Source organism: Pseudoalteromonas sp. SW0106-04 (assembly GCF_001293805.1).
GTDB lineage: Bacteria > Pseudomonadota > Gammaproteobacteria > Enterobacterales > Alteromonadaceae > Pseudoalteromonas > Pseudoalteromonas ruthenica.
This window is the reverse complement of the sequence record NZ_BCAI01000007.1, coordinates 1-57671: the sequence shown is the minus strand read 5'-3', so window position 1 is coordinate 57671 and position 57671 is coordinate 1. Positions and strand designations below refer to the sequence as shown.

Sequence of the window (57671 nt, the reverse complement as noted above, 5' to 3'; positions counted from 1 at the left end):
GTACCACCTTACAAGATCTAGTGATTGCCGCCGATCAAGCCATGTACAAGGTAAAAAACCAGCAAAAAAATGCCGTTGCTATGGCTGGTATTTAGCCAAACTCAGCGCCTCTATTTTGATATAGCGGATGCACATACCTCTCTACAAAAACGTTATAAAGTCACATTAGTGTATTATAAGTACCACAAAAAGGTCTTCTTTTGTCCATCACTTTGCAATAACCGCTCCCTAGTATAAGCCCCGCTTTCAACAGGCAATTATATCGCTGCAGCGAGACCTTAGGTCGCAGTATCGACTGCAACATTGATTAAATAACTATAAGTGAAGGGGCGTTTCACATGCTTAATACTAAGCTAAAATTATCTTTTTTGACTGCTTCCATGGTCTTAGCGTTGGCAGCCTGCGATGGCGACGACGGTGAACAAGGTCTGCAAGGCCCGGTTGGTGAACAAGGCCCAGCTGGACAGGATGGCGCCGATGGCCAAGATGGAGCAAGTGGCGAAGACGGCGCAAATGCACAAGCAAGTGGTAAATTAACACGCTTGGCAACTGTACCTGCTGGAGCTGAAGTGACCGGGGCATTCTTAACTCGTCAGGGGGATTTGTTTTTCAATGTTCAGCACCCTGATGACACCAATGCTGCCATGGATGAGTTCAATGGCCGCGCTATCAATCGTGGTACCGTAGGCGTGCTAGCGGGCGTAAACTTCAACCAGCTGCCTAAAAATATCGTTAGCTCACCAGTGCCAGAATCGGATTATGAGCGTCAAACCGTGGTGTCAGCGGTTGGCCAATACCAAGTATTAGGCCAGACCGGTGATACCTTTGCTGATTTAGGTGATAAAGGCTTGCCCGGTGGGTTAGGTGTACATTACTCCATGGTCGGCAATGAGAAAATTATTGAGAATGAAAACCCAGATTTTAACGGCTTTATCCCTACTAGCGACAATGAGGGCTACTTATTCACGAACTGGGAGTCATACCCTGGGGGAGTTAGCCGCTTAAAGCTAAGCAAAAATACTCAAGGTACTTGGTCAATCGCTGAAGCCATGATGGTTGATTTCGATAATGTTTGGGGCACCGCAGCTAACTGCTTTGGTTCAGTGTCTCCTTGGGGCACCCCATTAACCTCAGAAGAGTGGATTGTGCGCTCAAGCGTTGATTCAACCACCGACGCCAGTTGGAATGACCCAGCAGACACCAGTACCGATGGTCTTGAGATGCTTACAGCACCGGATTTCCCTAACCCCTACCGTTATGGCTACATTGCTGAAATCACCGCGCCCACCAGCGCCAATCCAGAAGTGGTAAAACACTACACTATTGGCCGCTATGAGCATGAAAACTCAGTGGTTATGCCGGATAGAAAAACCGTGTACTCGTCACAAGATGATACCGGTGGGGTGTTGTTTAAATTTGTCGCCGATACCCCGGAAGATTTGAGTGCTGGCACATTATACGGGGCAAAATTGACTCAGGATGAAGGCCTTAGTGACCCAGCGGTCACAGGGTTTGATGTTGAATGGGTGGCTCTGGCCAGTGGCGATAACACCACAATTGCAGCTTGGATTGCTGATTATGATGGCATTGATACCAGTGATTATGTTGCAGGTAAAACCAGCTATATGAGCATGGCTGACGTGCAGGCCTGGGCTGATGGCGCCACTCATTACCCAAGTGAAGCACAAGGCGGAAGCCCTGTTACCGCTGGTGAGCCTATGGATGACCGTGCGGCCTTTTTAGAGTCTCGCCAAGCAGCTCGCTTAAAAGGAGCCACCGCAGAGTGGCGTAAGCTCGAAGGCATTAGTATCAATCATGACCGCGTCATGGAAGCAATCACTGGCCAAGATATGATTGCTGATGAAATCGTCACCGAAGCGTTTATGTATATTGGTATCGCTGATATCGATAACACCATGATTGACGATGAGGGAGACATGCAATTATCCAATCGCGTGGAAGACTGTGGTGGCTTATATCGTGCACACATAGACAGCAACTACAGCCTCACTCGTATTGAGCCTGTGGTAATGGGTTCCACCTATCGCCGCAGTCTTGATGGCGCAGCACGTTGTGACGTAGAGCAGTTATCACAACCAGATAACACCATTGTCATGCGCGATGGTCGCGTGATCATCGGTGAGGATGGATTCCAAGAAAACAACACCCTTTGGTTGTACGACCCAGCGGGCAACTAATCCTCGCACTCTATGAGGGGGTTGCCCCCCTCATTTACCTATAACTTCCCATCGGTGTGCCATTATGATGAAACTTAACTCGGCGCTGGCCCTTGCACTGGCTGTTTTGCTGTGTGCATGCTCGGAACAACAGCGTACGCAACCATTATTAACGAATACAACTACCAGTGAGAGCGCAGACTTTGCCTACCAGCCCACAGAGCAAATTCCTGCAACCGCCTATTTAAAGCATGGTGCAGTGTATAACCCTGAGTCGGTGATCCCGCCGCAGTGCTACACTAAAACACAAGGTAAACATAACCCTTGCTACGCCTGTCATCAGACAGACCGCCAAGACAGCAAACGTCCGAACCAAATGAATGATGGTAATTTGCAAGGTGAATACCAGTTCTCGGATTTGGGAATGAAGAATCATTGGCGTAATTTATTTATTGATCGCAGTGAGATGATCGCATCTATTTCCGATGAAGAAATAAAGCAGTGGATAAACGAAGATAACTATTCGCCATTTATTGAAAAACTGCAGGCAGACAGCGAGTGGCAAGGTGAAATAGCGCATATTCAAAACCTTGCTTATCCGCAGCAAGCCTTTGATGAGCTTGGTTTTGCTCGCGACAAGAGCCACTGGGTTGCGTTTAATTACAAGCCCTTCCCTAGCACCTTTTGGCCCACCAACGGCTCCACCGGTGATGTGATGATCCGCCTTGGTGCCCCCTTTCGTGAACTTAACGGGCAATATAATCAAGATGTATACATTGCCAACCTCAGCTTAGTGGAGATGGCCATCAAGGGCTTAGAGCAATTGAGTACGCCTTCTATCTCCGAGCAAGCGATCGGTGTAGATCTTAACGGCAACAACCGGCTCGAAAAGCAAATACACGCTATTGGCAAACGCAGTCACTACTTAGGCGATGCCCAAGATATCGAATTGGCTTACCAGCTCTACCCTCAAGAGACTGAGTTTTTACACACCGTGCGTTACATTGGCGTGGACCCACAAGGACGTATTTATAATGCACCACGCATGAAAGAAGTACGCTACATGCGCAAACACAACTTTAAATCAAAAGCACGCTTGGCTTCTTTCTATTACAGTGAGGCGAAAGAGAAGCACTTCGAGAAACTGCCACGCACTCGACCATTGGGTGATAAAGGCATTAATAATATGTTTGGGTGGACCATCAATGGCTATATCGAAGATGAGCAAGGGCAACTACGCCACCAAGACATTCAGGAAATGGCATTTTGCAATGGCTGCCATAAAACCGTGGGAGCGACGTTTGATCAAACCTTTTCCTTTCCACGCAAAGTCACAGGGCGAGAAGGCTGGGGCTATATAAACTTGGCAAGTATGCACGATGCACCCAACATTGGTGAAACCCAAGGCGAGTTTTTAACTTACCTTCAACGAGTGGGAGGTGGCGATGAATTCCGACAGAACAAAGAAATGCTGCGACGTTGGTTCAACTTAGATGGCAGTGTGAATAAAGCCAAGGTGACAGCCATCGACAGCATTTACGAGTTGATCACTCCCTCACCACGCCGAGCACTGGACCTAAATAAAGCGTATCGCACAATTGTCGCTGAGCAGAGCTATTTATTTGGCCGTGATGCAACCATTGCCAAGGCCACTAACGTATTACAGCAAGTAGATGAATCTCAGGCGCCACTCGAAGAGCAACATCGGTACGTTTGGGATATGCGCCTAGACTGGGAGCATGTTCAGCGACGCGATGAAGCCCGCACGCCCACTGTTCAGGAGAGTGAGTGATGGGCACACCCATAGAAGCTTTTGTATTAGCAAGTCTGCTCATGGGCTTAGGAATTGGTGCTGATGTCGCCATCACCACCCTAACCCAAGCCAAACAACTCATGAGTCGGCGCAGCGTATTCACTTGGATAGCGGGGGTCACACTAACACATACGGTGTTTCCTATGCTTGGTTACCTCGCGGCTTACTTTAGCGTGCAGCAAGTCCCCGTACTCACTCCAATTGTCGGAATTATCGCATTCATATTTGTAGGTTATTACTTGATCTGTGAGTATCGCTGCAATAGCGAGCAGGCCCCTGGTATAGACCCCAAATTACTGAGTGCGGCACTGATCGTTACCGTTAGTTGGGATGCACTATGGTCGGGGCCGGCTAAATCTGCACAAGTTATAGACTGGGCGCAGTGGATGGTGTGGTTGTCATTTGTGATAGTGGGTCTGGTGGTCGCGCTCTTGGCAGTCGCTAGCTTACACCTTGGCCGCAAAGCTGTGCTTTATGCGCCAACGCACTTCAGCCAACAGTTTGGCCTGTGGTTACAGTATTCGGTGATTAGCTATTTCGCGGTACTGGCTTTGCTGCGCTATACCTTTGCTTGGGATACCCCTTGGTGGGCTATTTGGGCACTGTGTGCGATTATTAACGCACTGCTATTAGCGCTTCGCAAGGTAGGCCAAGCAGGCACACCTAAGTGTGCTTAGCCAAGCTTAAAATTGCTTAAGGGTGCTGCTATGATAACGCTCCGCGCTGGGCTCAACTTGGTAACGTTCGGCTAAGGTGTCCAGTTTGGCTTGCTCCAGTGCTAATTCGTCCATGGTGATGGTGTTATCGTCAAGTTGCCAAAGCTGGCGCGAGCCAGAATAACTGAACTGCAAGGCATGCATGGCCTCGACATTGCCTTGCTCCGCCGCCGCCTTAATTTTACGCAGGCGGCGCGTGATCTGATTCAGCGCCTGTTTTAAATGCCATACATACAGCACTTCTCGCAAATACGGGTGGTGTTGCACACGTTTAAGCACCAAGGCAATGGCCGCACAGGTGATAATCACGCCGAGCAAGTTCCAGTGAAAATGACTGCCGGATGCACTGGGAAAAGCGATAATCAGTAATCGCGCAATGCCGAGACTCCCCAAGACCAAGGCACCAATACAGGCAGCTAAAACTCGGTTTAAATGCTTTCTATAACGCGCTTTATCGATTTGCTGTAACTTCATAAGGGCAACCACAGATATAAAAACGCAGCGATTATAGCAAGCGCTGCGAGCAAAGTACTATCACTTATGGATAAACACTGGCCCACAGTCGTTGGCTATGGGCCTAGTTGTTAAATAACGATGAAACTCACCAATAGGTAAGCAATAAAAGTTAACGCACCGCCGAATAAAGCATAAGGCATTTGCGTTTTTACGTGAGTAAGCAGATCGGAGCCCGAAGCAATGGCAGACACCGCACTGGTATCAGAAATTGGTGAGCAGTGATCGCCGAACACGCCACCCCCTAAAATAGCGGCTATCACCAATGAAGGCGGTAATCCTAATGCTTGGATCAGCGGCACACCTATGGGTATTAAAATAGCAAAGGTGCCCCACGAGGTGCCGGTGGTAAAGGAGATCACCGCGCCGGTTACAAACAGCATTGGCACCACCAATACCAACGGCAGGTAATCGCCTACCAGTGAAGCAACAAACACCCCTGTACCGAGTTCTTTTAAACTCGCGCCCAAGGTCATCGATAGCAACACTATAGCCACCAATGGTAATAACTCTCCCATGCCTTTAAAGCCCATGTCCACCAATTGGTGATGGCTGAATTGGCGGCTTGTACTGAGTAAGAAATAAGCAACAACACAGGCTAAAATAGTTGCATACAACACCGATTTCGAGCCGCTGCCGCTGGCAATATCACCATTACCAGTCCAGAACATAAAACCAACCATAGAAACTATCAATGTCGCCAAGGGCACCAGCATAAAGCGTGCTTTGGTGCCTTTGTCCGCTGTTTCGTTAACCTCTAGGCGCTCCAGCTTTTGCTCGGCCACTTTCATTGGTCCGTGTACTTTATCAAAGGCGATAGTGTAGGCCACGATCAATAAGGCGATAATGGCATAAAAGTTATAACCGATACTGCCCCATAAGATAGACACCGCCGACTGCTCCAACTCATAGTTTTCTAACAGCCCAAGCACATAAGCGCCCCAACCATTAAGCAGAATTAAGATACACACTGGAGCACTGGTGCTATCAATTATATAGGCCAGACGCGCCCGGCTCATTTTAAATTTATCGAATAGGCCGCGTGAGAGGATCCCCGCAGTTAATACACTGAGGTTTGACTCGATAAATACGGCAATACCGGAAAACATGGTCAAAAAGCCCACCTGCCGCTTTGACTTTGCCACCCCTTTGCCTATTAACAGGTTTACGGTTGCCGCCACCCCGCCAGACTCGCGAATGTAGGCAAGCAGTGCACCGATAAGAATACTGAATAACAGCACGCGACTATTCCCCGCAGAGGACGCCGTTGCCACCACACGTTCTATAGTATTAATAAAAGTGAAGAAAAGTGTGTTACCGTCACCCTGGAGTGCAAGCAAAAACTCCGAAGAGGCCACCGCGACTAACAGCGCCATTATGACCTCTTTGCGCCAAAATACGATTGCAATGGCAATCAACGGCGGCAAAATGGAATACCAAGACATGTTGTTATCCTTGTTCTTATAAAGCTTGAATAGTCTTGCAAATGAGCATAGATTATTCAATTAATTTTAAATTTACTGTAATTTTTTAGTTATGCATCCACTTCCCTACTTCCCCTACGTGGGTCAGCAAATGCAAGTCGAAGGCCTTGCTATAGAAGCGCTTGCTCAGCAGGTGCCAACGCCCTTTTACTGTTATTCCAGTAAAGCGATTGCCAGCAATTACCAGCGCTACAGTGACGCATTTGCAGGGTTGGATAGCTTAATTTGTTATGCCGTAAAAGCCAACTCCAATCAGGCAATATTGGCGACCTTAGCGCGTTTAGGCGCCGGTGCCGACACCGTCTCTGAAGGCGAAATACGGCGTGCCCTAGCCGCCGGGATCAGCGCTGATAAAATCGTCTTTGCCGGCGTAGGCAAAAGTGTTGCCGAAATACGCTACGCTTTGGCGCAGGACATTTTACAGTTCAACGTAGAATCCGAACCGGAGCTGATGCGCATCAGCGAACAAGCGCACAGCATGGGCAAACGTGCGCGGGTCTCGATTCGTGTTAACCCGGATGTTGAAGCCAAGACCCATGCCAAAATCACCACGGGAATGGCCGAGAATAAATTCGGTATTGCCATCGACTTAGCCCCTGCACTTTATAAACGGGCCGCCACTCTGCCGGGCATTGAGGTGAGTGGTGTTGACGTACATATCGGCTCACAGTTAACCGAGCTGACCCCGTTTGACCAGGCCTTTAGTAAAGTTGCTGACCTGGTGACAAGCCTGCAGCACCAAGGTATTGATATCCAGGTCATCGATATTGGCGGCGGGCTTGGGATCAACTATGGAGAGCAATCCCAAGAGCCAGATATCACCACCTATGCTAGCTTTGCCAAAGCCCATTTAGGCCACCTTGGTTGTAAAATTATCGTCGAGCCGGGGCGTTCAATACTTGGCAATGCCGGGGTGTTAGTGTCACGCGTTGAGTATGTGAAAACCGGACAACAGCGTCACTTTTTAATTTTAGATGCGGCCATGAATGACCTTATTCGCCCCAGTATGTACGATGCCTATCATCACATTGTCACGGTCACCGAGCAAACGCAAAAGGTCACTTATGATATTGTCGGTCCGGTGTGTGAAACGGGGGACACTTTTGCCAAAGGCCGCACCATTGGCCAGTGCCAAAGTGGCGATTTGGTAGCGATTATGGGCGCAGGCGCCTATGGTGCAGTGATGGCCTCACATTACAATTCCCGCCTTAATGCTCCAGAAGTACTGGTAAAGGATGATCAATACAGTATTATTCGCGAGCGTATCGATTACGATACTCTTATTGCCATGGATTCCCTTCCCTCTTGGTTATAGCCTTAGAGCCAAGCCTACTTGGCTCTAATCAATTCATACTTATAACTTTTATATAGATAACTTACAGAAACCCAGGGGCACCTCAGGTGCTTAAGCGCGACTCCTTTTATATATTTTATTTTTACTTTAAGGAATAGTTAGAAAATTTTATTCTTGATTAATGATAGCAACACTTGTTTAATAGTTAAGCAACATTTGACGTTGCTCTTATACATCACAGGGTAAAAAGTCCAACCGATAAATAATTTATTATAAGGACGGGGATACAATGAAACAGATCACATCCGGGTTTAGCCTTAGCGCGTTAACACAGGCTACTGGCCTGGCGCTGCGCGCACCAAAAACGGCACTCACCTCCACTTTAATCGCTGCAGCCTTTGTTAGCGCCCCAGCGCTGGCGGCGCTCACCGGTGGCATCAAAGGCAAGGTGATTGCCGAGCAAACCGACCAATCCATGGCCGGAGTCACGGTCATCGCCACCAGTAACGTCATGCCGAAACCGCGACGAGCCGTAACCCGAGCAGATGGTAGCTATGACCTCCCGCAACTCAAACCGGGCACTTACGAGCTAACCTTTACCAATAAAGACGGTGCCAGTCAGCGTATGACGGTACAAGTGCTCTTGGAGCAAACCTCAAAGGTAGATGTGGCGCTGAGCATGACCGGCAGCAACACCGAAGTGATCACCGTTACTGGCAGTCGGCTATACCGCCAGGGTAATTCATCGTTGACCAACTCCTTAGGAGAAAGCGCCATTGAAGGCGTCCCCATCGGCCAAGATTATCGCGATCTACTGAAATTGGTCCCCGGTGTTGAGCTTTCTGAAAACTCCATCCTTGGCCCCTCAGCTGGCGGGTCTGGGGTCGATAACTCTTATGGTTTTGACGGCGTCAATGTCTCATTGCCGATGTTCGGCAACCTCGCCTCCGAGCCCTCGACGCATGATATTGAGTACGTAACCATGGATCGCGGCGGTGCTAAGGCTGTGGATTTTAACCGCTCCGGAGGCTTTGCTATCAATACCGTGTCCAAATCTGGCACCGACGAATTTCGCGGCGGCGTAGAATATAAAGTGCAGCCTAAAAGCCTCGTGGCGAGCCCTGTTGGTGAGGAAAGTTATGAGCTCGATAAAAGCTGGCTGACTGCAAGCCTAGGCGGCCCGCTGATTGAAGATACGCTGTATTTCTACACTTCTTACTACCGCCCGGAGGAAGAGCGCAGCAACAAGGGCACTGCTTATGGCGAGGTAAAAAATTATAAGAGCGTGCGCGATGAGTACTTTGGTAAGCTGACCTGGGCCCCTACTGACGACTTGCTGTTTAATATCTCGCAGCGGATGTCAGAGAAAACCCTTGAGGGCGACTCCATCGGTCAGTTTGAAGCCGACAGCGTCTCGGTGGGCGGGCAAACCGACCAAGATATTTTCACTGTTGATGGCTCGTGGCTGGTCGGCTCGGCCACCACACTCTCGTTCCAATACAGTAAGTTTGAGCTAGAAAGCGGCTCACGCCCTGATACAGAGCTTAGCGTGCAGCCTTCGCTATCGGCGCAACTCGATATCAATAATCTTGAGCAAATGGGTTACTTTAGTGTACCCACACCGTTGGATGCTGACTCAGGCTACACCGCAGAGCAAATAGCCGCTTTTAATAGCGCTGCGAATACGCTTATTGAACAATATGGATACAGCGAAAATGGTGTCAAAAAAGGCGGCGGCGGTGTTGGTGCGTATTATCGCTATGATAGTCAAGACTTCTACCGCGACTCCTTCGAGCTCGCCCTCGACCATGAATTTAGTTGGGGCGACAGCTATCACACTCTGCACTTTGGTGGCCAATGGTCTGAAGGTGAGGAAGTGCTCACACGCTTGTCAAACGGCTGGGGCCGTATTGAATACGTTGGCGGCTTGGACGAAAGCTTAGAACAAGGCAGTAGCACACCGGTGATTTACCGCGCCTTCGTTGAGCAAATGAGCCTCGTTGATAACCAAGGCGATACGGTGCCATCTATTATCTCGAGCACCGAAACCCTTAACTTTGAAATTAACGATACCATTGAAATCGGCGATTGGACCTACAACATTGGCGTTATGTTCAGCCAAGATACCTACTATGGCCAAGGGTTAAGAGCAAAGTCAGGAACGGTTTCTGGGTATGAATTAGCCCCGGGTAATAAATATCAAATGTACCAGACCGACTGGGCCGATATGGTGCAACCCCGCCTCGGCGTCACGTGGCACTATGCAGGCGAAGACTCGGTATTTGCCAACTTTGCCATGTATAACCCCGATACCAGCTCACTGGCTCGTGCTGCATCGTGGGACCGTAATACCCGTGGCGAGCAAGAAATCGAATTCGATAGCAATGGCAATATTATTTATGCAGAGCCACGCGGTGGCTCATCAGGTAAAGCGTTCGAGAAAGGCTTAAAACCACGGCGTATTAATGAGCTCACCGTGGGCACAACCAAATACATTGGCAGTGACTTGGTAGTACGCGCCCATGTGCGTCACCGCCGAGGCATGCACTTTTGGGAAGATATGCCCAATAACGCCAGATTAACCGATTACAGTGGCCTTGATGTGCCAGGTATTCCTGCCGATATCGCCGAGCAAGGACTCTTCATTGATAACCTCGATGCCATTCGCGAGGAAATTGGTGGCTCTTCTTATGTTATCGCCGAAGTACCCGGAGGCGAAACCAAATACTGGGAAGCCAGTCTTGAAGCTGAATACATGGGCGATAACACCTATGTCAACGCCTCCTATGTGTGGAGTCATTACTACGGTAATTTTGACCAAGACAACACCACAGCGACCAACGATGCCAATAACTTCGTCGGTTCGTCATTTTATGGTGACGGTCGCGGCCGTTACCCTTGGGACTACCGCTATGGCACCCTAGCCGGAGATAAACCACACCTATTCAAAGTCTACGGCTATTACACCACCCCTTGGGATGCGAACGTCGGTGCCTACTTTGTGTTTCAATCCGGTAAGCCTTGGGAAAAGTGGCATGGCACCCCCTACGGTTATGCTAGCGATACCAGCCGCTATGCCGAGCCCGCTGGCAGTCGCCGTAGCGCCAGTCATTGGCAGTTAGACCTCAATTACACTCAAGAATTCACGGTGTATAACGATGTGGCGATGCAATTTCGCGCCGATATTTTCAATGTTTTTGACCGTCAAACTGGGTATAACAACAATCCCTATTTTGATGACGAAAACTTCGCCGAGCCGCGCCAATACTATAGCCCTCGAAGAGTTCAACTGTCGGTCAAAGTCGAGTTCTAAGCTCCCCCCAGCAACCACTTAAAGCGCCGCTTGCGGCGCTTTTTTTAGCTTTGCTGTTCAGCAACATCAGCTTGCGCTCTGGTTTTCATAAGCTGTAGCAATGAAGTATGAAAATCATGAAAAATGACTTCTCCCCATAGGCGCGAATACAGGCCAAAATGAGTGTTATCTTCAACGCGAGTTCGTAACGTTAAACGACTTCTTTTACTATCAAGTACTTCTATAAAATAACCACCATCAAGTGGGGCAAAGTACTTGCCACCAAGTTTTACATGCTTATCCAAGGCGTTATCAGGGATACGCTCTGGATCAATATCAAAACGATAGGTCATTTGCTGATTTTCGACCCATGAAGTGATCACTTCATTAAATTGCACCTGCTTTTGCCAGTGACTGGTACGCACAGCTCCCACACCTTGACCAGACATATCTGCGGCGATTGGCTTAGGTACGCCAATGAGCGATGCGAAGGTGGTGGGTAACTCATTACTCTCAATCGTTGATACCGTTGCCAGTTGTCGCCAAACCGCTGTTGCTGGGGCGTTAATATCAATACTGTCTTCAATCACATAGGTGGCTGAACTAGTTAAAAAGTGCAACTCTAGCGGGGCAACAATCACAGGTAAAACAACGATGCTGAATAAGGCGCCACGCTTTTTACGATGCATCAAGCGCACACATAAACCTGCCGCCAACCCGCCTAGGCTCGCGCATAACATAAACGCGGGTAACGCCATGGCCACGCAAATACTGCCTTCCAGTAAGGTCACGACACTGACCACTAAAAATACAAAAATAGGCTGCCACGCTAAGGTAATCATTTTCGTATAAGACAGCGAGGGAGTGACTCTACATTGACAATAAATACGAATAAACCCGATCACAAAAGGGACTAAGAACATAAACGACAGGGTCACTAAACTACCCAGTGATTGTAGCGCTTCTACTTCCCATAACAGCCGAAAGCCGAGGCCATACAGAGCGCCCAGAACAATCCCCAAGTGCCGTGCGAATTTTTCTGTCATGGTCGCTCCTCATCGGAGGGAGCTTTAGGTAGTGAGTCAGGCACTAACTCTGCCAATCGCTTTTGCACCTGCTGCTGTTCGTCAATCGTTAATGCTCCATAGCTGCGAGCATAAGGCCAGCCATAGCCCCAGCGATACCAAGTTGGATAAAGTGGCCCACCACCGATCTGAACACCGATATGCATCAAGGTAGCGATTGCAGGCTCATCTAAATCGCGCACACACTGCGCTAATGCGGCATCGGCGGCATCGCGCTGCGTCTGAGTTCCACCTTGCCAATAGGCCAAGTCATGGCTAATACAACAATGCTGCCACTTAACGCTGTTTGTTAGGGTACCATCGGGGAACAAGCTACAACCATCAGTGGCAAAGGGGCGCAGCTCTGCGCCATGCGCGAACAGCGGCAACATAAATAACAGCCAGTGTGAAAGTTTAGTCATCCTATCTCCCGCTCACGCTGCTCATAAATAGCGAATGGACTGGACTTACATGCAATCCTAATCGGCATGTCTCTTCCTTGGGTAAGTAAAATAATTGGCCAGTTATTTAATAACGAATGCATTGAATTAGCAAATGACTGCAGCACTGGCGGAAAAAGAAAATGGCACCTAAACGATGCCATTTGGGTCAGGTGCCCTGGCAGGGGCATCCTGTGTTAGTCGTTGAAGTTCACTACAATCCAAGTATAGCCTCGTAAACGCGAGTGACCACCGAACCATATTGACCGGTCTCAAACTGTTTACCCACAAATTGATACTGCTGCTCAGTGCCCATCACCGGGCTATGCCGGGCGTTGGTCAGTAGCACTATGGCTAAATCATACTCTGGGTCGATAACCGTAACTGTGCCTGTCCAGCCAGTGTGTCCGTATGCTTGCGCACTGGCATAAGGGCCAAAGTGCCATTTACGCGCGCCATTTCCCGCACGGCGCCAACCCAAGCCATAGCTTTCGTCGTTCACGCTCGGTTTTGTAAACTGATCCAGTACCGACGCAGTAAATAGCTGTTTTTCACCGTAAGTACCGCGATTAAGCAGTAGCTGGCACAATTGCGCTAGGCTTTTGGCATCTGCGAATAGCCCAGCATGGCCTGCGACCCCAGCAAGTGAATAGAAAGCTTTTTCATCATGCACCTCACCCTGTAATACATACTCGCGCACGCCCTCGAAATGCACCCGCCCACCCCGCGTATTTCCCTGAATTTCGGTGGCTGCAATACGCTGTGCTAACACTCCTTTTTGCAGCGGGTTAAACATCATTGAGGTGATCCCAAGGGGCGCATAGAGCCGGCTTTCAACATATGCATCTAAGGGCATACCGCTGATACGTTCCACCAGCAAACCTAGCAACATATAGTCAATATCACTGTACAGGTGGCGTTGCTTGCGCATCGCCGTGAAAGGCACTCCTTGGACAATAAGCTGCTTGGTCCAGTCGCTACTAGTCGAATAGAATTGCTCGCCAAGCTGGTTATCACGACGGTGAAAGTCCACCACGGCGGGGTAGCCAGCGCTGTGCTCAAGTAAATCACTGACTAGCCGTAACTCGCGCCCTTGACCGCGATATTCGGGCAAATAAAAACTCACCGGTAATGAGACATCCAAGTGCCCTTGCGACACCAAATGCATCAACGCCAGGTTGGTGGCAAACATTTTCGTGTTCGAGGCAATATCAAACAAGGTATCGGTTTGCATGGGCTGCGGTGTGGCCATCATCTCGCCGCCATCATGATATTTACGCGCATCACCGTAAGCCGAAAGCTTAACCAACTCTCCTTGGTGCACAACCGCCAACACAGCTCCTGGAAACCCTTGCTCAATTTCAGCATTAATCAGCGCGTCAACCTGTTCGAAACGTTTAGGTGTCGGGCGCTGCGTTAACACCGGCGCGGGAATACGAATATGCAGTTGCGCATCTTCAGGTGTTACTGACTTAATATACAAACTGTTCACCCCGGTGCGGGTGCGCTTACTAAGCGAATAACGGTATTGACTGTCCGCCGTTAGCGGCTTTGCGATATTCAGAGTTTGACCATTGACGACAAGCTCAGCAGCAACGGCATTCACATTATCAATAATGATCTCGCCACGGCCTTGGTACGCCTTAAAGCGGTACTTGTTGTTAACATCTTTTCGCGAGCTCAGCGCCTTTGCGGGATAGCTCGCCAATAGCTGCTCATGACCCAAAGGTTTACTGGCTGCTGGCTGCTTGGTATTCAAGGCCTGATAGTCACGAAAACGTGCTTGGGCTTTATCCGGCTTATAGCGGTGTAATAAGGCAAACAACACCGCTGCCGTTTTGCCATCTGCTTGGCCATGCACCTGCCACGGCAGAAAGTGAGCCTGGAAGGCTTTGATAACTGCTACCGTTTTTCTATCCAGCTGGCCGCTAACGTCAATACCATAGCCATAATCACGCAGTGCTTGCTGCATCAAGGCGGTCGTCGGCGCTGCGGTACTGAAGTGCTGCCAATAATGCTCGACATCCGCTTGTTTGTACCAAGCGCCAACGCCGGCTTTATATAATTGATACCAAGGGAAGCGCGGGCCTGGGTCACTTTTGCGCCCAGGCGCAATATCGGAGTGACCGACAACTTGCGTTGGTCCAATATCCGGATTACGGGCAAGAATATCTTGGCTCAGGGCAATCAATAACTGCACCTGTTGTGGGTCGTAGTCGGGATACAAGCACAGCTTTTGCTCCTGCCCCGCTGCGGCCTTGGCGGTGCGTTCAGCCGCAGCACAGCGCGGTACATTGACCACTTCAATACCAATGGAATGATCGTTTAAATCGCTGCGACCTTGCCAAAAGCTGTTACCGGCATGCCAAGCTCTATCTTGCTCAGCCACCAACTGCACCACTTCAAGTTCACTGCGTTGATAACTCGCATCGCCACGTTGTGGCACCAGATAATGGGCACTGAGCCCGCCTTCATCAACCAGCACCCGCTCCGACTTTTGATAATCAATGGCGGTATAATGCATCACCAAAAACTTAATGCGTTTTGAATAATTGTGTGACGGCTTCATGGGGTAGTGGTTAACGCAACTAAGGGAAGCCATGCACATTAGCAGCAGTAAGCAGGTTCGCATTGGCGTATCAAAGTATCGAAAATTCATATCAGCCTACATTATGTTGTTGCTGCACGCCTGTTCTTAGGCACTGGGTTAATACAAATAATGACCACAGTATAATAATATTTTATTTCACTCAATTAAAAATAGACAAAAATAATATTCAAAGATTGAAATTATGTTCGGTTATGGCCGTTTTTACGGTTGTCAAAGTAAAGATATAGGTACTAGTGTATATCAAATTATTTATTCCTTTGTGTAGGAATATCGGGTTACACTGTAATTAACGTCGTTGTAAGTGTGCATTCGATGAGCCCATAAGCGCTCATTTGCACCAATATAATCTAACAATAAAGTACCTTCTTATGTCGACATTTGTAAAAATCAAAGCACTGCGTAAATCGTTTTCTAGCAGCGAAGCAAAATTAGCAGACTTTACCCTTAATTCTGCTAATGCCATTCGCGATCTCTCTTCTATTGAACTGGCCAAGGTGGTTGGTGTTAGTCAGTCCAGCGTTGTGAAGTTTGCTCAAAAGCTCGGCTATAAAGGCTTTCCGGCCTTTAAGCTCGCGGTAATTGATGCCCTAAATACCGAGACACCCGCACCCAAGCTGCACGGTAAAATCACCCTAAATGATAGCCTAGAGCAAATAGCAGAAAAGCTGCTCAGCAGTAAAATGGCGGTCCTGAGTGAAACTAAAAACCTCAATGAGGCTGAAGCGGTTGAGCAAGCGGTCAGCTTGTTAAAAAACGCAAAGCGTGTGGCTTTATGTGGCCTCGGTGGCTCGGCATTGGTGGCCAAAGACTTTGCCTTTAAATTGCAAAAGCTCGGCATTGCCGCTATCGCCGATGCTGATGGTCATGCACAGCTGGCCTACGTATCAACCCTAGGCAAAGACGATTTAGTCGTCGCCATCAGTGAGTCTGGGAAAACCCGCGAAGTAGCAGAAGCAGCCAGTCAGGCCAAAGCCAATGGCTGCCCGGTGATCGCCGTCACTAAGTTTGGCGCCAACCCAGTGGCCGATTGCGCCACCGTTAATCTTTACTCCGTCGCTGAGGAAGAATCTATTCGGTTATCGTCGATTTTGGCGCGTACCGCGCAAGACTTTGTTATCGATATTGTCTTTATCGCATTGACGCAAGCCACACGTCCAGGGCGTAAGTTGCTGGAACACTCTAACGATGTGGTTAAAGCGTTCCGCGAAAGTTAATCATCAATCGTTGACAACTGCTGCGCATCAATCACGAGTTGGCGCACCCCGTGCGCCTGATGCTCGTTAAAGGGATTGTCCTCACACCACTTAGCCAAGCTATGAATATCAAGCTTGCGACAATCCGGACGCACCGACCAACTGACCTGATAAGGCGAGCATTGCTGTTGCGAATAACTGGGCCCTGTGGTGGACCCGAGGTAGCGCACCGGCTCGCCACTGTCGTGTGGAATTTCATTGCTCTGGTAACGGCCGTGACGCTGGACGATGCGCGTCATCTCAGTAAAGTTTAAGGCGCCGGTGTCATTCACCAAGGTGAATACTTGGGCTTCAACGCGCAAATCGGGGTTCGCGCTAGCGGTACTGACGCAACTACCCAAGCCTGGCCCTGGGGAAACCCGCGCCGAACTATATACCCAATGCACCTCAATGGTATCGCCACTTTGTAGATTATGACAGGCCGGCGTAAGCAATGGCTTTTTTTCGTGCTCAGCAAGCGCTTTACTCAATTGACACTGATAGCCAGTATTCGTTGGGCTAGAGTGAGCGCTCACCGAAAAGGCTGCGGCGCGATGCTCAGCATTTTTATGAAAATGGATATTACAAAGGTTGAGCTCATTATAGTTAGGAGCTGATGCAAAATGCACCGGATTCCTTCCCTCGCTAAGGTTAATATCGCGCGGTGACTGCGGCCCAGCCAAATCACATTGCGCCGCGAACACGGGCGCCGTGGTAACGGCGGCCATGAACAATAGAAAGCGTTTAGGCATGATTGATCCCTTGTTATTGTTTGCCGACAACTGTGTATCATGCCCAACCTAAAAAAGGTACAACAATTCAATGAATATGCAATAAATTCAAGGATAAAGTAGGTATGGAGCACGCTGGCGTTTAAACTGCTGTAAGGGTTGCTGCCAACTTTGCTTTATTTGTTCGCTACTGTGTCCCTCAGTAATGGCCTGACGCAACTTATCGGTACCTGCGAGCTTGTCCATAAAGTCAGGGCGGGTAAATAGCACCTGCTGTGCTTGCGCAAATTGCCGCTGAGCGCTAATCAACCAAGTCAAATCCAAACCACGCACAGAGCTTTGTCGCAAGTCGACGCCTTTGACGAGCTGACCCTGTAACTTCGGTGATGCCGCCGCGCCAACAATGCTGCGGGGTCGAAAAGCGAAATCGCCTAATGCGACACTGTCATGGCCCATCACTTGAAATGGGAAGTCGGTGCCTCGGCCGATGCTCACCGGGGTCGCCTCGAAAAAGCACAATGATGGATACAAGCCAACGGCTTGGTCGTTTGGCAAATTAGGACTCGGCTTGAGGGGCAACGAATACTTCATAGTGCGATTATAGTGCGCCACCGGCACCACACTAAGCTCTAGCTGCGCATCACTGTTCAGCCAGCCCTCTCCTAAAATCATCTGTGCTAACTCGCCCACAGTCATACCATGTAAAATGGGAATGGGATGCATACCCACAAAGGAGCGAAAGTCAGGGTCAAGAATGGGCCCATCAACATAGGCAATATTCGGATTTGGCCGGTCTAAAACAATAAACTCAGCCCCCGCATCAGCACTGGCCTGCATCATATAGTGCATGGAGCTGATATAGGTGTAAAATCGCACCCCGACATCTTGAATATCAAACACCACCACGTCGATATCTGCCATCTCTTGCGCAGCAGGCTGCTTATTGGCGCCATAAATGGAAACGATGGGGATACCGGTACGTGCATCTACGCCAGATTGCACATGGGCTCCGGCATCATGATCGCCACGAAAGCCGTGCTCAGGCGCGAAAATAGTGGTTACATTCACCTGCTGCGCCAGCAAAAAGTCAACCAAGTGGCTGCCTTGTACCCGCGAGGTTTGATTGACCACCAGGCCAACACGCTTGCCTGCAAGTAAGGGAGCATATTTGCCGTATTGTTCAGCGCCCACGCGAATTGCGCCGTCCTCCTTGTGTGTCTGCGCGCAGCCCACAAGTGCAAAGGTGCAGGCTAGTATCAGCGCCAACACTCTAATCATGATCTTTACCTTGTACGGCGGCACGTAAAAAGCCTTGTTGCTTGGCTAGCATGCTTTTACCTTGGCGCGCATCAACGCCGCTGAGCAGCATCAAAATCGCGAGTTTGGCGCTGTGCTCGCTGCGCATCAAAGCTTCAGCTGCCTGCTCTGCGGTGCACTCTGTCGCCTGCATGACAATGCGTACCGCGCGCGCTTTAAGCTTGTCATTACTGGCATTAACATCGACCATCAGGTTGCGATACACTTTGCCGCTGCGGATCATACTGGCTGTCGTTAACATGTTAAGAATGAGCTTTTGTGCCGAGCCTGATTTCAATCGAGTCGAACCGGCAAGCGCTTCTGGGCCTACGATTGCCCCCAATGGGATCTGTGCGGCTTCAAGGACTGGGGCATTGGGGGAGCAGCTGATCCCCGCCGTCACACACCCCAATTGCCGGGCATAATTCAGTGCCGATACCACATAGGGGGTACGGCCACTGGCGGCAATACCCACTAACACATCGTCGGCGCACAGGTTATGCGCTTTAAGGTCGGCGATGGCTTGCTCGGCATTATCCTCGGCTCCTTCGACAGCGGTTTGAATCGCTTTGGCGCCACCAGCAATAATGCCCACCACTTGGGTTGGGTCAACACTGAATGTCGGCGGACATTCGGATGCATCAAGAATACCTAACCGACCGCTGGTGCCCGCACCAATGTAGATCAGCCGCGCCCCTTTGCTAAAGGCATGCACAATCGCATCCACGGCTTTAGCAATATCCGGGATAATAGCGCGCACTGCTGGCGCAACCTTGTGGTCTTCATCATTGAGCTTATACAAGATATCGTCTGTCGCTAATAAATCGATATCGAGGGTCTCAGGGTTTTGCCCTTCGGACACGATGCTATTTAGCTCATGTAATAATTTCGATCGTTGATCATCCAGTAAACTCATGTAGTTATTCCACTTGTATATTCTGTGTTGCCATCACCCAGGCGCCATCTAAGGCATTGCCGCGCGCTGGCATAATAATTCGTTGTTCGCTGTCGCTTAGTAACTGCCTGCTTTTGTCTGCCAGTCCACCCAGTAACATCACCGGAAGCTCAGTATCTTGGCGAGTATCAGCAATAAGTTGCAGCACCGCGCTTTTATGCCGAGCAAGGATCTGGGTAGCAATGGGGCAATGATTAGCGTGCGGCCATACTCGCTCGCTGAGTGTGGCAAACTCCTTGGCTGTGGCTTGGCGCACCCAGGCACTGATTTCGGCCCGGGTCTGCCCCACCTCGTTAGCTATAGTGGCTATCAGCCCACGTAGCGACTGCTGCCTGTCTACTGCCTGCATCAGTGCTTGAACCGCCATGGCCCCTAATCGCGCTCCGCTGCCACCATCGCCCAGTGTAAATCCCCAGCCGCCGACGAGCTGTAACTGGCCATGGCTATCCAAACGCGCTCCCACCGAGCCGGTCCCTAATGCCACACAAGCCACCGGCGCACCTAAATTAGCGCCCAGGGCTGCGGTCACGGCATCCGAGGTCACACAGGTATCAGCAAAAGCGAATGTCTCTAAACGCTGCAGCAATGCGGCTCGATTATACGGATTCCCAGCGCCAGCAACACCTATTATACACTGGGTATGGTGCGCCGGTATGGCTGTAGTGTTCATAATGCTTGCCACTTGCTGCATCATACGCTCACAGCTCAACTGTAAATCGTAACTCAATGAGCTCCCTGCACCTTGTTCAGAAGCAATCACTTCGCCATTGCGATTAAATACTGCTAGGGCGGTTTTACTGCCGCCGCCATCAACGGCTAACACATAATTATTCATGGCTGCTCCGCCTATTGGGGCGACCTAAAGCACACACTAACGTGGCAAGTAAGGTGCCTAAACACAACTGCCAAGTAAATCCGAGGTTAAAGTGCCAAGCGCTTGGCAATAGCGCCGCTTGCACATAAGGCTGCATCAATAAGGTGGCGACAAAGCCAATAACCAGTGCCGCTAATACCGATGACTCGCTGCCGCGATGGAAAAACACCGAATTAATGTACACCCCTAATAATCCGGAATAAGAGAATACCATGACGCTGAGGGCAAATTTTAATAACGGCATTTGCGAGTATTGCTGCCAAAAATAGCAAATAACCGCCATCCCTCCCAGCGCCAGAGACACCACTAACATGGCCCAGCGTCCGGCCACCACATAGTGACTATCGTGTTGATCTGGGTTGCGCTTTTGCCGCCAAGGTTTATATAAATCTTGCACTAATACCGATGCCATTGAGCTTAGCCCAGAGTTCAACGTAGAAATGGCCGCCGCAATAATACCTATGGTAACCAACCCCCTCACACCTGCGGGGATCTCGTTAAGTACATAGTGCATAAACACCGTGATTTTCTCACCTTGGAACTGCTCCACGCCTTGGCTAGCCACCCCTTGCGCCATAATGTCTGGGCGTTGGTAGAAAACAAACAACAGCAAACCAATAATAATAAACAGCAACATCACCGGGATCACCAAAGCGATGGACAATAACATAGCACGACTACCTGATTTAGCGTCTTTACAGGTGAGCACCCGCTGAGTCATATCTTGGTCGAGACCAAAGGCGGCAATATTGAGCAGCACAAAGCCAGTAAACACCGACCATATATTAAATACCCCGCTGGCACTAAAATCGAGTTCAAACTTTAGCAGTGCTAGCTTCGAAGGCTGCCCGGGTGCGGGGTTTTGCAACGCTTCAATCACGGTGCTGAAGTCGGCCGGGATCGCCAGCCATAAACTCACAATAACGCACAGAGCGGCGCCGGTGTAAACGGCACATTGGATCACATCTGAGTAGATCACCGTACGAATACCGCCAAACACGGTGTACAGCAGGCCCACCAAAACCAGCACTAAGGTGGCCATGATCACGCTGCTAGCGGCAATATTGCCATAAAGAATCATCGCCACGGCAATGGCCGCCATATACAGCCGCGCGCCACTGGCAAACACACGTCCAAATAAATACATTATGCCCGCACTGCGTTTGGCTTTGGGGCCAATTTGCTGCTCCAGCAACTCGTACACGGTATACACTCGGTAGCGATAAAAGCGCGGGATCAGCACCTTGGCAACAATGATAGCGGCGATAAAGGCGCCAATGTTAGTCGCTAAATAGGATAAATCCCCCTGATAACCTTGGTCCGGACCGCCGATAAAGGTCGCCGCCGACTGCGAGGTGGCCAACACCGAGACAGCCACCATCCATGTAGGCATCGCATTGCCACCGAGAAAATACTCTGAGCTAGTGGTGGCTTTTTTGCGGTTAAACCACCAAGCGGTGGCACCGATAAGTAAGGCATAGGCGGCAAAGACCAGCCAATCCAGAGGTTGATAATGCGCATTCATAACCGTATACGCCTATCGTGGCAGTGCTGGCAGCTGCCAGTGTGCACGTTTGAGAGCATATTCCACTCGCGGTAGAATCACCATCAGCGGATGTTTGCGTTTATCGAGCCAGGCTAGTAAACGGTCCATATCCGCCTCGTCCATTGCCGTACACCCTGCTGTGGGCTTATCTGCGGCACGCCATAAATGCATAAAGATACAACTGCCGGCCCCATCTATATTGTCGGGGTTATGCGCGACGATAACGCCTTTTTTGTATAGCTCATCTTGGCTATGTATATCTCGACGCATGGCTTCAGATGAGCCTTCAACGGCCTGACTCCCCACCTCGCGCGTATTGACCATCTGGTTATAATAGGGCGAGCCTTTAACATCTATACAGTAATCGCCGGCATCCATGGCCTGGTATTCAAGCCCGGTTTTCAGCGACGGTAAGTAACCAAAGGCCTCACCTAAAGCAAATATCCCGGCGGGTGCTTTGCCATCGCCTTCGACTTTTTGTTGACCTGGTTGTGCGGGGTGCAGACCTAGACCCCAGGCCAATCCAGTACGACCAATGACCACAGCACTGGACTCGCCCACCCTCTGCCAGCGCTTTTGTTCGCCGCGCTCAAATAAGAGCATGTCGCCTTGTATATCGGTCCATGAGTCAGTTACCACCACCACCAATTGCTGGTTGTACAGTGCAATGGGTTGTGGCTTTGATGCAGCGCCACCGCTCATTAAGGTACTTATTAGCAGTAGCAAGCTTAGTAATGTGTTATTCATTGCCATACTCCATCAGCTAGTTCGATAAGGCCGTCTATCGCCGCTATACCAAGCCCGGCTGTTTGATTAAGGCTGATCACAGGGCCCGAAAACGTCGCCCCACCTTGGATGGGATCATATTGCCCCAGAGCCGGACCATCTAAATCAATGAGACTAATTTGCCGTGTCCTTGCTGCAGCCAGGTGAGCCGCTGCCGACACCGCAATGCTGCCCTCTAGCATACAACCAATCATGCACGGGCAGTCATAAGTTGCGGCAACCTCACCAATGCGAATTGCACGGCTTAAACCGCCACTTTTCATCAATTTAATATTAATGATATCAACGGCGCCGCGCTCAAGTAGGGTAAACACTTGTTTAGCAGAAAAGGCGCTTTCGTCGGCCATAATCTTCGATTGCACGCGCTCACTGATGTAGCACAGGCCATCAATATCATGAGTTGGCACGGGCTGCTCGACCAATTCCAGTACAATACCTTGGCTTTCAATTGCTTGCAGTGCACGCACGCTTTGCTTGGCATCCCAGCCTTGATTCACATCTAACCGTAAAGATGCTTTGCTATCGACATGAGCAGCGATGGCTTGTACCCGCTTAATGTCTTGCTCAAGCTCGTTGCCAATTTTAATTTTAAGCACATCAAAACCGTTGCTCAGTGCCTTATCACAGTCGCTGAGCATTTTATCTATGCTATCTACGCTGATGGTGACGTCGGTTTTCAGCTCACTTTGGTGTCCTCCCAGAGCCTGATAAAGCGGCACACCTAAACTTTGGCTCCATAAATCATAGAGGGCGATTTCACACGCCGCTTTGGCGGAATAATTACCCACCACTGCCCCCGCTAGGTCATCACATAAGCGATTGATATCTTGTATGTGCTGGCCAATAAGCTGATGTTGAAGGACCTGCTCGATGACACTTAGTATCGATTGATGGGTGTCGCCGGTGATAACAGGCGTTGAGGGTGCACTACCATAACCTCGGCGGCCACATCGAGTGTCAATAATCAGCACTAGGTCATCAATATGCGTCACCGTGCGCAGCGCCGTTTTAAATGGCGTATGCAATGGCACCGATAAGCGTGCAAAACGCACAGACTGAATGATCATTGCTCTGCTCCTTGAGCAATGCGCTTAATCGCATAGGTGCGCTCAAGGTAAGAAGTGGTGCTATTTAGGTGCAAGGGTAATAGGGGCGTTACCGACACGCCATTGAGCTCGCCATCGTAAAACTCACCATTTTGCTGGATATAACCTAGACCCTTCACATCATGAATGACATAAGGTTGGCCTTGGTATGAACCAATGTACATCATCACATGGCCAGGGATGTAAATAAGGTCGCCCACCTGCATTTGCGCGATAACCTCGCGCTTTTGTGCCTCTGTGCTGTCTTTATCAAAACGCCAGTTGTGGCCGTAATCGGTTTTACCCTGCCACGATGAATTACGCGGCATCCACACGCCAAAGGACTTATAAATTTCACCGACAAAGCCGGTACAGTCACGGGCATTATAGTCATGCCCCCAGCCGTAGCGCTCACCTAAGAACTTAAACCCTTGAGCTATTAAATGGTGCGCAGTGAGCGGCAAATAACCTAAATGCACATCGGCACTGCGCGGTATCAAGCCTTGAGCAAAACTCAAGGTGCCATCGTCATTGCGCACAGGCAACATCACAATATAACTAGCAAAGCTATTTTGCCCATGGGTTAGGTGTTTAACCTGCTCTTTAGGGGCTAGCGGCAAGCGCACACCCATATCCAATTGTACCTCGGAAACACGCGGTTCATTAGGAACATAAGTGGTTTCTATTTTATCACCGGTCACTACGATAAAGTCATCAGCTTGAGTGAAGGTACGGATACGGTTCTTATTACCTACCGCCACTGCGGATCGTTTGACCCAAGCGGTATAGTTATAAGCCGCCACCAAATACCACTGACCATCAGCACTTTCATGCAATATAGCGACAGGCTCCGCCGGAAACGCCCCGGTTTCTTGAAAGCGGTCTAAGTCGGCATCCATTTCACTGTTTAGCACCCTATCGGCGGTTGGGAAGGTACGCAAGGAGGTGCGCTCAACAATCAGTCCAAAGCGCACCGGGTTACTATCAGTCACAGCATCAATATTGGTGTTTGCGTGATAACGCGCAAGGTCGGCCCGATCAAGTTGCTTGCCATCAACATAAAAGCGAGGACTTGAAGGCGTACTACTGGTGTTACGGATATAACTGCGTAACGCCTTAGCAGAGAGCGTATCAGGCATCGCTAGGGGGTCGATAATGTAAGGGTTATTATTGATGAGACTGCGATTGAAGGCTTGAATTTGCGACTGCGACATCAGCGGTTTACTGTCACTTTGGCGTTGCAACCAAAATTCAGGATTAAGCATAGGTTGCTGAACTAAGGGCACATCACTTACAAAAGGGGCGTAATTGCTTTGTTGGGCAACACTTTGCTGGGCAACACTGTGCCCTGCACCTAAGGTACAACCTAAAACTAACGCACACACTATCGATACCGGGGTTTTTGTCATTGTTATGCTCCGCATAACCTTGATAGCGCGCCGATTGGGCGCAACCGTCACAGGTTAAATAAATGGCTTAAATTCATCCTATCAAAATATTATAAAAACAAACAACAAAAAGGAATACTTTATTCCTTTTTTAACAATGCATCGTCGATGATTAATGATTCCAACTTAGCTTTAACGTAGCAAAGCGAACGGGCTGTAACCTGCTCTAGGCAGTAACTTTGGAGCGAAGCTGTATTATTGGCATAGGTAGGAGACAAACAGCCAAGAGCACAATCCCAGCTAGCGCTATTTTCGCAGTGAGACAAAAGGTAGATAAAAGCAGGAAAAGGTGCAGGACGACGAAGTAGTCAGACTGAAGTCTGACCTACATCGTGAGATAAGCCGATAGATAAATAGCTGAGCTGGTTTAACTATCAAGTAAAGAGTAGAGGTAATATTTCAGGCATAAAAAAACCAACTTGCGTTGGTTTATCATCACTTCTCTTTAAAGGAAACGGCGGGTGCAGGATGGCAAAATTGTCAGACTGAAGTCTGACCTACGACGTGAGATAAACCGATGGATAAATAGTTGAGCTGGTTTAACTATCAAGTAAAGAGTAGAGGTTATACCTCAGACATAAAAAACCAACTTTCATTGGTTTTTATCACTTCTCTTTAAAGGAAGTGGCGGGTGCAGGCCAGAATTGGTAATCAACGAACCTCGGTGGTTCGCATCCGTATGCTTACATCAAATTTCAGACATAAAAAAACCAACTTTCGTTGGTTTGTTATCACTTCTCTCTAAATGAAGTGGCGGACGCAGGAGGATTCGAACCTCCGACCGCCTGGTTCGTAGCCAGGTACTCTATCCAGCTGAGCTATGCGTCCGTTATATGTTTTATTGCCCTAGTACATCCTGTAGCAGGGTTCCGGCTCGTCGTCCTGACTCGCGTTTATCGAACTGCAAAGCGTTGCTTTGGTTTCTCTTCACCCAGCTGAGCTATGCGTCCGTTATATATGTGAACTCACGTTCTGAATTTATCACTTAAATGATGGCGGACGCAGGAGGATTCGAACCTCCGACCGCCTGGTTCGTAGCCAGGTACTCTATCCAGCTGAGCTATGCGTCCGGTACATAAAAGTGATTTATAGATATTAGACCATCTTGAAGGAAGATGGCGGACGCAGGAGGATTCGAACCTCCGACCGCCTGGTTCGTAGCCAGGTACTCTATCCAGCTGAGCTATGCGTCCGTATCTATAAACAAAGAAAGCCATTTAAAATAAATGGCGGAGAAGGAGGGATTCGAACCCTCGATAGGGCTACAAACCCTATACTCCCTTAGCAGGGGAGCGCCTTCAGCCACTCGGCCACCTCTCCGTCTTTGTGGGGCGTATAATAAAGGTCTGAGCAAATATGTCAAACACTTTTATAGCAAAATCAATCCATCTGCTCAGACTTTGCCCACAACCGCTAAAAAGGCATAAAAAATGACCCTTAAGGGCCATTTTTGGGGCGTTAAACATCTAAAAATAAGCACTATTGATCGCTTGTTGGCTTATCACTCTGCATTCTCTCGACGGCTTCTAAATCCTCGCTAATTTCGCGTAGAAACTGGTCGCGATATCCGAGTAATTCAAACTCGCGAATACACTCGCGGTAATAAGCTTGGCGCTTCTTATCCACTGGAATTTCTGGTAAAAAATCGTCGTTTTCCATTTGCCACACTCCCTTTTAATTTTATTTAGCGCATCGACTACGCCTAAATATTAGCCTAAGGACTTACAAATAATAGCGTGGCAAATCACAGCTTAATTAAAGCTGAAATTAAAAAACCATATATATCATAAGCTTAAAAAACAACAATACAGAAAACAGGGACTCATTTGCGAGGAGACGAGGGACTTTTTGAGACATATCGCACACAAGAGGTACAAAAAACGCGGCACTAAGGCCGCGTTTTTTAAACAATTTAAGTTGTTACTCTTGTTCAGGGCGCATATGCGGGAACAAAATAACATCTTTAATCGTCGGCGAGTCAGTAAACAACATAACTAGACGATCAATACCGATGCCCTCACCTGCTGTCGGTGGCAAACCATATTCAAGTGCACGAATATAGTCATCATCGAAGTGCATGGCTTCATCATCACCGGCATCTTTTTCTTCAACTTGGCGAGCAAAACGTGCGGCTTGGTCTTCAGCGTCATTAAGCTCAGAGAAGCCGTTGGCTAATTCACGTCCACCGACGAAGAACTCAAACCGGTCGGTAACGAATGGGTTAGCATCGTTACGACGTGCCAATGGTGAAACTTCCCATGGGTATTCGGTAATGAAGGTCGGTTGAATCAACTGGTGTTCGGCTGTTTCTTCAAAGATTTCACACATGTACTTGCCCGCGCCCCATACACAGTTGTCAGGGATCTTGACATGAACTTGCTTGGCATAGGCAATCAACTGCTCTAGGTGATTTTCAGGGTCTGCAAATACCTGAGCGTCAAAATCAGGGTTGTACTTGATGATTGCATCGGCCATGCTCAAACGCGTAAATGGCTGACCAAAGTCATATTCTACACTGTCGATGACTTCACCTTCGTCATTCTTAGTGGTATTGACGATAGTGGTGGTACCCAACACGTCTTGCGCTACGGTGCGCAGCATATCTTCGGTCAAGTTCATTAGATCATTGTAATCAGCATAGGCCTGATAGAACTCGATCATGGTAAATTCAGGATTATGGCGTGTTGATAACCCTTCGTTACGGAAGTTGCGGTTAATCTCAAATACCCGGTCAAAACCACCGACGACCAAACGCTTTAAGTAAAGCTCAGGAGCGATACGCAAATACATATCAATGTCTAACGCGTTGTGATGAGTCACAAACGGGCGCGCTGTTGCACCACCAGGGATGACCTGCAGCATAGGGGTTTCTACTTCCATAAAATCACGCTCAGCCAAGAAGCGGCGGATCCCCTCTATGATCTTCGAGCGAACGCGGAAAGTCTCACGCGTATCCATGTTGGTGATCAAGTCAACGTAACGCTGGCGATATTTGGTTTCCTGATCAGATAAGCCATGAAATTTCTCTGGCAACGGACGTAAAGACTTAGTCAGTAACTCGTACTCATGCATATCAACATAGAGGTCACCCTTGCCTGATTTATGCAAAGGTCCAGCAACGCCAATAATATCGCCGATATCTAGTTGCCCATATTTAGCTTTAAGATCTTTTTGTACATCTTTTGAAGCGTAGGCTTGTACGCGACCTTTCATATCTTGCAACACCATAAATGGACCACGCTTAGCAAGAATACGCCCAGCCACGGCCACCTGATGATCAAGCTCAACTAATTCTTCTTTCGACTTATCGCCAAACTCGGCTTGAAGATCAGCAGTATAATGTTTTCGACGGAAACCATTTGGGTGGCCGTTAGCACTGCAGTTTTCGCGAATGGCGTCGAGCTTGGCACGACGCTCAGCAATTAGTTTATTTTCGTCTTGAATTTGATCTGTCATTTTCTAGCTCTATTGGTTTGGCGTTACATTACAGGCCTGATTTAAGGCTTGCTTCAATAAATTTATCAAGGTCTCCATCGAGTACCGCTTGGGTATTGCGGTTCTCAACACCGGTGCGCAAATCTTTAATGCGTGAGTCATCGAGTACGTAGGAGCGAATTTGCGAGCCCCAACCGATGTCTGACTTTGCTTCTTCTTGCGCTTGCTTCTCAGCGTTTTGCTTTTTCAACTCCAGCTCAAACAGTTTTGCTTTTAACTGTTTCATCGCTTGGTCTTTGTTTTTGTGCTGCGAGCGGTCATTTTGGCACTGTACCACGGTATTGGTTGGCAAGTGGGTAATTCGCACCGCTGACTCTGTCCGGTTAACGTGCTGACCCCCAGCCCCCGAAGCCCGATATACATCAATGCGTAAATCGGCTGGATTGATATCGATTTCGATATTGTCGTCAATCTCTGGGTAAACAAACGCTGAGGCAAACGAGGTATGGCGGCGTCCGCCAGAATCGAAAGGACTCTTACGGACTAAACGGTGCACACCTGTTTCCGTGCGCAGCCAGCCATAGGCATATTCACCGCTAATTTTTACTGTGGCGCCTTTAATGCCCGCCACATCGCCATCAGTTGCTTCAACGATTTCAGCCTTAAAGCCTTTCGCCTCGGCCCAACGCAAGTACATGCGCAATAACATGTTGCACCAATCTTGTGCTTCTGTACCACCCGAACCCGCTTGCAAGTCTAAGTACGCATCGTTAGCGTCTTGATCGCCACTAAACATACGACGGAACTCGAGTTTTTCAAGGTGGGCATTAAGTTCTTCAAGTTCAGCTTGGGCTTCTTCGAAGGTCTCTTGATCTTCGGCCTCAACAGCCAGCTCCACCAGCCCTTCGACATCGTCAGTACCGTCTTCAAGCTTGCCGATAGTCTCAACAATCACCTCAAGACTGGCTTTTTCTTTACCTAAAGCCTGGGCTTTTTCAGGTTCATTCCACACTGCTGGGTCTTCGAGTTCAGCATTCACTTCTTCTAACCGCTCTTTCTTAAGAGCGTAGTCAAAGATACCCCCGAAGAAGCTCTGTGCGCTCGCGAATTTCCTTGATTTGATTAATCACAGGATTCACTTCAAACATGCATGTCACTCCGCAAAATGATGGTGGCGCCAAGGTCTATCTCGTAAGCCATCTTGATGTAAGCATTTACACTTCAAGTATACTGAGAATTCGGCGCATCAATAAAAGCGCTCGATTTTAGCAAAAAACTGCTGCATTTATTAGCGCTTTCACATGATTTTATCTAATTTTATTTGCTCTAAGCCAACTTGCTGTGGCTATTGTTTTTGCAGTTCTCGAACGATCAACTGCAAAGAAAATTGGCCACGAAACTCATTAATATCGAGCTGGTAAGCTAGGTGCACATAGCGCACTTGGGTATCAGGCCAAGCGCGTACATCGACATTAAAAGCGATAGCATCAAGCACTCGGCCGCTGCTATGGCGCAGCACTAGCTTGAGGTGTTTATCACCAACAACGCGCTGTTGCAGCAACTCAAAGGTATGCTCAAAAATGGGCTCTGGAAAATGCTGACCAAAAGGCCCACTTTGACGCAACAACTCAGCAAACTCCATATTCAAACAATCACTGGGTAGTTCACCATCAGTGAGTAAAATACACTCCTTCGCTTCTTCGGTAAGCACCTTACCTATCTCTTGCACAAAGGCTTGTTGAAACTCGTTGAATCGCGCTTCCTCAATACTTAACCCCGCAGCCATGGCGTGGCCGCCGAATTTAGCGATCAGCCCTGGGTATTGACCATCGATATGCGCCAACACATCACGCATATGAACGCCATCAATAGAACGACAAGACCCTTTCAGTAGGCCATTATCTCCGGCGGCAAAAATAGCCGTGGGGCGGTGATAGTGCTCTTTTAAACGCCCGGCGAGAATACCAATAACACCTTGGTGCCAATCGCACTGGTACAGACATAACGCATCGGGTGTTTGCGCACTTGTTAAAGAGAGTTTAGCCAGCGCAGCTTGCGCTTCTTGTTGCATGCCCTGCTCTATTTCTTTGCGCTCCGCATTAAGCATATCCAGTTCACCGGCAATGCGCCGAGCGTGATTAATATCCGGTGATAGCAAACAAGCAATGCCTAAGCTCATATCATCTAATCGACCTGCCGCATTTAACCGTGGCGCTAGAGCAAAGCCAAAATCTGAGGCGCTTAAACGCGCTTGCGTGCGCCGTGCTACATCAACCAGCGCTTCGATACCGGGGCGAGTCTTACCACTGCGGATGCGCGCCAGCCCTTGATGCACCAAGGTGCGATTATTCGCATCCAGCGCCACCACATCGGCAACCGTGCCAAGAGCAACAAGATCGAGGAGGTTGGCTAAATTCGGCTCAGGGCGCTGCTCATTAAAATAACTACGCTCCCGCAGCGTATGGCGCAATGCGATAAGCACATAAAAAGCCACACCAACACCGGCTATCGATTTTGATGGGAAAGTACAATCATGGCGATTGGGATTAACAATGGCATCAGCGTTGGGTAATTGTTCACCTTGTAAATGGTGGTCGGTGACAATAACCTTAATGTCGGCAGCCTTGACGCGCTCGATACCTTTTAAGCACGAAATGCCACTATCAACGGTGATCACCAAATCAGGAGCCATGGCGACAATATGCTCTGCCAACTCCACACTTAGCCCATAGCCGAAGTTAAAACGGTCCGGCACCAGGTAATCCAATTGACTAAATCCAAACATACCCAAGCCTTGCATTAAGGTGGCAGTACTGGTGGCACCATCGGCATCAAAGTCTCCGACAATCAGCACCTTGTCTTGGCGCTGTAAACTGTCGCTGAGTATTTCTGCTGCTAATTCAATGTCTTTAAATAGCCGGAAATCGTGCAAGGTATTGGCACGGTTATCTATTTGCTCATTACTATTGACGCCACGAGAGGCATAGATTTGACGAATAACGGGGTGAAGCTTATCGCTTAGGTGGCTGTCATCGACTCGCGGGCGAGCCATTATGGTGGTATGCGCCTGCAAGGCAAACTCCAAAAAAAGGGCCGTCGTTAGATGCGGCCCATTCTACATTAAGATTTGTTATTATTTAACTCATCAATCGCTGAGCTAATTGCAGCCGCAGGCTGATAACCTGGGATCATGCTGCCATCAGATAAAATAATGGCTGGAGTACCGCTGATACCAAAACTTTGACCTAATTGGTAGTGCTCTGCCACCGGTGCGTTACAGTTTTCAATCTTTTCTGGTTTTTCACCTGCTTTTGCTTCCGTCAGTGCCTCTTGCTTGTTATCAGCACACCACACATTCATCAGGTCGGTGTACCCAGAGCCACGTAACCCGCCACGCGGAAATGCCAAATATTGCACGGTAATGCCAGCATCTAGGTAGTCATCCAGCTCACGGTGTAACTTACGGCAGTAGCCACACGTGATGTCGGTAAAGACGGTGATCTTGCCTTTTTCGTTATCTGCTTTATAGGTGATCATTGAGTTTTGATATTGCGCTACACCTTCAAGGCGCACATGACTCAGTGCACTTTCTGTTAAGTTTTCACGGTTAACAAGGTCAATCATCGTACCTTGCACAAGATAACGGCCGTCAGCACTGGCATAAAACACGCCCTTATCGGTGATCACTTCCTGTAAACCTTGCACCGGACTGGGATGCACTTGCTTTACATTTACCCCAAGCTCTGCCAGCTTGCTTTGGATCACACTCACCTGCTGCTGCATGGTGTCTTGCGGCTCTACACTGACACCTTGAGCAAACGCTCCGGCACTGGCACCAGCAAACGCCAGCGCAACAACTAATTTTTTCATAATAAAATCTCTAACTGCTTCTTGCACAATAAACTAGACCGCGCTTATACAAATAAATTCCAGCACCTGAGCAATTTAATCTATTGCCTAGGCACGGGGGTGATGTTCAGCATGGACCGATTTTAACCTTTCATTCGCCACATGAGTATAAATTTGTGTGGTCGACAAGTCACTGTGCCCTAACATCATTTGTACAACCCTTAAGTCAGCTCCATGATTCAACAAATGTGTTGCAAAGGCATGACGTAGGGTATGCGGGGACAAATCTGATTTAATGTTCGCCAACATAGCATAGTGTTTAATGCGATGCCAAAAGGTTTGCCGCGTCATGCCAATGCCCCGCTTAGAGACAAATACAAAGTCAGTAGCGAGCTTAACCAATGATGGGCGCGCGTACTTTAAATAACGCTCTAGCCACAACAGTGCCTCTTCCCCCATAGGCACTAGACGCTCTTTGTTCCCCTTACCCTTTACAAACACCACCGCCTGACGCTGATTAACATGCTCCATGCGTAAGCCTATCAGCTCGCTGACACGCAGGCCTGTAGCATAAAGAAGCTCTAACATTGCGCGGTCTCTAAGGCCCATCGCCTCATCACAATCCGGTGCTGCTAGGAGAGCTTCAACGTCTGTTTCGCTTAGCGTTTTAGGCAAGGACTGGCTTGGTTTAGGCCGAGATATGGTTTCCATAGGAGAGCTGGGCAAACGCTTTTCTTGCACCTGATATTGATAAAAGCGCTTTAGTGCACTGATACTACGTGCCGTACTACGCGGACTAAGGCCTTTGTCTACACGATAAGCTAAATAGTGTTCTACGTCGGTGCTATCAATTGCCAGCAGCGCTTGCGGCGCTATAAACTCGCTGAACTTAACAAGATCCGTGCGATAAGCAGACAGCGTATTCTCACTACTCCCCTGCTCCAGATATAACGCATCTAAGAACATTTCTATATGCTCGATATTATCGCTGTGTATTGGTTGCTTGTTCACAAGTAAGGCGCTTAGTGTGTATTTACCTATTTGCCATCATATCATAAAGCACGCCATAGATAGTCGCGAGCCGATACGTTAAACTGCGGCCATTACTCACTCAGTTGTACGGCGATTATGAAGATTGGTTTATTTTATGGCTCGACTACCTGCTACACCGAAATAGCAGCGGAAAAAATCCGCGACATCATTGGTGCTGAGGTGGTGGACTTATACAACATCCAAGATGAGCCTTTGAAAAAAGCTGAAGATTACGAATTTCTAATCTTCGGGATATCAACATGGGACTTTGGTGAAATCCAAGAGGATTGGGAGTCGCACTGGGATGATATCAGTGGCGTCAATTTGAGTGGCAAAGTGATCGCACTTTTCGGAATGGGCGATCAGCAAGGTTATGGCCAATGGTTCCAAGATGCACTGGGTATGCTCCACGACGAAATTAAACCACAAGGTGTGCACTTTATTGGCCAATGGCCCAATGGCAATGACTACGAATTTGAGGCTTCTAAAGCATTAACAGAGGATCAATCTCACTTTGTTGGCTTAGCGCTAGATGAGGACAGTCAGTACGATAAAAGTGATGAACGCATTGCTACTTGGATAGAGCAAATCATGAATGAGTACAGCGCGTTATAACCTTATTTGCTTTCTCAACCAGCCGCTAAGATTCACTCAGGTAGGCAGCAATTTGTTGCGCTAGCCACTGGCTTAGCCGACCAAGCTGGCTATAGCGGGTTTGAATCATGCCATAGGCCTGCGATGTCATCGCTTGATCGTACTTCAAAACTTTAACACTGCCGTCGCGTAAATAGGGATTAATTAAAACCGAGGGCACACTGGCAAAGCCGGTGCCATCAAGCACGGCATTGCGCAGGTGCTCATAAAAAGGCAACGCGATGTAATTTCCTGAGACTGGAGTAACCGCATGCAGCCCCGTTTCATCAATAGTTGCTAACGCAAATTCGGTATACCTGGACAGGTCGGCTTTAACTACTTGGCTGAGTGTCGTGAGCGGATGGCCTTTGCTGGCCACGGTCATCATACGAATTTCACCTAGCTTGACTTGATGGCTACTTGTTAGTTGCTGGCTTTGGGGTAACAGACAATAAGCAATATCGACGACCCCTTGCTCCACCATATCGTTGAGCTCCGGCGGCGGCGCCATATACACAGAAACGCTAATACTAGGAAATTGTCTGCTCATTTCATGAATCAGTTGTCGCCAGTAAGCCTCAGGGAGAGCATCGTCACGGGCAATGCGCAGCGAGGCTTCAACACCTTGCAAGTGCTGATGACAGCGACCGGTGATGTCGTTGGCGATCATCGCCAAGCGTTCACAGTCATTTTTAATCACTTCACCAATATTCGTTAACGAGACTTGATTACCGGTGCGAGTAAGCAGCTCAACGCCAAGTTCATCCTCAAGGGCGGTAAGTGCCGAGCTTAACGTCGTGCGGCTTTTGCCAATTCGTCGCGCCGCCTCTGCAATAGAGCCCGATTCGCTAATAGCGAGAAATATTTCAATTTGACTGACTTTCATACCGTGCCGCAGATATCTTGCTGGTTTTATTTACCATAGCAAGTTTATGCCTTCTCAGCGACGTAAATATCGTCGCTCAGCGGCTTTGGAAGTGAGTTCTATGACATTACACTGGCAGCAAGTTGTTAATTGCTATTGAACACATTCCCATTGTGAGATGGTTTATGATGTCTCCTTTAAATACTCAGAAGCTATTGCTGTTTTCTTGCATAAGCGCGCTTTTACTAGCCTTATTAGGCCTCATTTTGGGTCTATGGTTAGACTCCTTGGTGATTTTATTTGACGGTGCTTACTCCCTTGTCAGTGTGTTATTAACGGCTATCTCACTGCTTACCGCCGCATATCTAAATTCGCCAAGCTCTCAACGACGTGCCTTACTAAGTCAGCGCTTACCCGCCATTGTTATTGCTTTTAAGGGGTTTGTTATCGCACTGATGTGCAGTGTGTCTTTTATCTCAGCCCTGCTGGCTATGATGGATGGTGGTCGCACTATCAATACTGCGGCCGCACTGTTATTTGGTGTCATCAACCTGCTTGCTTGTATAGGTGCTTACACAGTGATTAAAGCCCGAGCTAGTGCATCTGCTTTGGTAATAGCTGAAACCAAGCAATGGTTTATGGATGCGGTGATTAGCGCTGCGGTTATCGCCGGATTTTTCATCGCAGCCCTACTCACCTATTTCGATTTAAGTGTGTATGCGGCCTACGCCGACCCCATTATGGTGATTGTTGCCTCCGTCTACTTTATTGTTGTGCCTGTAAAAATGATGCTAGCAGCGCTTAAGCAATTACAAACCTGCCCAGTGCAGCGTAGTTACTGTAGCTGTGAGTTGGATTAAATGGACAATTAACTAGGCAAGAAATTGCGGTAATAAAAGTCTTACGAAGCTTTTGCTATCTAGATTCATCTTTGGGAGTGTGGTGTTATCATGGAGGAATGGGCCATAAACCCGTAGACAAGGTTTTAAAATTGAGAAGGATGCTCTAAATGTCGATAACATGCCTAAACTGTGGACACAAAATATCTCTCGCATGGTTTGAGCTATCTTCTCATTCCACCAAGTACAGGTGCGTGAAGTGCAAATCGCTTCATGAGTTTACTCAAAGAAGAAAATACACATCGGCTATTTCAGTCCTCTTGATGCTCGCTTTAGAAAGAGCGCTGAGTGATTTCTTTACCTTGGATGTGTTAAGAGTGGCGTTAGTATTGCTACTCTCACTAGGTGTTTCATTATTGCTCCCCGGCTTATATAAGTTATCGAAAGAGTAACCTTCGCACATGCCGATTGAACTCAAAACCTTAGGGCTACAATTTCACCTTAGTACATAAGGTTAAAAAATGGTCTTTAACCTATCGACTAACCCAAGTCAGGATGATTTAGCCGCTCCTGACTTGGGTAATAAAGGCTAAAAACTTTGTATGAGTGCGGTATCGCTATTGAATTCAAAGGTGTTTATTTTGCCACATTGTGCAAAATGATTTGCGCTCGCATAAGGGCTATTCGGCTGATTAATATCTCCCTCCCAGCCTTGGCCATTGCGCACAAAGGCTTTAATTTCAAACCAGCCATTCACCGCGCGGCTGCAATCCATCTCAACATCCAGCATCCAATAATGCGGCCCCCACGTATTAAGCGTTGTCACCCCATAACCATCAACACTCACGGTGCGCTCAGTGCCCCAGTCGCTGGGCCAAAGGTCGGTGGTCCAGTCGGTCGCACTGCCGGGAGCCTCACTGCTTTGCCCCGCCTCAGTACCATACCAATCAAGGTAGTTATCATTGATTTTCCACGGCGCTGTGGTGGTGTTACGTAGGTTGTTGTGACGAATAGGCATGGCACATTGGTAATTACTTGTTTGGCAATCGCGCCCTTGTGTGGTGTTGGCATAGTGGTGGTCAATGCCGCCGCGTAGAAATAGATCCTCGCCGCTTGCGGTGGGTGCGTTGATAAAGATCACCGTGCGCTGCCAGTCACCGTCATCAACGGCAGGTAATTTGGCTTGATGATGAATAGCCATCGCATCCCAAGGGGCCACATCAAGGTTAATAGTGCCATCGGGTTGTACGGTAATGACCTCAGCGCTACAGCGACTGCCATCTTCACTCAGCGCACCTTTCAGTACATTGCAATAGCGCCCTGGAGCCATGTCGGTGGCGATCGTCGCCTGCAACGCGAACTCTTCCTTGTTAATGGCCACATGCCCGGCATCCGCCCGGCCAAAGGCTATTTGGTTATTGCCATTATCCCACCACTGCGTCACTTGCCAGTGCTCGGTGGTGTTATTGCGAAAATCCACGCCACCGGCGATATAAGACCACCGGTGTTCGCACTGCCAGTTGCTGCCAAAGCATTCTAACTCGCCGTTATTATGCACCGGCACACTGGGCCCACCGGCATCGGTATCGCCGTGATAGTCATAACTCGACATCACCTTAGGGTAACCATAGGGATAGGCAAGCATAAATACGTTCGCTAAATCATATAAACGGCCATCGGCATAGGTGATCACATTACCGCCCCCACCGTGACCACGTTGGTTGTCGTGATTATCGACGAACACCACTGCTGAGGAGCTTGGCATAAACCCCCACCCTTCACCAAAATTGCTCAACCAGGCGAGTTTGCCATTGCGAAAGGTGTTGCCAAGCTCGGTGCTGTATTTAAATTCGGTGACCAAGCCTGTGGCCAGATATTCCGAAGCGCTGACAGCCTCACCGCCTTGATCAATCACCTCTTGGAATACCACTGGGTTGCCTACCACCTTGCTCATTAAGCTGGCAATATCATCTGCTGCAACATGTTTCGCAGCATCAAAACGAAACCCTTTCACCCCTAGGCTTTGCAGTGAGTTAATGTAATTGGCTAAGGTGTTTTGCACATACTCGGCATCGGTGTCTAGGTCCGCGAGGCCCACCAATTCACAATGCTGCACGCGCCAACGGTCATTGCCATAATCTTCAGGATTGATAGCGCAGCTAGTATGGAAGTCTTGTGGGCTGTAATCTGGGAAATATTTATCTCCATAGCTGTGTCCTGCCGTGCCAACACCACTGCCCGCCGCCATGTGATTAATCAGGGTATCAACATAGATATCTACGCCGGCCTCGCCACAACGCTGAACCATATCAATGAACTCGCTGCGATTGCCACCGCGACTGGTGAGCTCATAACTGACCGGTTGGTAGCGAGTCCACCATTGGCTGCCTTGGATATGCTCATTGGGCGGTGACACCTGCACGGCAGCGTAGCCTTTGGGGCCTAAGAACTGCTCACATTCTTGAGCAATATCTGACCAATTCCATTCAAACAAGTGAACAAAGGTGGTCGGGGCGGCATAACTTGTCGCCGGGATTGCAAGACCTAACGAGAGGCTCGCAGCGAGGAGGGTTTTAGTTGTCATAGTGTGTCTCATTTTCGTTATTAGCCTGAAGCTTGATTTACAAAAACTTAACACTAGACTGAGTGCATCACTGTGGCAATTGAATACGTATTCATTACAGAGACAAAGGCACTGAAAAATCAAAAACGCAGGTAAAAATCCTGACACAATGCGCGATACTCGCCGCTGTAATCATCGCCTTGATGGATCACCAACTCGCTATAATGGCAATCACTTTGCTGCCAACTCCACTGCATTAAACAGCGCGTTACGGCTTTAGTGGCGGTGGTTTTCACTCGACAACAACGGCGTAAATATCCCCCTTGTTGCAGCACCAATTGATTTAATTGCTCGGCGCCAGATAGTGGCAAAATCACCGCCAACTCAGTCTGGCTGTGGCTGGCTCGCTGCCACACACCCAGTAGTTCACTAAAAGGTAAACTATCGGTATGACGCGCCAACGTGCGTTTGTCGCTTCCGGCTTTAAGGGCATTATCGAAATACGGTGGATTACTGATCACTAAATCAACCGCTTGCTCGGGCGTGAAGGTATTGGCATCACAGCGGCTTATAGCCACCTCAGACCAAGGGCTCGCAGCAACATTAAGCTGCGCTTGAGTGCAAGCATCCGGTTCAATATCAATGCCGTGCACCCACGCGTCGGGCGCCCGCTGCTTAGCCATTAACGCCAGTAGCCCTGTGCCCGTGCCCACATCCAATATACGCCGCGCCTGGCTGACATCGGCCCACACACCGAGCAAGATGCCATCGGTTGAGACCTTCATGGCGACGTTGTCTTGTGCGATGGAGAAGCGTTTAAAGTTAAATCCTGCCACTTTTGCCCTTTGTGTTTGTGTATGTGCCACGTATAATTAACGCAATTGTCCTTCATTTTGACTCCTTTATGCAATTTGCCGATTTTGATCTTGATGCCGCGCTTTTAAAAGCCATTGATGCCATGGGCTTTAGCAAAGCCACCAGCATCCAACAGCTCGCCATCCCAGAGGCCCTTGATGGTCGCGACGTACTTGCGGGTGCACCAACGGGCACAGGGAAAACGGCAGCGTTCTTGATCCCTGCAATTCAATACTTACTCGACCACCCGCGTCGTAACCCAGGTTTCGCTCGCGTGCTGATCATGGCACCAACGCGCGAACTTGCTTACCAAGTCCATGAGCAGTGTGAAAATCTCGCAGCCCACACGCATCTGAAAATTGGCGTGGTGACCGGGGGCATCAACTACGGCAGTCATAAAGAAATCTTTGAAAAGAACAACGATGTGCTGATTGCCACTCCTGGGCGATTAATGGAGTATTTGGATACCGAAAACTTCCATGCCGAGGATGTGGAAATGTTGATCCTCGATGAAGCCGATCGCATGCTAGATATGGGCTTTCGCAAAGAAATGCTGCGCATCTGTGAGGAAGCCAAAAACCGACGCCAATGTCTGCTATTTTCGGCCACCTTGGAAGGCGAAGCAGTAGAAAAGTTCTCCGAGCGAATCCTTAATGAGCCCGCTAAACTTGAAGCTTCACCCTCGCGTCGCGAGCGCGGCAAGATCTTACAATGGGTTCACTTGGCCGATGATTACGAGCACAAGTTGGCACTACTGACCCATCTATTGAAACAAAGTGATGTGGAAAAGGCCGTGGTGTTTGTGAAAACCCGCGAGCGTTTAGAAAAGTTAGTGGGCGAGCTTTATACTAATGATATAAAAACCACATGGCTACGTGGCGAGATGCCACAGGATAAACGCATGGCAGCCATGGCTAGCTTTCACAGTGGTCGCACTAATATTTTGGTGGCCACAGATGTCGCCGCACGCGGCATTGATGTCAGCGATATCAGCCATGTCATCAACTTTGATATGCCACGCACGGCCGATGTATACGTGCACCGCATTGGCCGCACGGCCCGTGCAGGTAAAAAAGGCACCGCTATTTCCTTGGTTGAGGCCCATGATGTGGCCATGGTTGGCAAAATAGAGCGTTATACCGATCAAGTACTGAAACGGCGCAAAATAAAGGGCTTAGAGCCACAACATAAAGAGCCTAAGTTGCCACCGAAAAAGAAAAAAGATCCGGCCAAGATCAAAGCCAAGCGCAAAAAAGCCAAGGCTAAAATCAAAGCCAAAAAGTAGTTAAAAAAGGCCTCCCTAAAGAGGCCTTTTTACTCTCTAGTTAATGGGATAACTCGGCTTATCTTTGCCTTCAATGAGCCAGTTGACCCATAGTTTGCCGTCATCACCTTGGCACATGGACACAAAATTACGAGCGCGAATGTACTTTGCTGAGCCAAATGGGCGCAGCATGGAAGCCGTAATTTGCTCCCCTTCATCAATGTATTCCAAATCGTCATTGGTGATCGCACAAATCCCGAGCCACTGCATAAAGGTCGGCGCCGGGTGCACAATCCCCGAGGACACCACTTGGTGAATTTTCACCGCGCCTTGAGATTGTGGCGCCCTGATCACTCCCAGAGCCCCCACATGCACATCCCCCGACAGCAACACAGTTTTGCCTTGACGTTGCTTGGCATTATCAATGAGTCGCATAATTAAACGAGCGCGCTCCCCTTCATGCTCTTTTGCCCGCCAATGATCTTTTAAATCATCAGTCAGCTCTTCTTGCCAAGGGGTGGCATCAACCGCACGCTCAGCGAAAGAGAAATCACGATAGACCACAGGCACCGCAGTCATCACCAACAAATCTCCTTGTTGGCATTGGCTATCGAGGTAATCGGTCACATGGGCCCAACAAGTATCCGACATCACCTGGCTTAAACTGCGCTCAGAGCGGTTATCCAGGGCCAAAATATGGTAATCGCGAAATCTCAGCGCAAATGAAAAGTCACAACCTTGTTCACCGGCAAATAAACTGTGGTTATCGCTGCCGCGCAATTGCAACAAAGTGAACACCTCACGGGCCGCCTCATAGATACACTGATACACGGGGCAACTCTGCAAATCATCAGGGTAACTCCCCCAGCCATCGAAAATATCGTGATCATCCCACATCATTAACGATGGCACTGAAGCCAGCATCGCCGCCATTGGCGCTTTATTCCAGCGAGCCAAATAAAGTTGGCTATAAAATCGCGTCACTTGGTTGCGCATCTCTTTGCTAACTTGGCGCGTTATTTTCTGCTCTTTATCAAGTTCATTCCAACGCTGTAATGTGGGGACTTGAGACCATATGGAGTCGGCGTAAACCTGATCGCCTCCCATTAACAGCAGCGAAAATGGCGCCTGTTGGTGTTGTGCATGCATTTCACGCCATAAGTAGTAAGGTTTTTCTGTGGCATTCATCATCTTATAATCGGAAAAGCCATTACATGAGGCATAGGCCAGGCGCGGCTTTTCTCCCTGCTCAGGCACGTAAAATGTCCACAGCTTTTGGCCTTGTTGGTCTGCGGCGTCCTCGCCGTGAATAGCAATGCGGTAATCCAAGTAACCTGAGGTGTCAAGTTCGATACGGGCTTTCCATACCTTCCCCGCACTGAGGGAACCGATTTCAACCGCCTCTAGGTTCTGCCCACCCAATACAACATGACATTGCTGCACATTGTTATCGGTCACAAAGACAAAGGTATACAGGGTATCTGATTCAAGGCCAAGAATAGGCCCCAATAATAGCTTGGCTGACATTATGTCCCTCCATGGCATACAAATGAGTTGTCGCTCATTACCATAGCAGAAACACAGCAATAAAAAAGCCGCTCATCAACAGCGGCTTTTCGTGCAGATTAATGCTTATTCAAAGACGGTGTCGACCGCCAACACCTCTATATTCTCAGCGGGAATACGCAAAGGATAGCTTTGAATTTGCTTGTCTTCGTCAAGCAGCGATTGCGGTTTCTCAGTGTTGTACTGCAGCGGTGATTCCTGCTCCGAGGCTAGTCGTTGCTGCATATCGGCGCCATCTCCAGTAACAAACACATAGTGCATATTGTCGCTTTGTAGATTCTCACTGATCACCCGATTTACATCTTCGACGCTTAGGCTACTGAGCTGCTCACGCACATAGTCGACAAAGTTATCGGTGTCGTAAAAGCGACTATCTAGGGCATAGCCTAGCTGTCGGTCTTGGCTGGCTACCAGTTGCGGCACATAGTTACTTAAGAAGTTTCGCGTTGCTTCAAAGTCCGCTTCGCTCATGCCATTGGCAATGAGTTTATCGAGCTCGAATAAAGCGGTGCGAGTAGCAAAGTGAGCATCGTTATTTGAGCGCAGCGGCCTTAACCATACCTGGAAGATTTGCTCAGAACGTCCTAGGTTGGCATCTGGTTTAGTTTGGAACATACCACGAGGGAAGTACTCGATGTAGGCATAGTCGCCATAGTTCATCCCCCTAACCTGACGAATACGCTGGAATAACTGGGCGTTCGAGTTACGGTGCTCACCTAAGTATGAACGCACTAACCATAATGCTGTCCAGTCTTTATGCGATCGCGTGGTATCAATAGGGAAGCCAAACGACACTGCCGTTGATTTTGCCGACTTTTCGACAATAGTCGCGTAACGCCCATCAAGCGCTGGAGCGTCAGGCACATTAAGGCGGCGTTGCTCACCTTTTGGTAAGCCCTGTAGGTCCGTTAACAGCTGCGTTTTCAGCTTTTGTGGCATGGCTCCAGTAATACCCAAGTGCAGTTTACTTTGGGTCAGCTGTTGCTGATAAAAGGCCCGCACATCCGCTAAGGTAATATTTTCCAGATCAGATAAGTCGCCGTAATTATAACTTTCATAGGGGTGACCTTGATACAGCTTGCTATACAGTACCTCCTTGCCCAGCTCCTCATCGTTAGACGCTTTTAAGCCCGATTTAATGCTATCGATAAGCTCCTTTTGCAGCCGCTGGAAGTCGTCTTCGCGAAACCCAGGGTTTAGCAATTGCTCGCTCACCAAGGCATACCATTTGTCAGCATTGTCTTTATGAATACGACCACGAAACGACATCATTTCCTTATCAATTTGATAGCTAAAGCTCCCCGCCATGGGATATAAAGCCTTTTGAATATCTTTATAGCTTTGTGACTCACTGCCGCCTTTGGCAATCATTGCCGCAGTCAGTGCCGCCAGACCTTTTTTGCCCTCTGGGTCGGCAGCCGCGCCGGTGTAGAATAACCAGTTAACATCCACCAGCGGCGAACTATTCGTGTTATCGAGCACGGTGAAATGGCGCTCGGTAGGCTTATTTTGATGCTCAGCGACTAAAGCATCAAGGCGCACCTCGTTGGCAAAGCCTGCGACCGACTCACTAGCCGACATCGTCACCGTGGTGCGGTTATTATCGACAAAGTACTTATTCGCCATGGTGCGAATATCTTCGGCACTAATATTATCGGCGGTGGCATACAAGGTGTTGATCACCTCAGGGTCACGCTCGAAATGCATGTACCGCGCAAGGGTTGAAGCGATGCTTTGTGATGAATCTAAGCTGTTAATAAAGCTGTACTTTTGGTGCGATTTCAAGGCTTGTAGCCGGCTTTCATCGACCAACTCTGTACGTGCCTTGGCATAAGTGCGGTTGATAGCATCGCGCACGGTAGTGAGGTGCTGCTCATCATCCACCTTCACAAACACATGCATCAAGCCTGGGTCTTTGGTTTCCGGGTTGTAGGTGAACATTTGGCTGGCAATTTGTTTATCAACAACCAGCTCCTGATACAAATCTGAGTTCTCAGAAAAGTATAGTTGTGAGAGCAAATCAAGCGCCGCGCGGTCTTTTTTCTGCGGCTGCCATGCTGCACCTTTGTATGACACTAATAACCAGTGTCCGGGTAGCCCTTCGTATTGCTCATGCACATAACGAGGCGCCTGCTGTTGCGGTTCAACAGGAATATCGGCTTGATAATCCCCTTGCTGCCAATTGCCCCAGTGCTTTTTCACCATCGCGATGGTCGCTTGCGGGTCAACATCACCGACAATTACCAAAGAGACATATTCCGGCTTATAAAAGCGCTCGAAAAAGGTTTGCCCGTATTCACTTTGATCTGGCATGGCTTCAATGTCGGCAAAAAAGCCCATGGTGGTGTGTTTATAGGTATGCTTATCAAAGGCCTCATTACGCACCGCCGCTAGTAACTTACGGATAGGACTGGCGTTATTCTTTAAGTATTCGCCTTTGACGGTCAGCGCTTCGGTGCGGAATTGCTCTTCACTGTAACTCAAGTTTTGGAAGATATCCGCTTCAATTTCTAGCACCTTATCAAGGTGCTCTTTGGAGAAGTTAAGGTGATAATTGGTGTAATCGTTCGTGGTGTAGGCGCGATTATCGACCCCGGAGTTTTTCAAGATATCTGCATATACGTGTGCAGGAAATTTCTCAGAGCCTTTGAACATCATGTGTTCAAAGAAGTGTGCAAAGCCGGTTTTTCCTGGTTCCACCTCATTGCGTGAGCCTACAGACACCGGGATTTGTAATGACACTACATCGGGGTAGTCTGTTTTCACCACCATGACTCGCAGACCATTATCAAGCTCTTCAAGTACATAGTCCTGAGAGAACACTGCTTGTGACTGTGACGCGGCCTCAGCAGCCGTTGGGGTGCTGGTCGTCGTTTGCGTGCTTTGGCAACCGCCAAGAGTGAGCGCGAAAGCGACACCTGTCGCTAATAGAGAGAGTTTCATCTTCAACCTTGATGTTTTGTTGTTTTTTAGCTTCCTCATTATGCAATAAATCACATCGCAAACGCACCTTAGGGGCATCACTTTGCTGTAAACAAATATGTCAGCCACGACATAATGGGTATAACGTTCGGATCATGCTGAATAACGGTTTAACTTGAAGCAAATTCACTCGAGTTGAGTAAGTTTCATTATAAAAAGCCATTTAGACGTCTAAATGGCTGTTATAGTTATTTCATTGTCAATTGCTGGGAATGAGAACCATGGCTTTATCACTGCGAGAAAAAATAGAGGACCCCCGTCAGGGCGTGTATTTAATTGGCACTACGCCACCTAAAGCAGATACTGATGAAGTTGCCATGCGCGCAATTGCCGAAAAGCTGCTTGGCCGTTTACACGAAATTGAATATGACGGTGTGGTGGTTTATGACATTCAGGACGAGAGCAGTCGCATCAGTACGCCGCGCCCCTTCCCATTCAAACACACCATTGACCCACGTGATTATGGCCAGTTATTGCGGCGCTTATCACGCGCCGATGTGATCACCTATAAAAGTGTGGCTCAGCGCAATCAGGATGAATTTAATCAATGGCTTGATAGCACCGCCAATGACCATGATTTAAATAACTTAGTCTTAGTCGGAAGTCCGTCGTCACAAGGGGATATCAAGCTAAGCTTAAATGATGCCTACACCCAGATTGCCGCTCATCACCAAGACTTCTTTTTAGGTGGCGTGACCATTGCTGAGCGCCACGCTAATAAGCGCAATGAACATGAGCGCTTGCTGACCAAAACGGCGCAAGGGTGTCAGTTTTTTATCTCTCAGGCGGTTTACGATGCGCAAGCGACCATTGATCTAATCACCAGTTATGCCCGCAGCTGCCGCCAGCAAGGGCTCTCGCCACAGCGTATTATTCTGACCTTCACCCCTTGTGGCGGTGAAAAAACGCTGGATTTTATGCAGTGGTTGGGGATTTCCGTACCAGAGGCAACTAAGTGGCGCATGCTTGATGCCGAAAACACCTTGAGTGAGTCGGTGCGCATCTGCCGCGAAAACTTAGATTTGATCTTACGTAGCTGCGCCCATCTGGATGTGCCGCTGGGGTTGAATATCGAGTCACTAACGAACCGTAAACAGGAAATCGATGCATCCATCAACCTGTATCGTTTGCTCAAAGCCACCATGGAGCTGAGCTTGGCAGAACGACAAATCGCCTAGTTTACCTTTCTTTTGCCCGCCCAGTGCTATACCTACTGATAGCGCTGGGCATTTTGAGCGGCAAAAAGTGCAGCGTGCTACTGCGCTGTGCTCACCCTAGTGTTACTTTTTGCGCCACTGGCCGTCGACTTTAACCATATGCCCTGCGGTCGTTTTTTCGATAGCTTTGGCGCCTGCTAACGCCTCCACTTGGCTCAAACTGATACCATTTTTCTTCGCCAATGATAAATACTTGGCTTTACGCTTAGCGTTAATCTCGGCAATTAGCTTTTGCGCCTCACTGTTATTTTGTACTAAGGCTAAATAGCCGTTGCTGGTTTCGCCGACGATACCTTGCGCCTTAGCTTGGTCTAAAGTTAGCGCCCAGGCACTGAAGGCCAACATGGCGGCACTGACTAACATACTCCATTTAACTAGTTTCATAACCCCTCCTAGAAAAGCTCGCTGTCATCGCTGAATAATTCGTCGAGTTCTTTATCCACTTTGACGCGGATCTCATGATCGACTTTGACATTTAGGTTGATGGTGATTGGCTCTTTACTCTCTACCTCAACCTTATGGGTGCATCCCATTAAAGTTAACATAGCGACCACCGCCACCAGCGATAGTTTGCTCATTCGCTTACTCCTTCGCTTGATACTCTTGCTCCACTTTCTTAGTGATTTCATCACTTAAGCGCAGCGCCTTAAATAGGGTATAGATATTTTCTTGATGATTATAGTTAAAATTTACAGCTTGCTGGTGCTCGGGGTTTTCCCCTTTTAATTGCATCGCCATGGTTAACCAACCATCGGTTTTTAAATCAACATCGGCGTTGATGCTGTTGATATCTATGTTTTCCAACATGCCCAACATCGGCCCAAGCTCTGCCTGCTGTGCTTTCACCGCATCGAAGGCGGCGTTATCTTTAATCGTCAATTTACCCGGAGCTTGCGAATAAATACGGCCATTTTCGACACTGACTCCCTGCTCCTCTAACCGTATTGGTAGTTTTGCTGCCAATACCCCTGTGATCTCAATGCCCTGCTGTGGCTCTAGCGCCAGTAGGCTTTGGGCATTAATTTGTGCTACCTCAACTAAGGTGGGAGCACGGCGCTTCGTTAGTCCCGTCACATAAAGTTTATCCAGCGACAAAGTGCCACCTAACACCTCGGCCTGCACCTCTTTGAGGTAGGCATCTTGGTCATAACCCCAGAGCCCTTGCACCTGTGACAACACCGGTCCAGCGCGTAGTTGGGAAATAGTAAAGCTAGTATCATCGAGCTGAAGTTGCCCTGAATTCCACTGTCCTTGCGGCGACGTACTGATATTTTCAGCTAAGTAACTCTGATAAAGCACGCTGGCGTCGTCCACCTCTAGCTGCCATTGCATGCGCTGAAGACGGGCATCCCCGTGTAATTGAGCGCTGAGTGTGCCAGCGGTCAGTGACAACTCGGGGGCCAATTGACTGGCAATGGCTTGCAATGAAGGCAAAGGCGTCGGCGGCAATACCACGGTGATAGGAAAAGCCGTTTCTTGCCAACTGTGCTTAACCAAAGCTTGCGCCTGCTGCCATGAGATAAGGTGCTCACCATCAATGCTGCGAGCAATATCAACTCGACTATCGACACTGAGCTCACTTAATCTCAGCTGCGCAGAATCTAGTTGCCCAATACGGCTTTGCACCTCAACCTGAGCGCTGCGCCGCCCTGCCCCCAGGTCAGCCTGTACCTGATAATTTTGCTCGACATCAAGGAGTTTAATATCAGCACTCGCCGCAACAGCTGCAACGGTCTCCAAGCGCGCTGAAATCGAGTTATCTGCGCTGATAGTGGCATCAACAGTAACCGCTACCTGTTCGCCAGAATAAGGCGTCATTGTTAACTGTGCGGTTTTCAGTTGCCCATGCAGCGCAGTAGCCCCAGCAAAGTTATGGTCGAACTCGCCAGTGGCACTTACGGGGGCAACATGCACGTTTTCACCCACCGGCGCGGCTACTTGACCTTTAAAGGCGCCGCTAATGCGCTGCTCAGTTGCCTGCCCCGAAACACTAAGCCGCCCTAACGACTGGGTTTCTAGCTGTAAAGCATAATCGGCAGCCACCTGTGCTGTGCGCCAATTGGCACGCGGCGCCTCTAAGCGAACACCCACTTTAGTCTGTTCGCTGTTATGCGTAAGCAGCACTTGCGCGAGCTCCACCTCGCTTTTATCTATACTCACCCTTGGCTCGGCCAACGTTAGCTGCCATGACCCCTCGAGCAGCTCTGGGAAATAGGGTTTTAGGCTGGCTTGATAGTCACATTGAGCCTGCGCTCGCAAGTGCGTTGTCAGTGCACTGGTGTCTAAGCTAAAGCGACGCATATTCTTGGAGCGCACCTCGATGCGGCCCTGGCTACTCACCTGCACCGGGCAAGGCGTATGTTGCCAAGTAGCTTGGCTGGCAATAGTGATCTGGTTATCGATGCGGTTTCCGTAATAGCGCCCTTGTACTTGTAGCTCCGGCAATGCCCACTGAGAGATATTAAAGCGCATGAGTGATGGCTCCGCCACAGCCATAAGCCGGGCTCTTAAGGCTTGATTGGCATGCAGTTCATAATCGATATGCTGCGAGGTTATGGCGATATCACCGGCTATATCACCATTTAACACCCACTGATTGAGTTGCGGCTCACTTACCGTCATACGCACAGGCGCAGTGGCATAAGGCGTGTACACGAAAAGGGATTCAACAGTTACCAACGGACGACTGTCTGTCAGCGGCAAATTAAGCGCCTGAGGTTTACCAGTATCACTGGATGATTGAGTTTGTTGCTTAGCCAGAGTTAGGGCTGCTTTTTCAATATCGATGTGCTGCGGTGTGATTCGCGCCTGCTCAATAACAAGCCGATGCTGGCGATAACCTACACATAACTTATTGACTGTGATTGTGGTCAGCCCGCTCCCCCATTGCCAATCAGCACAGGTTAACTCTGCTTCATCGGCATCAAGGTACTGTTTTGCTACCATAAAGGTGAGCTCAATGCGAAATAAGTAGGCGGTAGCTAGAGTGAGCCCTATCACTGCTAATCCAATCAACAGCTTGCGCAGCATAGTTTTCCTTAAAGCGGCAAATGGTAGGTGATCATTTTAAAAGTTTCTCATGAAGCGAAGCTGATTGGAACACATCAATAAGAGCCACAAAAAAGGCTGCCAAGGCAGCCTTTTTAGATTAGATAAGCACTAGATAGTTAGCCAATGTGCTTGCGCGCGTTGCGGAACATACGCATCCATGGGCTGTCTTCTTGCCACTCATCTGGGTGCCATGAGTTCGCTACCGCGCGGAATACCCGCTCTGGGTGTGGCATCATCACGGTGGCACGACCATCTGTAGAGGTCATACCCGAGATTGCCTGTGGTGAACCATTGGGGTTCGCCGGGTATTGCATGGTTGGGTTACCGTAGTTATCTACGTATTTCACCGCCACAGTCCCGGAGTTCACTGCTGTTTGAATAGCCGCTTCATTAGCAAATTCGGCACGGCCTTCACCGTGTGACACCGCAATTGGCATACGTGAACCCGCCATACCGCTGAAGAACACCGATGGGCTGTCTTGTACTTCGACCAAGGTTGCGCGCGCTTCAAAACGCTCGCTTTGGTTGGTCACAAAACGTGGCCAATGCTCCGTGCCTGGGATCAGCTCGCGCAATGTTGATAGCATCTGACAGCCATTACACACACCCAAGCTGAAGGTATCTTGACGCTCGAAGAAGCCTTGGAACTGCTCGCGTGCCATGTCATTAAATAGAATGGACTTCGCCCAGCCTTCACCGGCCCCGAGTACGTCACCATATGAGAAGCCACCGCACGCCACAAGGCCTTTGAATTGCTCTAGCGTTAAGCGCCCCTCTAGAATATCACTCATGTGTACGTCAACAGCGGCAAAGCCTGCACGGTTAAATGCCGCCGCCATCTCAACGTGTGAGTTAACGCCTTGCTCACGCAAGATAGCCATTTGTGGCTTAGCGCCAGTGGCAATATAAGGCGCGGCGACATCTTCATTAATGTCGAAGCTCAGCTTCACGTTAAGACCTGGGTCATTGGCATCAGCTTTGGCATCATGCTCTTGGCGAGCACAGGCTGGGTTATCACGCAGAGACTGCATTTGATAAGTGGTTTCCGCCCACGCTAAACGCAGCTCGGTACGGCTATTATCCACGATTGCATGACCACCACGGTTAATAATCAGCTGATCAGCATCGTTCAAGGTACCAATTTCATGGCTTAATGCCGCCAGGCCGTTCTCGGCAAGGATGGCCTTCACCGCGTCTAGGTCATCATTGCGAACCTGAATAACGGCACCCAACTCTTCGTTGAATAGAACCTCTAAATCAGACCCCGCTAACGCGTCTAGCTCTAGCGTTACGCCAGTGTGACCCGCGAAGGCCATCTCAGCAGCAGTTACGAATAAACCACCGTCAGAGCGGTCATGGTAAGCCAGTAGTTTTTCTTCGCTTATCAGCGCTTGCATTGCCTCGAAGAAGCCTTTTAATAGCTCAGGGCTATCAACATCTGGAGTTTTGTCACCCAGTTGCTTGTATACCTGCGCCAAGCTTGATGCCCCCATACGGTTTTGGCCAGCCCCCAAGTCGATAAGTAAGAGCGTTGAATCGCCCTTATCGGTGCGCAGCTGTGGCGTGACCGTTTTACGAATGTCTTCAACACGACCAAACGCAGTGATAACCAAAGACAGCGGCGCGGTCACGGCCTTGTCTTCACCATTATCTTGCCATGTGGTCTTCATTGACATTGAGTCTTTGCCTACCGGGATGGTTAAGCCCAAGGCTGGACACAGCTCTTCACCCACGGCCTTAACCGCTTCATATAAACCGGCGTCTTCACCGGGGTGCCCGGCTGCCGCCATCCAGTTTGCTGACAGCTTAATGTTATTCAATGAGCCAATATCAGCACAGGCAATATTGGTCAGTGACTCTGCGACCGCTAAACGCGCTGAAGCACCATAATTAAGCAGTGCCGCAGGTGTACGTTCACCCATAGACATCGCCTCACCATGATAGGTGTCGTACGCAGCAGCTGTCACGGCACAGTTGGCCACCGGCACCTGCCAAGGGCCAACCATTTGGTCACGGGCAACCAAACCGGTTACGGAGCGGTCGCCAATGGTGATTAAGAAGGTTTTTTCAGCAACTGCTGGCAAGCGCAGTAGTCGTTGCACCGCGTCTTGTACGGTAATAGCGCTGGTATTAAGCGCTTCACCCTGAGCCTGCTTGGTGCTGACATCACGGTGCATTTTCGGCGCTTTACCCAATAACACATCAAGCGGCAGATCCACTGGGTTATTGTTGAAGTGCGAGTCAGAAACCCGTAAGTGACGTTCTTCGGTCGCAGTACCGATAACTGCGTACTCGGCGCGCTCACGTTGACATATTTGCTCAAAGCGAGCGAAGTTTTCTTCTGCTACCGCCAGCACGTAACGCTCTTGGGATTCATTACACCAAATCTCATGCGGCGCCATACCGGGCTCATCGTTTGGCACGTTCCGCAATTCAAAATCGCCCCCTCGGCCGCCATCATCCACTAATTCAGGGAAGGCATTTGACAAGCCACCGGCGCCCACATCGTGGATAAAAGCAATCGGGTTGTCATCGCCTAGCTGCCAACATTTATCGATGACTTCTTGACAGCGACGTTCCATTTCTGGGTTTTCACGTTGTACCGAAGCAAAGTCGAGATCTTCATTGGACTGTCCTGACGCCATAGACGAAGCCGCTCCGCCTCCCAAGCCAATATTCATTGCCGGGCCGCCCAACACAATAAGCTTCGCGCCTACCGGGATCTCGCCTTTTTGTACATGATCAGTGCGAATGTTACCTAAACCACCGGCAATCATAATAGGCTTGTGATAACCGCGCACTTCCTCGCCATTGTGGCTCTTAACTCGCTCTTCATAGGTACGGAAGTAACCCAGTAGGTTTGGACGACCAAACTCATTGTTAAACGCGGCGCCGCCTAGCGGGCCATCAATCATGATATCCAGCGCTTCAACAATGCGCCCTGGTTTACCGTATTCGCTCTCCCATGGTTGTTCAAAACCTGGAATGCGTAGGTTAGATACGCTAAAGCCTACCAAACCAGCTTTTGGCTTAGAGCCTCGGCCTGTAGCACCTTCATCACGGATTTCACCGCCCGAGCCCGTTGATGCCCCGGAGAATGGCGAAATCGCGGTTGGGTGGTTGTGGGTTTCAACCTTCATCAAAATTTCGATGTTTTCTTGGTGATAAGTGTATTCACCACTGAAATCAGGGAAGAAACGACCGGCCACTGAGCCTTTCATCACCGCTGCATTGTCTTTGTATGCAGATAATACGTTGACGCTATTTTGCTCGAAGGTGTTTTTGATCATTTTGAACAGCGACTTGGGCTGCTCTGTGCCGTCAATGGTCCAATCTGCATTAAAGATTTTGTGACGGCAATGCTCTGAGTTCGCCTGCGCGAACATAAACAATTCAATGTCGTTCGGGTTACGGCCGAGTTTCTGGAAGTTCTCTACCAGATAATCAATCTCGTCGTCTGCAAGGGCAAAGCCTTGTTCAACATTCGCTTTAGCTAGCGCCTCACGGCCTCCGCCAAGGATGTCCACCGATGACATGGCTCGCGGCTCATCGGTACGAAACAGTTTCGCGGCATCATCCATATCGCGGTGCGTTGCTTCGGTCATGCGGTCGTGTAACAAGGCAGCCACGTCATTAAGCTGGCAAACACTCAAATCACCTTCAACATAATAGGCGATGCCGCGCTCGATACGATGTACCTGAGTTAATCCACAATTGTGAGCAATGTCGGTGGCCTTAGACGCCCATGGCGAAATTGTGCCTGGACGCGGGGTAACTAAAATAAGTGTCCCTTGGGGCTCATGTTCAGGAATATGCGGCCCATAAGTAAGCAGCTTTTCCAGCTTGCTGTGCTCGTCAGAATTCAGTGCTGCTGTGACATCAGCAAAGTGCATAAATTCGGCGTAGACGTTAGTTACAGGAAGGTTGGCTTGCTTACATTGAGTAAGCACTTTTTGAACACGAAAATCGGAAAGTGCTGGCGCACCACGCAGGATTAACATAGGTAATATCATCCGGGGTTAAGGATTGAACGACAGTTGCCGCGCATTATACTTAATTTCGTTAAAAATGCGAGTTAAAGGACCGCTGGCAAGGACGATTGTCCGCTATTGAAGGGAAACCTTATAAGCCTCACTTTCTATGGCTAAAGTAGAGGTGACGCCAAGCCTTGGTTTTGTTATAAGTGGTGGTATCGGGGTAAAGGGGCAAGCCGTGAGATTCGTTTGGTTAATTGTGAGTATCTGGGTGCTCGTAGGCTGCAGTGAGCCGCAAAAACCTAGCCAATTAGAGCGTATTCATCAAAGCAACACGTTGCGCGTGGGCACCCTGGCCGGTGCCAGCAATTATTACCAAGCCCCTCAAGGGGAGCAAGGGTTTGAATACGAACTTGCCCAAGATTTTGCTAACTACCTAGGTGTAGAGCTAGATATCGTGCCGTTCTTTAGCCTTAACGATATGTTTCAGCGCCTTGATAATGGCTCATTAGACCTGGTCGCATCGGGCATTGGCTACACCCCAAGCCGTGCCGAACTGTACCGTTTTGGCCCCAGTTACCGCACTATTAGTCAAAAGCTGGTTTACAAACAAGGTCGAGTACGGCCGCGCGACTTTGATGACTTAGAGGGCAACTTAACGGTACTGGCCCGCAGCAGCCACTCGCAAACTCTACATCGTTATAAAAAACAGTACCCTCAACTGAGTTGGAGTGAAACCGACGAAATGGATGAAGCAGAGTTACTGCAAGCCATTATCGACGGCGATATCGACTACACCATTGCCGACTCCCACGCCTTGGCACTGTTTCGCCGTTACCACCCGAACCTGAGCATTGGCTTTTCCGTGACCCGCAATGACCCAATTGGCTGGGTACTGCGCCAAGATAACGACGACTCACTTTATGCCTTGGTTGTGGAATTTTTCGGTGAGGCAAAAGCGAACAAGCGTCTTTACGCCTTGGAAGAGAAATACTTTGGCCACGTACGCCAGTTTAACTATGTTAACACCCTGGCATTTATTGAGGCCGTTGCCGATACCTTACCGACTTATATGCCTTGGTTTAAGCAGTATGCACAAGAGTTAGACTGGCGCTTACTGGCTGCTCTTAGTTATCAAGAGTCAATGTGGGACCCCTTGGCAAAATCACCCACTGGGGTACGCGGTATTATGATGCTGACTTTACCAACGGCAAAACAGGTGGGCGTTACCAGTCGACTCAAACCAGAGCAGAATATTCGCGGCGGTGCCGAGTACTTACGTTATCTTATTGAACGCATACCTGATCGTATTGCCCAACCTGACCGTACTTGGTTTGCCTTAGCGTCATATAATGTCGGCTGGGGCCATGTAAATGATGCGCGGATCCTAACCGAACGTGCCGGTGACGATAAAGACAAGTGGGCCGATGTGAAAAAATACCTACCGCTGTTGATCAAGAAACGCTATTATCGTACAACTAAATACGGTTATGCGCGCGGAGACGTTGCGGTAACTTACGTAGACAATATTCGGCGCTACTACGACACCCTAGTATGGTTAGATGAAAACGATGCTTTGGTGGCCAACAACGCTAGCGCCAAGGAAGAATCGGCCGGAACGCCATAAAACTGTCATTTAATCGTGTTTTCATTGGCAGCTCTCCCCTCTCACACTTTCAAGGAGAATACACTATGCTAAAACGCCGTAGAACGCATCGCTTTAAGCGAAATGTACTATTTTCATCGACTAATCGTCGTCGAGTAACCCGTAAAAATACCCACAATAAGATTTTGTGGCGTCGCCGCTTGTTTGCTATGCAACAAATGGAAGAACTAGAAAAGCAACGCTTGGCGGAGGCCTAACCCCCTTCCCCCTGGCGTTGCTGACGCGCCTTTTTTCTCTCCTTATGCTCTTGCCGACGTCGCTTAAAAAACGCAGATAACTTAGTTGCACACTGCTGCTCAAGCACCCCTTTGGTGACTTCAACTTGATGATTAAGCCGAGGCTCCTGCACTAGGTTCATAATAGACCCCGCAGAACCCGTTTTTAAATCATTGGCACCAAAGACTAGCCGCGCAATGCGACTATGAACGAGTAAACCAGCACACATTGAGCATGGCTCCAGCGTGACGTACAAAGTGCAGTCAATAAGCCGATAGTTATTAAGGGCCACTCCAGCTGCACGCACCGCCATCATTTCAGCATGGGCCGACGGGTCGTTAAGGGTGATCGATTGATTCCAGCCCTCGGCAATTAGCTCACCATCTTTGACTAGTACAGCACCGACTGGGATCTCACCGAGTTGCTCGGCCTTATCGGCACAGGCTAAGGCTTTCGCCATCCAGTATTCGTCATTTAGCTCGGTCATAGGGTATCTTTTAACTACTTAGGAACAGCAATTATACCAAGCAATATCGGCAAGTGCGCGGCGAATCCTCTCGCTAACATCAGCAAATTCTCGACTATGCTTTACACTCATTATTAGAATTTTCTGAGTCTAGTATTAACACATTCTCACTATTTAGCGGATTTTATGGTTCGTACCATAGCCTGCACACCCAAAATTAAGCTATAATTCGCCGCTTTTTTTGTTCTATGGACACCGAAAACGGGTAAGTCATGAAGTTTCCTGGTCGCCGAAGACATAAACATTATTTCCCGGTGGAAGATAAAGATCCACTTACTAATCAAATCAACCCCGAATCGCGGTTGAAGCGCAGCTACATTGTAGGCATAGATCAGATCGTGGTGGATATTGAAGCCAAGGTCGATCAGGCATTCTTAGATGAATTCGGGCTGCAGCGTGGCATGTCACAGGTTATTGACAGTGACGTTACCAATGCCCTCTATGATCGGCTCAAGCTCAACGATATGGTTGATTACGAGTTTGCTGGCGGTACCGTAGGCAATACCATGCACAACTACTCAGTGCTGGCTGATGATCGTTCGGTGCTACTTGGCGTAATGAGCGAAAATATCAAAATTGGTAGTTATGCCTATCGCTTTTTATGTAACACCTCAAGCCGTGTAGACCTTAATTATCTGCAACCTGTAGATGGCCCCATAGGCCGTTGCTTTACACTGATTGATGAAAGTGGCGAACGTACCTTCGCCATTAGCGCAGGGTTAATGAATCACTTACGCCCTGAGTCCATAGATAAGAACCTGATCCAAGAATCATCTGCTTTGGTGATTAGTGCCTACCTTATGCGTACGCAAGGCAACGAAACAATGACCGAAGCCACTATGCAAGCGGTAAAGTACGCAAACGAAGCCGGGGTACCTGTGGTGCTGACGCTCGGCACCAAGTTTCTTATTGAGCAAGACCCTACATGGTGGGCCAACTTTGTAAATGATCATGTTGATATTCTTGCTATGAACGAAGAAGAAGGCCTAGCCATTACCGGTTTTGAAGATCCACTATTAGCGGCAGACAAAGCTCTAGAATGGGTCGACTTTGTGATTTGTACCGCCGGTGAAAAAGGTATGTTTATGGCCGGCTATGTTGATGATCAGCATAAACGCGCCACTGAGTACCCACTCCTTCCAGGTGCAATCGCTGACTTTAACCGTTATGAGTTTTCACGTGCCATGCGCAAGCAAGATTGCCAACAGCCTGTGCGTGCTTATAGCCATACCGCCCCATTTATGGGTGGGCCAGATAGCATTAAGAACACCAATGGCGCCGGTGATTGCGCGCTAGCTGCTGTACTGCATGATATTAGCGCTAATGAGTACCACAAGTTAAATGTGCCAAACTCAGCCAAGCATGGTCAGCAAGCGATCACTTACTCTTCTTTAGCTCAGATCAGTAAGTATGCGAACCGTGCAAGTTATGAAGTGCTAGTGCAACATTCACCACGTTTAACCCGGGGTCTACCGGAGCGCGAGGATTGCCTAGAGCAAGCCTATTGGGAACAGTAACCCTCCTATTGTTTTAACCAAGAAAGCCGCTTTTTAGCGGTTTTTTTATGCCCGTAAATCGATGTCTATACAATGTAGGTCAGGCTCGAGATTTGCAGGCCAGGGTTCTACCCTGACAAAGGTGCTGTGTTGTGGGTCAGGGTTTATCCTGACTGGGGTATGCAAGGCTAAAAGCCTTGCCTACAGGTGTGGTGATCGATGGTGCTGTGTTGTGGGTCAGGATTTATCCTGACTAAGGTGATGCAAGGCTCAAGCCTGGCCTAC

43 protein-coding genes and 4 tRNA genes (1 of these 47 running past the window's edge) are annotated in these 57671 nt (G+C 49.0%); 14 read left to right on the top strand and 33 right to left on the bottom strand.

Features of this window, described 5'->3' with window-relative positions:
* From W04_RS09580 to W04_RS09565, 4 genes are all read left to right on the top strand, one after another.
* Positions 1 to 95 carry the 3' end of a sensor domain-containing diguanylate cyclase gene (locus W04_RS09580; protein WP_053910668.1) on the top strand. It extends 1456 nt beyond the left edge of the window, so the window shows 95 of its 1551 coding nt (coding positions 1457-1551); the start codon falls outside the window, past its left edge; its stop codon occupies positions 93 to 95.
* A 243-nt stretch (positions 96 to 338) separates the two neighbouring features.
* Positions 339 to 2198, top strand: coding sequence for an alkaline phosphatase PhoX (locus tag W04_RS09575; RefSeq protein ID WP_053910667.1), 1860 nt, complete (start codon positions 339 to 341; stop codon positions 2196 to 2198).
* Positions 2199 to 2265: 67 nt separating this feature from the next.
* The gene (locus tag W04_RS09570) at positions 2266 to 3969 is read left to right on the top strand and encodes a hypothetical protein (RefSeq protein ID WP_053910753.1); all 1704 of its coding nucleotides are present in this window, start codon (positions 2266 to 2268) and stop codon (positions 3967 to 3969) included.
* Complete coding sequence (locus tag W04_RS09565; protein WP_053910666.1) at positions 3969 to 4667, top strand: manganese efflux pump; 699 nt, start codon at positions 3969 to 3971, stop codon at positions 4665 to 4667. Before W04_RS09570 ends, W04_RS09565 begins: the two co-directional genes overlap by 1 nt.
* Positions 4668 to 4673: 6 nt before the next feature.
* Here W04_RS09565 and W04_RS09560 read toward each other — a convergent pair whose 3' ends face one another.
* Together W04_RS09560 and W04_RS09555 are read right to left on the bottom strand one after the other, a co-directional pair.
* On the bottom strand, positions 4674 to 5180 hold the full coding sequence (locus W04_RS09560; RefSeq protein ID WP_022946447.1) for a DUF3087 domain-containing protein: 507 nt from the start codon (positions 5178 to 5180) through the stop codon (positions 4674 to 4676).
* 110 nt (positions 5181 to 5290) lie between these two features.
* A complete protein-coding gene (locus tag W04_RS09555) occupies positions 5291 to 6664 on the bottom strand; it encodes a Na+/H+ antiporter NhaC family protein (protein ID WP_045978496.1) in 1374 nt (457 codons plus the stop codon).
* A gap of 91 nt (positions 6665 to 6755) precedes the next feature.
* On the opposite strand from W04_RS09555, the gene lysA reads away from it, so the two are divergent.
* Both lysA and W04_RS09545 read left to right on the top strand, forming a co-directional pair.
* Positions 6756 to 8018, top strand: coding sequence for a diaminopimelate decarboxylase (lysA, locus tag W04_RS09550; RefSeq protein WP_053910665.1), 1263 nt, complete (start codon positions 6756 to 6758; stop codon positions 8016 to 8018).
* Between the two features lie 268 nt (positions 8019 to 8286).
* Complete coding sequence (locus tag W04_RS09545; RefSeq protein ID WP_053910664.1) at positions 8287 to 11310, top strand: TonB-dependent receptor; 3024 nt, start codon at positions 8287 to 8289, stop codon at positions 11308 to 11310.
* 44 nt (positions 11311 to 11354) lie between these two features.
* Here W04_RS09545 and W04_RS09540 read toward each other — a convergent pair whose 3' ends face one another.
* The 3 genes from W04_RS09540 to pbp4b form a co-directional block, all read right to left on the bottom strand.
* Complete coding sequence (locus tag W04_RS09540; RefSeq protein ID WP_053910663.1) at positions 11355 to 12335, bottom strand: SRPBCC family protein; 981 nt, start codon at positions 12333 to 12335, stop codon at positions 11355 to 11357.
* Complete coding sequence (locus W04_RS09535; protein ID WP_157576377.1) at positions 12332 to 12775, bottom strand: FAD-binding oxidoreductase; 444 nt, start codon at positions 12773 to 12775, stop codon at positions 12332 to 12334. The genes W04_RS09540 and W04_RS09535 overlap by 4 nt, the downstream gene beginning before the upstream one ends.
* 232 nt (positions 12776 to 13007) lie before the next feature.
* Entirely contained in the window at positions 13008 to 15452 is a 2445-nt protein-coding gene (gene pbp4b / locus W04_RS09530) for a penicillin binding protein PBP4B (RefSeq protein ID WP_053910662.1), read from the bottom strand.
* Between the two features lie 320 nt (positions 15453 to 15772).
* Between pbp4b and W04_RS09525 the strand changes: the two genes are divergently transcribed.
* Positions 15773 to 16618 (top strand): MurR/RpiR family transcriptional regulator, encoded by an 846-nt coding sequence (locus tag W04_RS09525; protein WP_022946440.1) that lies wholly within the window; start codon positions 15773 to 15775, stop codon positions 16616 to 16618.
* Here the strand turns inward: W04_RS09525 and W04_RS09520 are convergent.
* The 18 genes from W04_RS09520 to xerD form a co-directional block, all read right to left on the bottom strand.
* On the bottom strand, positions 16615 to 17388 hold the full coding sequence (locus tag W04_RS09520; protein WP_053910661.1) for a delta-class carbonic anhydrase: 774 nt from the start codon (positions 17386 to 17388) through the stop codon (positions 16615 to 16617). The genes W04_RS09525 and W04_RS09520 overlap by 4 nt on opposite strands.
* 87 nt (positions 17389 to 17475) lie before the next feature.
* Complete coding sequence (locus W04_RS09515) at positions 17476 to 18645, bottom strand: exo-beta-N-acetylmuramidase NamZ domain-containing protein (protein WP_053910660.1); 1170 nt, start codon at positions 18643 to 18645, stop codon at positions 17476 to 17478.
* Positions 18638 to 19579, bottom strand: a complete 942-nt coding sequence (murQ, locus tag W04_RS09510) for an N-acetylmuramic acid 6-phosphate etherase (RefSeq protein ID WP_053910659.1) — start codon at positions 19577 to 19579, stop codon at positions 18638 to 18640. The genes W04_RS09515 and murQ overlap by 8 nt, the downstream gene beginning before the upstream one ends.
* 4 nt (positions 19580 to 19583) lie before the next feature.
* Positions 19584 to 20453: a BadF/BadG/BcrA/BcrD ATPase family protein gene (locus W04_RS09505; RefSeq protein WP_053910658.1), complete on the bottom strand. Its 870-nt coding sequence runs from the start codon at positions 20451 to 20453 to the stop codon at positions 19584 to 19586.
* Positions 20446 to 22017, bottom strand: a complete 1572-nt coding sequence (locus W04_RS09500; RefSeq protein WP_053910657.1) for a sodium:solute symporter — start codon at positions 22015 to 22017, stop codon at positions 20446 to 20448. The genes W04_RS09505 and W04_RS09500 overlap by 8 nt, the downstream gene beginning before the upstream one ends.
* Before the next feature lie 12 nt (positions 22018 to 22029).
* Positions 22030 to 22785: a L,D-transpeptidase gene (locus tag W04_RS09495; RefSeq protein WP_231658101.1), complete on the bottom strand. Its 756-nt coding sequence runs from the start codon at positions 22783 to 22785 to the stop codon at positions 22030 to 22032.
* Positions 22782 to 23891 carry a dipeptide epimerase gene (locus W04_RS09490; protein ID WP_053910655.1) on the bottom strand — a complete coding sequence of 370 codons (1110 nt, stop codon included), beginning with the start codon at positions 23889 to 23891 and terminating at the stop codon, positions 22782 to 22784. Before W04_RS09490 ends, W04_RS09495 begins: the two co-directional genes overlap by 4 nt.
* Positions 23888 to 25318, bottom strand: coding sequence for an SH3 domain-containing protein (locus W04_RS09485; RefSeq protein WP_053910654.1), 1431 nt, complete (start codon positions 25316 to 25318; stop codon positions 23888 to 23890). Before W04_RS09485 ends, W04_RS09490 begins: the two co-directional genes overlap by 4 nt.
* A 790-nt stretch (positions 25319 to 26108) precedes the next feature.
* Positions 26109 to 26185, bottom strand: a tRNA-Arg gene (locus W04_RS09480).
* A 165-nt stretch (positions 26186 to 26350) separates the two neighbouring features.
* Positions 26351 to 26427 (bottom strand) — tRNA-Arg (locus W04_RS09475).
* Positions 26428 to 26473: 46 nt separating this feature from the next.
* Positions 26474 to 26550, bottom strand: a tRNA-Arg gene (locus W04_RS09470).
* A 34-nt stretch (positions 26551 to 26584) separates the two neighbouring features.
* Positions 26585 to 26677 (bottom strand) — tRNA-Ser (locus tag W04_RS09465).
* A 159-nt stretch (positions 26678 to 26836) separates the two neighbouring features.
* On the bottom strand, positions 26837 to 27016 hold the full coding sequence (locus W04_RS09460) for a hypothetical protein (RefSeq protein ID WP_022943327.1): 180 nt from the start codon (positions 27014 to 27016) through the stop codon (positions 26837 to 26839).
* 261 nt (positions 27017 to 27277) lie between these two features.
* Positions 27278 to 28813 (bottom strand): lysine--tRNA ligase, encoded by a 1536-nt coding sequence (gene lysS, locus W04_RS09455; protein ID WP_053910653.1) that lies wholly within the window; start codon positions 28811 to 28813, stop codon positions 27278 to 27280.
* A gap of 28 nt (positions 28814 to 28841) precedes the next feature.
* A protein-coding gene (gene prfB / locus W04_RS09450; RefSeq protein WP_100229275.1) for a peptide chain release factor 2 occupies positions 28842 to 29940 on the bottom strand; the annotation gives its coding sequence in 2 pieces (ribosomal slippage) (positions 28842 to 29864 and positions 29866 to 29940; 1098 coding nt in all).
* 197 nt (positions 29941 to 30137) lie between these two features.
* The gene (gene recJ / locus W04_RS09445; RefSeq protein WP_053910652.1) at positions 30138 to 31844 is read right to left on the bottom strand and encodes a single-stranded-DNA-specific exonuclease RecJ; all 1707 of its coding nucleotides are present in this window, start codon (positions 31842 to 31844) and stop codon (positions 30138 to 30140) included.
* A 68-nt stretch (positions 31845 to 31912) separates the two neighbouring features.
* The gene (gene dsbC / locus W04_RS09440) at positions 31913 to 32662 is read right to left on the bottom strand and encodes a bifunctional protein-disulfide isomerase/oxidoreductase DsbC (protein WP_022943331.1); all 750 of its coding nucleotides are present in this window, start codon (positions 32660 to 32662) and stop codon (positions 31913 to 31915) included.
* Positions 32663 to 32749: 87 nt separating this feature from the next.
* Positions 32750 to 33652 carry a site-specific tyrosine recombinase XerD gene (gene xerD / locus W04_RS09435; protein WP_022943332.1) on the bottom strand — a complete coding sequence of 301 codons (903 nt, stop codon included), beginning with the start codon at positions 33650 to 33652 and terminating at the stop codon, positions 32750 to 32752.
* Between the two features lie 117 nt (positions 33653 to 33769).
* Here xerD and fldB point away from each other — a divergent pair, with 117 nt between their 5' ends.
* Positions 33770 to 34288 carry a flavodoxin FldB gene (gene fldB, locus W04_RS09430; RefSeq protein WP_053910651.1) on the top strand — a complete coding sequence of 173 codons (519 nt, stop codon included), beginning with the start codon at positions 33770 to 33772 and terminating at the stop codon, positions 34286 to 34288.
* A gap of 25 nt (positions 34289 to 34313) precedes the next feature.
* Here the strand turns inward: fldB and W04_RS09425 are convergent, their stop codons facing one another.
* Entirely contained in the window at positions 34314 to 35192 is an 879-nt protein-coding gene (locus tag W04_RS09425; RefSeq protein WP_022943334.1) for a LysR family transcriptional regulator, read from the bottom strand.
* A gap of 164 nt (positions 35193 to 35356) precedes the next feature.
* Here W04_RS09425 and W04_RS09420 point away from each other — a divergent pair, with 164 nt between their 5' ends.
* A complete protein-coding gene (locus tag W04_RS09420) occupies positions 35357 to 36031 on the top strand; it encodes a cation transporter (RefSeq protein ID WP_053910751.1) in 675 nt (224 codons plus the stop codon).
* 568 nt (positions 36032 to 36599) lie between these two features.
* Here the strand turns inward: W04_RS09420 and W04_RS09415 are convergent.
* Together W04_RS09415 and W04_RS09410 are read right to left on the bottom strand one after the other, a co-directional pair.
* A complete protein-coding gene (locus tag W04_RS09415) occupies positions 36600 to 38594 on the bottom strand; it encodes an alpha-amylase family protein (RefSeq protein ID WP_053910650.1) in 1995 nt (664 codons plus the stop codon).
* 119 nt (positions 38595 to 38713) lie between these two features.
* Positions 38714 to 39409, bottom strand: coding sequence for a tRNA1(Val) (adenine(37)-N6)-methyltransferase (locus W04_RS09410; RefSeq protein WP_053910649.1), 696 nt, complete (start codon positions 39407 to 39409; stop codon positions 38714 to 38716).
* 68 nt (positions 39410 to 39477) lie between these two features.
* On the opposite strand from W04_RS09410, the gene srmB reads away from it, so the two are divergent.
* The gene (gene srmB / locus W04_RS09405) at positions 39478 to 40713 is read left to right on the top strand and encodes an ATP-dependent RNA helicase SrmB (RefSeq protein ID WP_053910750.1); all 1236 of its coding nucleotides are present in this window, start codon (positions 39478 to 39480) and stop codon (positions 40711 to 40713) included.
* 36 nt (positions 40714 to 40749) lie between these two features.
* Here srmB and W04_RS09400 read toward each other — a convergent pair whose 3' ends face one another.
* On the bottom strand, positions 40750 to 42219 hold the full coding sequence (locus W04_RS09400) for an alkaline phosphatase D family protein (RefSeq protein ID WP_053910648.1): 1470 nt from the start codon (positions 42217 to 42219) through the stop codon (positions 40750 to 40752).
* A 105-nt stretch (positions 42220 to 42324) separates the two neighbouring features.
* Positions 42325 to 45201, bottom strand: coding sequence for a pitrilysin family protein (locus tag W04_RS09395; protein WP_053910647.1), 2877 nt, complete (start codon positions 45199 to 45201; stop codon positions 42325 to 42327).
* 260 nt (positions 45202 to 45461) lie between these two features.
* On the opposite strand from W04_RS09395, the gene W04_RS09390 reads away from it, so the two are divergent.
* Positions 45462 to 46418: a methylenetetrahydrofolate reductase gene (locus tag W04_RS09390; RefSeq protein ID WP_053910646.1), complete on the top strand. Its 957-nt coding sequence runs from the start codon at positions 45462 to 45464 to the stop codon at positions 46416 to 46418.
* A gap of 102 nt (positions 46419 to 46520) precedes the next feature.
* Here W04_RS09390 and W04_RS09385 read toward each other — a convergent pair whose 3' ends face one another.
* The 4 genes from W04_RS09385 to purL all read right to left on the bottom strand — a co-directional run bounded on the left by W04_RS09385 (position 46521) and on the right by purL (position 53509).
* A complete protein-coding gene (locus W04_RS09385) occupies positions 46521 to 46841 on the bottom strand; it encodes a YdbL family protein (protein WP_022944727.1) in 321 nt (106 codons plus the stop codon).
* Between the two features lie 8 nt (positions 46842 to 46849).
* Positions 46850 to 47035 (bottom strand): YnbE family lipoprotein, encoded by a 186-nt coding sequence (locus tag W04_RS09380; RefSeq protein WP_022944728.1) that lies wholly within the window; start codon positions 47033 to 47035, stop codon positions 46850 to 46852.
* A 4-nt stretch (positions 47036 to 47039) separates the two neighbouring features.
* Positions 47040 to 49487 (bottom strand): YdbH domain-containing protein, encoded by a 2448-nt coding sequence (locus W04_RS09375; RefSeq protein ID WP_053910645.1) that lies wholly within the window; start codon positions 49485 to 49487, stop codon positions 47040 to 47042.
* 137 nt (positions 49488 to 49624) lie between these two features.
* Positions 49625 to 53509 (bottom strand): phosphoribosylformylglycinamidine synthase, encoded by a 3885-nt coding sequence (purL, locus tag W04_RS09370; protein ID WP_053910644.1) that lies wholly within the window; start codon positions 53507 to 53509, stop codon positions 49625 to 49627.
* 139 nt (positions 53510 to 53648) lie between these two features.
* Here purL and mltF point away from each other — a divergent pair, with 139 nt between their 5' ends.
* Together mltF and W04_RS18970 are read left to right on the top strand one after the other, a co-directional pair.
* On the top strand, positions 53649 to 55109 hold the full coding sequence (gene mltF / locus W04_RS09365; protein WP_082342200.1) for a membrane-bound lytic murein transglycosylase MltF: 1461 nt from the start codon (positions 53649 to 53651) through the stop codon (positions 55107 to 55109).
* 65 nt (positions 55110 to 55174) lie between these two features.
* Entirely contained in the window at positions 55175 to 55345 is a 171-nt protein-coding gene (locus W04_RS18970; protein WP_022944732.1) for a hypothetical protein, read from the top strand.
* Here W04_RS18970 and tadA read toward each other — a convergent pair.
* Positions 55342 to 55851 (bottom strand): tRNA adenosine(34) deaminase TadA, encoded by a 510-nt coding sequence (tadA, locus tag W04_RS09360; RefSeq protein ID WP_053910643.1) that lies wholly within the window; start codon positions 55849 to 55851, stop codon positions 55342 to 55344. The two genes, W04_RS18970 and tadA, sit on opposite strands and share 4 nt — an antisense overlap.
* Before the next feature lie 251 nt (positions 55852 to 56102).
* Here tadA and W04_RS09355 point away from each other — a divergent pair, with 251 nt between their 5' ends.
* Positions 56103 to 57407 (top strand): inosine/guanosine kinase, encoded by a 1305-nt coding sequence (locus W04_RS09355; RefSeq protein WP_022944734.1) that lies wholly within the window; start codon positions 56103 to 56105, stop codon positions 57405 to 57407.
* Positions 57408 to 57671: the final 264 nt, after the last annotated feature.

Bases quoted from the DNA above. Each gene is read 5' to 3' on its own strand.
- recJ (WP_053910652.1), bottom strand. From the start codon at position 31,844: ATGGCTCGCCCGCGAGTCGATGACAGCCACCTAAGCGATAAGCTTCAC.
- W04_RS09355 (WP_022944734.1), top strand. From the start codon at position 56,103: ATGAAGTTTCCTGGTCGCCGAAGACATAAACATTATTTCCCGGTGGAA.
- purL (WP_053910644.1), bottom strand. From the start codon at position 53,509: ATGTTAATCCTGCGTGGTGCGCCAGCACTTTCCGATTTTCGTGTTCAA.
- W04_RS09500 (WP_053910657.1), bottom strand. From the start codon at position 22,017: ATGAATGCGCATTATCAACCTCTGGATTGGCTGGTCTTTGCCGCCTAT.
- W04_RS09535 (WP_157576377.1), bottom strand. From the start codon at position 12,775: ATGACTAAACTTTCACACTGGCTGTTATTTATGTTGCCGCTGTTCGCG.
- srmB (WP_053910750.1), top strand. From the start codon at position 39,478: ATGCAATTTGCCGATTTTGATCTTGATGCCGCGCTTTTAAAAGCCATT.
- W04_RS09415 (WP_053910650.1), bottom strand. From the start codon at position 38,594: ATGACAACTAAAACCCTCCTCGCTGCGAGCCTCTCGTTAGGTCTTGCA.
- lysA (WP_053910665.1), top strand. From the start codon at position 6,756: ATGCATCCACTTCCCTACTTCCCCTACGTGGGTCAGCAAATGCAAGTC.
- W04_RS09420 (WP_053910751.1), top strand. From the start codon at position 35,357: ATGATGTCTCCTTTAAATACTCAGAAGCTATTGCTGTTTTCTTGCATA.
- W04_RS09375 (WP_053910645.1), bottom strand. From the start codon at position 49,487: ATGCTGCGCAAGCTGTTGATTGGATTAGCAGTGATAGGGCTCACTCTA.
- W04_RS09380 (WP_022944728.1), bottom strand. From the start codon at position 47,035: ATGAGCAAACTATCGCTGGTGGCGGTGGTCGCTATGTTAACTTTAATG.
- W04_RS09390 (WP_053910646.1), top strand. From the start codon at position 45,462: ATGGCTTTATCACTGCGAGAAAAAATAGAGGACCCCCGTCAGGGCGTG.
- W04_RS09525 (WP_022946440.1), top strand. From the start codon at position 15,773: ATGTCGACATTTGTAAAAATCAAAGCACTGCGTAAATCGTTTTCTAGC.
- W04_RS18970 (WP_022944732.1), top strand. From the start codon at position 55,175: ATGCTAAAACGCCGTAGAACGCATCGCTTTAAGCGAAATGTACTATTT.
- W04_RS09515 (WP_053910660.1), bottom strand. From the start codon at position 18,645: ATGATTAGAGTGTTGGCGCTGATACTAGCCTGCACCTTTGCACTTGTG.
- W04_RS09395 (WP_053910647.1), bottom strand. From the start codon at position 45,201: ATGAAACTCTCTCTATTAGCGACAGGTGTCGCTTTCGCGCTCACTCTT.
- W04_RS09555 (WP_045978496.1), bottom strand. From the start codon at position 6,664: ATGTCTTGGTATTCCATTTTGCCGCCGTTGATTGCCATTGCAATCGTA.
- W04_RS09545 (WP_053910664.1), top strand. From the start codon at position 8,287: ATGAAACAGATCACATCCGGGTTTAGCCTTAGCGCGTTAACACAGGCT.
- W04_RS09520 (WP_053910661.1), bottom strand. From the start codon at position 17,388: ATGCCTAAACGCTTTCTATTGTTCATGGCCGCCGTTACCACGGCGCCC.
- W04_RS09505 (WP_053910658.1), bottom strand. From the start codon at position 20,453: ATGAATAATTATGTGTTAGCCGTTGATGGCGGCGGCAGTAAAACCGCC.
- W04_RS09570 (WP_053910753.1), top strand. From the start codon at position 2,266: ATGAAACTTAACTCGGCGCTGGCCCTTGCACTGGCTGTTTTGCTGTGT.
- mltF (WP_082342200.1), top strand. From the start codon at position 53,649: ATGGCTAAAGTAGAGGTGACGCCAAGCCTTGGTTTTGTTATAAGTGGT.
- pbp4b (WP_053910662.1), bottom strand. From the start codon at position 15,452: ATGAATTTTCGATACTTTGATACGCCAATGCGAACCTGCTTACTGCTG.
- W04_RS09575 (WP_053910667.1), top strand. From the start codon at position 339: ATGCTTAATACTAAGCTAAAATTATCTTTTTTGACTGCTTCCATGGTC.
- W04_RS09490 (WP_053910655.1), bottom strand. From the start codon at position 23,891: ATGATCATTCAGTCTGTGCGTTTTGCACGCTTATCGGTGCCATTGCAT.
- lysS (WP_053910653.1), bottom strand. From the start codon at position 28,813: ATGACAGATCAAATTCAAGACGAAAATAAACTAATTGCTGAGCGTCGT.
- W04_RS09385 (WP_022944727.1), bottom strand. From the start codon at position 46,841: ATGAAACTAGTTAAATGGAGTATGTTAGTCAGTGCCGCCATGTTGGCC.
- W04_RS09540 (WP_053910663.1), bottom strand. From the start codon at position 12,335: ATGACAGAAAAATTCGCACGGCACTTGGGGATTGTTCTGGGCGCTCTG.
- W04_RS09560 (WP_022946447.1), bottom strand. From the start codon at position 5,180: ATGAAGTTACAGCAAATCGATAAAGCGCGTTATAGAAAGCATTTAAAC.
- dsbC (WP_022943331.1), bottom strand. From the start codon at position 32,662: ATGAAAAAATTAGTTGTTGCGCTGGCGTTTGCTGGTGCCAGTGCCGGA.
- W04_RS09425 (WP_022943334.1), bottom strand. From the start codon at position 35,192: ATGAAAGTCAGTCAAATTGAAATATTTCTCGCTATTAGCGAATCGGGC.
- W04_RS09400 (WP_053910648.1), bottom strand. From the start codon at position 42,219: ATGTCAGCCAAGCTATTATTGGGGCCTATTCTTGGCCTTGAATCAGAT.
- W04_RS09485 (WP_053910654.1), bottom strand. From the start codon at position 25,318: ATGACAAAAACCCCGGTATCGATAGTGTGTGCGTTAGTTTTAGGTTGT.
- W04_RS09495 (WP_231658101.1), bottom strand. From the start codon at position 22,785: ATGAATAACACATTACTAAGCTTGCTACTGCTAATAAGTACCTTAATG.
- fldB (WP_053910651.1), top strand. From the start codon at position 33,770: ATGAAGATTGGTTTATTTTATGGCTCGACTACCTGCTACACCGAAATA.
- tadA (WP_053910643.1), bottom strand. From the start codon at position 55,851: ATGACCGAGCTAAATGACGAATACTGGATGGCGAAAGCCTTAGCCTGT.
- W04_RS09565 (WP_053910666.1), top strand. From the start codon at position 3,969: ATGGGCACACCCATAGAAGCTTTTGTATTAGCAAGTCTGCTCATGGGC.
- W04_RS09460 (WP_022943327.1), bottom strand. From the start codon at position 27,016: ATGGAAAACGACGATTTTTTACCAGAAATTCCAGTGGATAAGAAGCGC.
- murQ (WP_053910659.1), bottom strand. From the start codon at position 19,579: ATGAGTTTACTGGATGATCAACGATCGAAATTATTACATGAGCTAAAT.